The following is a 44,058-nucleotide window of genomic DNA, read 5'->3' as shown; positions in this document are numbered from 1 at the left end:
GGTGTTTTTTTATGGGGAAAGATAAGTAGAAAAAGAAAATAAATTGAATAGAATTTCTAATTAAAATCTTTATGTTTTTTCATAAATTTATGTTATATCTAAAATAACGGCATAGAAATTGCTTATCAAAAACTTATGTATTAAGTTTTTGAAAAAATAAATTTAAAAGAGTGGTGAAAATGAAGTTATCGGTTGGATTAAAAGTTGCAAACTCCTTGTCGCTGACACCGCAGTTACAACAAGCCATTCGTTTGCTTCAGCTTTCGAGTTTAGAGCTTGAACAAGAAGTTCAAATTCAGTTGGACAGTAACCCTCTATTAGAAAAAGTCGAAGAACAAAGTAGTTTCGAAAGTTTATCCACTTTAGAAGAGCAAGAACATAATCAAAAAGATTTAACTAAAGAATTAAATGCAGATTATCTACCGAACGATTTACCTGTCGATACAGACTGGGATGATGTGTACACCCATTTACCAACGAGTTTGGGCACGGCGGAATATGAAGAGCGAGAGGATAATCGTCAGGGGCATTTGGGTTTAAAAGAGCACATGATGCAACAAATCAATCTGTTACATTTTTCTCAAGTTGAGCAGCTCATTGCCTACTGTATTGTCGATGCTTTAGATGACAATGGTTTCTTGGATTGTGAAATATCGGAAATCACTACATCTGTACAGCATCTATTGATCTCCATGGAATATGATGATGAAGTTGAAAACGATGAAGTTTTAGTCGTTTTGAAACATATTCAGCGTTTAGATCCAATTGGAATTGGTTCGCGTAATTTGGCGGAATGCTTATCTATTCAGCTTGAAAGTTTGGCTACAGATGTGCCTTATCGTCAGGAGGCATTGCAGCTTTTACAGCATTATGAATTATTAATTGCGAATGATTTAGCCAAGTTAATTAAGCAAACAGGTTTAAGTGCTGATCAGCTTCAGTATGCAGTGTCTTTATTAAAAACTTTGAAAGCGCATCCTGGTAAAGCATTTGAAGATCAGGATTTAGACTATCAAATTCCAGATGTGGTGGTCAGTAAAAAACAGGATCATTGGCAGGTGCAATTGAATCCAGATGTTGTGCCGAAGCTTAGAATCAATTCATTTTATGCCAATATGATTAAACGCGCGGATCAAAGCGAAGAAAATCAATATTTGCGCAATCAAATGTTGGATGCAAAAAACTTTATTAAAAGTGTCGATGAACGTCATAAAACTTTATTAAAAGTCGCGACCTGTATTGTACAGCATCAACGTGAATTTCTAGAAATTGGTGCTGAAGGAATGAAGCCTTTGATTTTGCGTGATGTTGCTGATGAGGTGGAATTGCATGAATCTACAGTTTCACGGGTGACCACCAATAAATATATGTTAACTCCGCGTGGTTTGTTTGAATTGAAATATTTCTTTTCAAGTCACGTCGGAACCAGTTCAGGCGGTGAAGCATCCTCAACTGCGATTCGCGCCAAGATTAAAAAATTAATTGCAGATGAAAATCCACGTAAGCCTTTATCCGATAACACAATTGCTAATCTACTTAAGGAGGAAGGAATTGATGTAGCACGTCGGACTATAGCGAAATATCGTGAGTCATTAAATATTCCGTCATCTTCTGAACGAAAAGTCTTGATCTAATTTTTAAAATCGGTCTATTCTAAGGATTCATTATGACCAAATAATGAATCTTTTTTTTTGAAGGAATAGTTAGACATGATTTAAAGTGACCGCTGCAGCGATCTGTTATTTGGCAATCAATCATGTGAACTATGCCTTCCTAATCCTAATGAAGGTGAGGGATAGAACTATGCAAATAACAATTCGTGGACATCACTTAGCTATCACCCCTGCAATTGAAGAAAATATTCGACTTAAATTTGCACAAATGACCAAACATCTGGATCAGGTCAATAGTATGCAGGTGAAATTAAGTAAAGATCATCAAATCGATAAACATTCTAAAAAAGGCAGCGCCAATCATATTGCAGAAGCGATTATTCGTTTACCTGGAACGGAGCTTTTTGCGCAGGCCAGCGCTGATGATATGTATACTTCAATTAAGATGATGACAGAAAAATTAAAACGGCAGTTAGAGAAACATCGGAAGATGCAGCTGGATTATCAGCCATTAGCAATCTAATCAAAATGTGATTTAAAAAGAGGTTTTGGATAAACCTCTTTTTTATTGCGATAATGTATAGGATTAATGAATTATTTTTTCTATTTATAGTAAAATGACAGGTTTTTACACCGTTGGTCCTATAAGAGGTCTTTGTGATGAATAGTGAACAGCTCACTGAAATTTTAAAAGCTGCTTTTCCAGAGGCTGAAGTTGCTGTAAGTGGGCAAGGCGGCAAGTTTGATCTTCGTATTGTAGATAATCAGTTTGAAGGTAAGCGTCCTGTTGCTCGTCAACAAGCAGTGTATGCACCATTGAATAGCTATATTGCCAGCGGTGAAGTTCATGCGGTTACAATTCGTGCAATGACACAAGAAGAATGGCGTAAAGCAAGCTTATTTGGAGCTTAATAATTTAATGGATAAATTTTTAATTCAGGGCGGTAATAAGCTCGAAGGTGAAGTGCGCATTTCTGGTGCGAAAAATGCAGCCTTGCCACTTCTTGCTGCAATGATTCTTGCAGAAACACCAATAACATTGAAAAATGTTCCAAATTTAAAAGATGTAAATACCTTGGTGAAGTTGATCGCAGGCTTGGGCATTAAAATGTCTTATGAGGGCGATACTGTCATTGCGGATACCTCAACATTGGACAACCAATTTGCACCTTATGAGTTGGTAAAAACCATGCGTGCTTCTATTTTGGTGCTTGGCCCATTAGTCGCGCGCTATGGTAGTGCAAAAGTATCTTTACCTGGTGGCTGTGCAATTGGTTCTCGTCCTGTCGATCAGCATCTTAAAGCACTTGAAGCTTTAGGCGCAGAAATTGAAGTTGAAAATGGCTATGTAAATGCCAAAGTCAATGGTCGCCTTAAAGGTGGTGAAGTGGTCTTTGATATGGTCACTGTTGGCGGTACAGAAAATATTCTCATGGCGGCCGTATTGGCAGAAGGTGTGACTACCATTCGTAATGCTGCACGTGAACCTGAAATTACTGACCTTGCACAAATGCTCATTAAAATGGGCGCTAAAATTGAAGGTTTAGACACCGATACTTTAGTGGTCACAGGCGTTGAACATTTGTATGGTTGTGAGTATTCCGTGGTTGCCGACCGTATCGAAACAGGTTCTTATTTGGCAGCAGCTGCAATTACAGGTGGTAAAATTAGAACCACGCATACCGATCCTGCGTTGCTAGAATCCGTGTTAGATAAATTTGAAGAAATGGGTGCAGAAGTCACACGTGGCGATGACTGGATTGAACTGGATATGATGGGCAAGCGTCCTAAGGCTGTGAGTTTCAGAACTTTGCCACATCCTGAATTTCCGACTGACATGCAAGCACAGTTAATGGCGGTAAATGCGATTGGACGCGGTTTTGCAACGATTTCAGAAACTATTTTTGAAAACCGTTTTATGCATGTCCCTGAGTTGTCACGTATGGGCGCCAATATTCAGGTAGAAGGTAATGATGCGGTGGTGACAGGAGTCGAAAAACTTTCTGCTGCACCTGTTATGGCAACCGATTTACGTGCCTCTTTCTCGTTGGTGTTAGCAGCATTGGCGGCAGAAGGCGAAACATTGATTGATCGTATTTATCATATTGATCGCGGTTATGAAAATGTAGAACAAAAGTTACAAGGTTTAGGCGCCCAAATTAAGCGAGTAAATTGATGAATGACATGAGAAACGATGATCCAAATTTTGACGTCATGGGCAATTTTGATCATGGTTTAACTTTGGCATTAAGTAAGGGGCGAATTCTAAAAGAAACTTTGCCTTTATTGGAAACTGCGGGAATTAATTTACTGGAAGACCCAGATAAATCACGTAAGTTGATTTTCCCAACCACACATAAACAAGTGCGTATTTTAATTTTACGTGCTTCTGATGTACCCACTTATGTTGAAAATGGTGCGGCAGATATTGGGGTTGCGGGTAAAGATGTATTGATGGAGCATGGCGCTCAAAATGTATATGAGCCGCTAGATCTGAAAATTGCCAATTGTAAATTAATGACTGCTGGTAAGGTTGGCATGCAGCGTCCAAAAGGTCGCTTAAAGATAGCCACTAAATATGTGAATTTAACCCGTCAATACTATGCCAGCTTAGGCGAGCAGGTTGATGTAATTAAGCTCTATGGCTCAATGGAATTAGCGCCATTGGTCGGTTTGGGTGATTACATTGTGGATGTGGTTGATACAGGTAATACTTTACGTGCCAACGGTTTAGAGCCGCTAGAAGAAATCTGTAAAGTATCTTCACGTTTAATTGTCAATAAAGCCAGTTTTAAGCGCAAGCAAGATTTGCTCAATCCAATTTTGGCACAACTTGAAAAAGCTGTGGCAGAACGAGAGTTGGCAAAACAATCTGCTTAACTTTGTATCCATCATCCTGCCTTCTCAAAAAACCGTCATTCAATGGCGGTTTTTTTATGTTCGTGCATGATTCTGTTCTTGAATGATTTTGAACGTGAAATTCCATCAAAACATACTGCTTTGACCATGTATAGACTCCCACAAAGCCCTAGAAACAAGGTAAACTAAACTTTTCTATTAAACCTTGTGGGTAAATTGATGCGACGTTTATCGACTCAAGATCAAAGCTTTAAACAAGCTTTTGCGGACTTGTTGGCTTTTGAAACTGTCAGTGATCCTGAACTTTTAAAAACTGTAGATCAAATTATTGCTGATGTACGTCAGCATGGTGATGCTCAGGTTCTTAAACTCACTCAACAGTTCGATCGACATCCAGCGCATCAATTTTCAGAACTTGAGTTAAGTCAGGAACAGCTGAAAGCCGCATTTGATGCTTTAGAGCGCGAAGTTCGTGAGGCATTGGAATTGGCTGCTGTACGTATTCGTGAATTTCACCAAGCGCAAAAACAGGATGGATGGAGTTATGTTGATGCTTTGGGCAATACACTCGGACAAAAAGTCACACCATTAGACCGTGTGGGTATTTATGTGCCAGGTGGTTTGGCGTCTTATCCATCTTCAGTGCTTATGAATGCTGTACCTGCGCATGTTGCTGGTGTGCCTGAAATTATTATGGTTGTGCCTGCACCGAATGGTGAACTCAATCCATTGGTTTTGGCCGCTGCATATTTGGCAGGGGTGACTCGTGTATTTACCATTGGCGGCGCGCAAGCCGTTGCTGCATTGGCTTATGGTACAGAAACTATCCCCTCGGTAGATAAAATCACGGGGCCGGGTAACCGCTTTGTAGCAGCTGCAAAACGTGCTGTGTTTGGTCAGGTTGGCATTGATATGATTGCAGGACCATCCGAAATTTTGGTTTATGCCGAAGGTGAGAATAATCCAGAATGGTTGGCCATGGACTTGCTTTCTCAAGCCGAACACGACACTGTTGCACAATCTATTTTTATGACACCAGATGAGCAATTGCTAAATCAGGTTGAACAAGCGATTGAACAGCACTTGGCAAATTTGCCTAAAGCTGAAATAGCTCGCACCTCTATTGCAAATCGTGGTGCATTGGTATTAGTGAAAGATCGTCACGAAGCCATTGAATTGATTAACCAAGTGGCGCCAGAACACTTGGAATTGTGTATGGATAATCCTCAAGTAATGGCAGAAGAAATTCGTCATGCGGGTGCGATCTTTATGGGGCGCTATACACCAGAAGCGATTGGTGATTATTGTGCAGGACCAAACCACGTTTTGCCAACGTCGGGGACGGCACGTTTTTCATCACCATTGGGTGTTTATGATTTCCAAAAACGCTCAAGTCTGATTATGTGTTCAGCTGAGGGTGTGAAAAGCTTAGCGAAAACCGCTGATATTTTAGCGCAGCAGGAAAATCTTGATGCACATGCAAGATCAGCACGCTATCGTTATCAGTAATTAATTTAAAAAACTCTCATTTAAAGCTCCTTATCCCTTTGAGGGAAAAGTATGACTTCACAAAAGGATGAGGGCTGCAATCTTTAATTCAGTTTGGCATGGTTTAAAACCTCACCCCAACCTTCTCCTGAAAAGAGAAGGCTTACGCGAAAGTAAGTTGAGTGCATGAACGAGAATATAAAATGAATATCACAGCAGAAAAAATGCGTTTTTGGAGCCCTGAAGTACGTGAGCTAGAACCTTATGTACCGGGTGAGCAGCCAAAAATCCAAAATTTATTAAAATTGAACACCAATGAAAACCCGTATCCACCTTCACCTAAAGTGGTGGGAGCGGTGCAAAAGGTTTTAGAAAATTCAGCTGATGCACTGCGTTTATATCCAGACCCAGATGCGTCTGAACTTAAGCAAGCCATTGCGAAACAGCAAAATGTAGCGGTGGAAAATGTCTTTGTTGGCAACGGTTCAGATGAAGTTCTTGCACATATTTTTAAGGCTTTTTTTGTTCAGGAACAGCCACTACTGTATCCAGATATTACTTATAGTTTTTACCCTGTATATAGTCAATTTTTTGGGGTGAAAACTAAAATTTTGCCTTTAAATGATGATTTTGAAATTGTAGTTAATGACTATAAGCAAGCCAATGGCGGCATTATCATCACCAATCCGAATGCACCGACCAGTATTGCTTTAGGTTTAAGCGCTATTGAAGAAATTTTAAAGGCCAATCCAAATTCAGTGGTGGTGATTGATGAGGCCTATGTCGATTTTGGTGCAGCGTCTGCAGTGAAATTGGTGGAAAAGTACGAGAATTTGGTGGTGTGTCAAACCACCTCTAAATCACGTTCTTTGGCAGGTTTACGTGTTGGTTTTGCGATTGCACAACCACATTTAATTGCCGCATTGGAAGCCGTAAAAAATAGTTTTAACTCCTATCCAATGGATCGTTTTGCCATTGCAGCCGCGGTGGCATCTTTTCAAGATCAGGCGTATTTTGAAGCGCAATGCCAAAAAGTTATTGCTAGCCGTGAGAAATTGGTGACGGATTTAATCACCTTGGGCTTTAAGGTATTGCCATCACACGCTAACTTTATTTTTACATCACATCCTCAACGGGATGCAGGTGAATTAGCTACAGCATTACGTGAACGCGGTATTATTGTGCGTTATTTTAATAAACCACGTATCAATCAATATTTGCGCATTACGATTGGTACTGATGAGCAAAATCAACGCTTAGTCGAAACTTTAAAACACGAGATTTTGGTCTAATAATCAAAATATAATAGTAGCGAGTGAAGTTTTGAATTCACTCGCTTTTTTTGTTTTTACTTCATGCTATAGCACAGGTTTATACCAACGATTCAATAAATCCAACATGGCTGAAACTTTGTCAAAACATTCTTGATATTCTGCTTCACATACAGATGCAATCGTGACTCCGCCACCTGCCCATAATGAAACATCTTGCTGATATTTTTGAATAGAACGGATCAAAATATTCCAGGAACCCGTTCCATCTGCATCAAAATAACCCATAGAGCCGCAATAGGCGCCACGTGCTGCACCTTCTAGTTCATCTATAATTTGCATGGCACGAATTTTTGGTGCACCTGTAATTGAGCCACCTGGCAAGGCAGACATCAATACAGCAAAAGGATTCATTTCTGCTTTTAGTGTTGCAGTAACTTCACTGACCATGTGATGCACTTGATTAAAAGACTCAATATTGAATAACTTTGGCGTTTTGACGCTGCCAGTTTCGGCATAAACACTTAAATCATTACGTAATAAATCTACAATCATCACATTTTCGGCCTGATCTTTTTCAGATTCGCTTAATTGTTGTTTCGATTGTCGGTCTAATTCAGGATCATCATAGCGTGGCATCGTGCCTTTAATTGGTTTTGTGGTAATTTTTCGATTTTCCTCAAAATTAATAAAGAGTTCGGGCGAACAACTTAAAATTTCAAAATCACCAATACGTAAATAACCTGCATAAGGTGCATTGGTCAGTTGCCAAAACTGAGCAGCAGTTGCTAAAAGTGGACCTTGAGCCTCAGCGCTAAACTCTTGCGTAAGATTAATTTGATAACAATCTCCAGCGACTATATAGTCTTGAACACGCTGAAAGGCACGTTGGTAATCTGTGAAATTCCAGCGTGCTTGACACTTTTGGCTTAATTCAAACTGTTCAACTACGGCTGATTGGGTATATAAATTAAAAATAAAATCAAAAGTTTGTGTTGGATTGTCGTCTGAACTATAAAAATACCAGCCATCTGGTTCTTGCTGTAAATAGCTTTTAAATTGACCTAAAAAAGCACTTGGCTGGGCGCGGGATTGCATATCGATGTGTTGCTGTGCTGCTGCATCATACGAAATAAAACCCATTAAACTGCAAAATGGGGCAGTGTTTGTATCATTTGAAGCACCGAGATGAGCTGTTAAATCTAATTGAGTTGAACTTAATTCGTATTGATTCAATGCTGTTTTTTGAAAGTAAAAATGTTGATGGTTTTGTTCCACACAATAGCATTCAGCCAAAAATGCAATACGTGCCTTTCCATTATTTTGCAAATAAATACAATGTGAAAGTGCTGCCAAAGCTTGCAGAATTTTTGCAGCCTCGCATTCAGGTTCACAGAATAATTTTTTAAAATGATTAGGATAGGACATAAAGTGTAAACAGCTGAGAGATTTAAAAAGGCTATTTTACATGATTACAGCACATAAAAAGTAAATAACCGTTTGTCGGTAAGATGTGGATTGCGACCAACAGCAGTTGAACAAAAAATAACTCAGATATACCTTTGTACGTGCAAACCGGCTGCTCAAGGAATGTGTGTCAGTGTTGTCCTCATCAAATAAAAAAACAATCATTGGCACTGAGTGGTAAAACCAAAAAAATAATACTCTCGGGAGAGTAACAAGATGAAAAAATTTACTAAACTTGCTTTGGTATCATCAATCGCGTTAACGACAAATGCAATGGCAATGCAGGCAATGGACGATACTGCATTAAGCACAACTACTGGTCAAGATGGTTTAAACATCGGGATTGGTATTTCTAAAATCGAAATTGAAAAACTTTTAATCCATGATAATGATGGTTTAGCAGCAAAAGGCGCTGCGGGTGATGCTGGTTTTGGTGGTTCATCAACTGCAGGTGCTATCGTAATTAAAGGCAATGGTATTGCTGGAAATGCAAACGAAAAGCATGGTATTGTGATTGGCGCAAACTATGATGATAATGGTGCTTACTTGTTAGCTTCTCGTAACTTAGCTGACTTAGTGATTGATACAGACGCTGGTACAGGTACCAATAGTGCATTTATCAACGTGGCGGCACAAGTATCTGGCTTAGATATCAAAATTGGTGAAATTGGTGTATCTGCATCGAATGCTATGCCAGCAGCTGGTGCAACTAATATTCGCCGTGGTAACGATGATACCAACTATAATGCAATTTTATCTGGTTTAACTTTAAAAACAGGTAAAATGGATGCCAATATTCAATTGGGTGCGGCTCCACAAGGTGCAATGATTAAATTAAACACCACAATGGTGGGTGGTTTAGAGATCAAAGACCTAGGTATTTTAGATAACTCTACTAAAGCAGGTACTGGAGATGGTACTGTAGGTAATCGTGCAGCAGGCCAAATCTATGTAGATAGCATTAAACTTACTGATGCAAACTCTACGGACTTAACCTTAAAACAAAACATTAGTGTGATTGGTAAGGAAGGTACTAACAATGGTTATATCCGTATTGTGAGTACTGGTGGTGCTAAAGATAACTATGTAGCAGGTATCCATTTAGGCAGTAAGGGTGCTGCTTCTATTGGTGATATGGAAGTTCAAGGTTTACAAACTTACTTTAGTCCAGCTGCTGGTGTATATACCCAAGGTGCTGTTATCACCATTTCAGGTCACTAATTTAAACACGGAAAAAGCGCGTGAATTCACGCGCTTTTTTTTACAAATAAACTGATGAGTTCGCAAAAAAATATAGAAAGCTCTTTTTTTTTTCTATAAAACGAGTATCTTTCTAAATACAAGGATGTAGAGTGAAAACTCTAAAATAAAAATATTAGGCAGGTATTGCCGAGAACTAAAAGAAAAAATATATGTTAGAGATCGCTTTGGGCTCGGCATTGATCTATTACGCTGCCACACAAGCCTTTGATTTAAAAGAACAGCATCCTGAAACTGTGCGTTACACAGAAACTTTGGATTCTAGAAATAATTCATTTACCCGCATGCACAGAGAGCCTGTGCAAATTAAACCTGCTTTAGAAGATCAGTTTCGCGGTATTGTACGCCAAGCCTATGACTATAGCTGTGGTTCTGCAGCGTTAACGACTTTGCTCAATGGTTATGTTGGAACACAATTAAACGAGCAACAAACCATGAGTGGCTTGCTACGTTATGGAGAGTACGAACGAATTATTGAACGTCGTAGTTTTTCACTATTGGATATGAAGCGCTTTGTCGCAGCTTTAGGCTTAGAAAGTGGCGGATATCGCGGGGAATTTTCGGATTTAGTGAAACAAGGACAGCCTGCAATTGTGCCGATTTCATATGCAGGATTTAAACATTTTGTGGTGTACAAAGCATACAAAAATGGGCGTGTCTATGTGGCAGACCCTGCATTAGGCAATATTAGTTTTGATGAAGAACGTTTTAAGGAGGTTTGGGAAAACAATACTCTGTTTTTAATTAATGTCGCACCACAAAATCGTCAAACTATGTTGGCATTACAAGAAACAGATTTACGTCACGTGGAAGATGCAACAGTGAATCGCTATGCCTTTGTTGATATTCAATATCCGCAATTTGCGATGGAAAAAATAGCTGATAAAGCATCGACGATACGTCTAGAACGCAATGTAAATAAAGATTCTGAAAATTATGGACAGTACGAGCAGCGATTTTTAAGACTCTACTACAAAAACAAGTAATTAGTTGTTCACGAAATACAAAAATAAAAAATGGAAGGGGTAAATCATGGATCGTAAATGGATGAATAAAACCTTGTTGGCACTCAGTATTCAAATGGTATTTGGGGTGGCTTATGCAGCAGAGGAACCGCAATTAGGGGAATATGAAACCACAGTTAAACAAACAGAAGTCTCAGATACAGTAGCATCAACTGCGGATACAAGTGCTGAAACAAATAGTGCAGTTGTATCTGCAAATGGTGCGCAAGCAGCATCATCTGCTTTGCAACAGCAAGAGGGCGATGCAACCAAAGAGGCCAACTTAGAAGAAGTCTTTACCTCAAATGAACGTCAATATTCATTGATGAAACAAGGTGAAATTTCATCTTACTACGACATTGATTATACCTATTATCGTGATACCCAACTTGATCTTGAAATGGCACAAGGTCAGTTGTATCAGCTTCGTGTGCAAGAAAATGCATCCCACGCATTAACTAACACCTTCACCGCACAATATGGTTTGCGTGACAATTTAACTTTATCTGCTTCTTTACCATTAGTTGCAAAGTCGGATCTATTAAAGGATGCTACTGCAGCAGGTTTGGGAGATATTTCTTTAGGTGCACGTTGGGAGCCATTCCCTTTAAAAGCGGGGCGTTTACCTTTAATTTTATTCGCAAATTTATCGACCAAAACGGGGGATAGTCCTTACGAGATTAATCCTGTTAAAGACTTATCAACAGGTAAGGGGTATTACTCTGCAGGCATTGGTGCAAGTACGCGGAAGTATATTGACCCTGTTGTATTGTTTGCTTCTGCTTCAGCCAACTATGGTTTTAAAGAAAGTGACCTAAACCAGAAACGTGGTGGTCGTGTTATTGAAGAATTTGAGCCAGGTATCAGTGGTGGTTTTGCTTTTGGTTTTGCTTATTCGTTTAACTACGATGTCTCGATGACCATGTCTTATCAGCAAAGCTTCAATACAGGTTCTGAGTTTTTTTATGAAGGAGGTGAAAGCTATTCACCTGCAGACCAAACCAGTTCGACTTTAGCTATTTCATTAGGCGTGCGCGTTTCACCTGAAACCATTGTGAATGGTACGGTAGGAATCGGTCTGACCGAAGACGCGCCAGACGTATCACTTGGTTTATCATTCCCACTGGATATTCTCGGTTTCGGTAAAAAAATTCGCTAAGAGGCTAGTCGCATGAAAATGATACGACTTCGCCCGTTAGTGACTGCAATAATACTGTCGGGCTGTTCAGGGGCTGCTTTTGCGCAGCTCGGACAAAACTTATCTGTCGATATTCGTTCTTTGACTATGGGGAATGCGGTCACTGCAGATCCTCCAGGTATTAGTGCGATTCACTTTAACCCTGCCGCACTGACCAAAATTGAAGGTTTGCAAACAGATGTGCAAGGGGTATTGGCACATTTTGATGTGCAGCGTGAACTTTCTGTTCCAGCAGGTTATGACGTTTTTGGTTATTCTGATGACCCTGTGGTGTGTAACGATGGACCAGAAATTTTGGCAGATTTTTGTACCGATTTTAAAGGTACAGTACAAGCCGATGTAGAATATCCAACGTTGTATGTCCCGATTCTGAAAAAATTTGTCGATTTGGGTAAAGGCATGCCACTGGCAGCGCCAACCAACGGTATTGCCTATAATCCACCTGGTTCCAAAGTGACCTTTGCTACCGCATTATATGCACCGCTAATTGCGGGTTTTGGTGCCGAAAATGGTAACCCAGGTAACTTTATGGGACAACAAGTTGCCTTAGAACGAATCACCTATCTTTCTCCATCTATCGCCTACCAAGTCAATGATGAATTGTCAGTCGGTGCATCAATTGGGATGTCCTACCAGGCCATCGCCATGAATACCGATTTGCGCTTCCCAAATGAACTGATCGGGATGTTGCGTATGGTGGACGAAGTGGTCTGTACACCATTTAAAGAAAATTCAGACATCATTACCGATATTTTGTTGCTCGGGATTTGTAATGCCGAAGAAGGTATGAATCCATTTTCCCGTTTTGGGCAAATGCAACTGGCGGTTGAGCAAAGCTTAAGCCCGAGTTATAACTTAGGCATTTTGTGGGAACCGACAGAAGATTTTAGCTTTGGTATGGTGTATCAGAGTGCAGCTAAAATGCGTTTAAAGGGGAAATATCATATTGATAACTCTAAAGCACCGCGTGAGTTAATTAATGGTTTGATGTCTTCACCGACGGGGCAGATTTTAGCGGCAATTTTAGGTTTCCCAAGTTATATTCCTGCCAGTGAGTCTGGTTTGGTTTCGATGGATTTTGAATATCCTGCGCACTTTCAAGCGGGGATAAAGTATAAAGTCATGCCTGATTTACAAGTCAATTTTGATGTGGGTTGGACTGACTATAAAGCATGGGATAAATTCAAATTCGAGTTTGACCGCCAAATCTCGGCATTAAAAATTGCAAAATTGCTTTCAGAGCACGTGTCTGATGACAGTTTGGCCTTGCCCTTAGAGTTTATATCTCCGTGGAACTGGGGTATTGGGATCGAATATTCAGCCACAGACCGTTTAAAACTGCGTGCGGGTTATGAACCACGTGGTAGTGCGATTCCTGACAATAAGCGTAACACCATGGTACCGATTAATAATGCACGTTTATTCGGTCTAGGTGTGGGATATCGTTTTGATGCAGATACAGACCTTGATTTATCCATCGGCTTTTTACAAAGCAAGGATAAAATTCCAGCCAATACCAGTAGTTTAGCTAATAAGGAAGGTGTGAATAACCTACTGTTAAACCCTTATGCGGGTTTGAATGTGAAAACGGATACAAAAATTACAATTCTTGGATTGAGTTATAGAACACGATGGTAAGTTCAGTACGGAAAATAAAACGGACTTTATTTTCAAAGTCGATACTCACACTGATTTTCAGTATGGGATCGGTGTGTTACGCGAATCAGTTTTACACCATTATTGGACCAGATGGTCGTCCAATTGTGGTGCAGCGTAATGCTGCAGAAAAAAAGCAAACGATACAGGCGTTGGAAACCGCACAACAGCAAAAGCAACTACAAGAAAATCAACAACAAGACCAGTTTAAGCAAGACAAGGTGCATCAAGCACAGCAGATACCTGCTCATACATCTGTGAAGGTATCTAAAAATACTTCTGCGCAGGTGAACAAACAACTGAATCAGCCTAAACCGAATATCTCAGAACAATCCGCTACGTCACAAAATCAAGTCACTCAAATCAAAGCAAATTCAACATTGCACGCATCACAGACTGAGCCAAATGCAGCGCAACCAAAAATGTCTAGTGTAGAATCTGTTCATCAAACAGGATCGGCAAATGAAGCAGCGATTAACAAAGTTGCGGTCAAACCATCTGTATTAGACGGTTTACAACAGCTTCCTCAGCATTTTACGCTTGATCCATCCACAGTGTCTGTCTCTAAAAAAACACCAGATCAAGCATCGCATACATCTGCCCAACAAATGGATTATATAGAGATGGCGGGTGAACAGTATGTTAAAAGTGAGTATTTGGAAGATCAGGAGTTTAATTTAGAAGGGAAAAAACGCTTTTACAGTATGCCAGAAGGCATGATTGACACAAAAAATGGTGGTGGTACGCGCATGCAAGTGGTCGAACGTGAACGTGGTGTAAGTCGTTCCGTTCTCAATAAACTATTTAAAAAGCAATCGGTTGCTGAACCTCAAGCCATTGTTTTAGCTGAAGACTATTATCGTGTTAATCAAGTTGAAGCGATAGAAAGCTTGGGGCAGCAATGCTTTGCTGAAAGCAAAAAAAATAAAGCTAAAACTTTAAAAGCACAACAAGATTTAAATTTGTGGCCTAGAGCTCCCTTAACCGAAAAATTTGATTATGAATTGGTGAAGTTAGAAGGCGATATTCGAAACATTCAAATTAAATCTTATGCCACGAAGCAAAATCACCCTACTTTTTATTGGCCTTTTGTGGTTTTTCTGGATCAAAAAGGCTGTGTGATTGAAGGTGCTGGTGGTTTTAGAAATCAGGATACTGCAGGCAATGTCTTACGACATGAGGTGATTGAAGGTATGCTGCAACTTCCAGAAAATAGCCACTATATATTATTAACACCATTGGCTTCTGCAGTGGATATGGAACATCGTGCGCTCAGTAACCAAGGTCAATTAAAACTCATTGCGATACGCTAACAACAATAAGAGAATTCAGGATGAAAACAAGACATATTTTACCTTTTGCAACGACAGCATTGATGGCGGCATTGAGTGGCTGTGGTGGAGAAAGTGCCAATATTAATCCAGAGCCTAATGCTGTGGCGTATATCAACGGAAGTTGTGCCAGTACAGCCAAAAACTGCGTGGAATTTGCATTAGATTATCCTGTAGATGGTTTGAATTTTACCTGTAGCAGTGATAACAGTAAAACTTACATTACCATGATTGAGCCGAAAAGTAATGCTGCAACAGGTAAATGTAGTGAAGGAGATAAAGTCCACTTCTTTATTCAGGAAAAGACCAATCAATATATTGATTTAGGGACAGTATCATTGTCTGATATTGGAATGGTTAGTACTGCAGGTGCGGGTTATCCACGTTTAAGTGTGCTGGACATGGCACGAGGATTAACAGGACGCCAAGCAATGAGTTTGAGTAGTAGCGACGAAACAATACAGGTTGCGACTGCTATTGTACGGTTGTTACAAGCACTTTCTGTTGAAGGTGGAGGAACGATTGCAGGTGATATTCAGCCTTTAACGATTACGACACTCAAAAAAGAACAATTGGCAAATATTGCTGAGTCTGTTGATGTGGGTGATTATCGTTCAGGGACTTATGCCAGTATTTTGCGCCCATGGGTAGATGTGTCACAAGTTTCTCAAGATGATGCTTATCAAGCATTAACCACCTTGGTTTACATGAATAACTCGGCATCTTATCAAGCCAACTATCCAATTTTAGCCAAAGAAGACTCACAATTGCCACAAGGTTTATATGGCTGTAATTTGACAGATTGTAAATCTACCGCCGTAGACTTGAAACACCTCATTGGGCAGTATCAACTGATTACAGACCGTTCAGGATATACCTTTGGTTATGGTATGCAGTGGAAAGGTGCGGTGTCTGCGAACACGACCAACCCAATTTTAACGGTGAGTGGTGAGTTGATTCGTAAAGTACGTCCTGAGCGTATGGTAGCAGCAGCACAAACCACATGGGTTAACCCATTGAATAAACGTATTCAGGGGCCATTCCATTTTAGTGTGAATGACAATGCGACTGATGATTTTAAAATTACCCAAGGTAAGGTGTTTAATGATTATTTAATTGCGGGTACGGAAGGTTTTTATAAATTATTGACCAAATCTACAACAGCAAATCCGGCAGATTATGGTCAATGGCAACAAAGCATAGGCACAGATCAGTTCAAAGGTTCTTTTGATGCCTATAAATTCTTTTCTGTGAACTTTTTGGATAGTCGTGTTTTTAAAACTCAGAAAAATGTACCAGTAGGGAAACCCTATATTTTTCCAATTTATGCAACTTTGACCTTTAATTTTGATGGCGGAACGACTACAGATAACATCAAATTGGGTATTGTTTTAGATGAGGATGGTAATATTCGTACAGATATAGCACCAAATGCCACAGCAACCGATATGTCAGGTCAATGTGCTGAAATTAGTCAGACTGGTGCTGAATATGTGGATACAAATGGTGTGCAGCAATACCGTATTGGTGTGTTAGGTGCAACCGATATCGACAATAAAGCAGTCACTTTGCGTATGATTTTAGCCAATCCAAAATTTCATAAACTTGATGGCGCAGTCATTGGTTTGAACACCAAAATTGAAGCTGTCGAAGGTGGGGTTGGTCAAGTGGTGGGTGGTGCACGCGCCAATATAGGCAATTTAGTTGCAGCCAACTCCACACGTATTACTTTGTCAGATTTTAATGGCGCAACAGTGAAGTGGAGCAATATTTATCATGCACAACTTGCAACCTACGTGGCTCAGAACCCAACTTTAGCAACTGATGCAGATAAAGCTTTGGTGAAAGCCCAGGGTGGAGCGGTAAGTCTAGATGTTGCTGAGTGTTATAACCCAAATAGAGTGCGTATTTAGCATTCATTTTAGCTGATATGAGTTGACAAAAGCCCACTGTGAGAGTGGGCTATTTTTATTCAGATTTCAGGTTGGTTCAAATGAATATCATATGGGGTTAACCCGTATGATCGGTACGTGAACCTAAGGTTTCTAAATGAATCGTGAAATGATTGTTTTTTCGGTCTGTAAAGTAGTGCTGTAAAGTACGTTCTACACTTGGAAACGCCAATTCAGACCAGGGAATCTCATCTTCACTAAACAAACGTGATTCGATGGTTTCTTCACCTGCACCAAATTGACCATTCAACAATTGAGCTTTGAATAGCACATAAATTTGCCCAATCCGAGGAATGTTATACATGCAGTAAAGTTGTTCGATTTCAATTTCAGCTTCGGCTTCTTCGCGGGTTTCACGGGCAGAACCTTGCTCCATGGTTTCAAACATTTCCATATAGCCTGCAGGTAAAGTCCACAAACCATAGCGCGGTTCAATTGCACGACGACACAATAATACTTTATTTTCCCAAACGACCAATGCACCACAAATGACTTTTGGATTGACGTAGTGAATGTTGCCACATGCGCTACAGACTTGACGTAATTGCTGATCGCCAAGCGGAATTTTCGTTGTTGTTTTTTGCCCACAATTTCCACAAAAGTTCATAGTGATCGTCATTGTTAAAGGGAGTTCTCAGAATAACTGAAAATTTCAACTTTGGCATCCTCTCTATCTATTGCCTAGCTATTTCAGCTATGATGAAAACTTAGACAAGGAGAGTTATAAGGCATGATTGATCATTCGCTCACGCATCTGTTACAGCAACGTTTGCGCTTTTCTAAAACGTTCATGGAAGCGCATGCAGCGGTGTTGATTGCTATTACCGACGAGTCTGATCCTAAGGTGTTGCTCACACGCCGCTCTACCTTACTCAACAATCATGCGGGTGAGGTGTCTTTTCCAGGTGGCAAACGCGATCCGCAAGATACCAGTAATATTGTGGTGGCATTGCGTGAAGCGCAGGAGGAAACCGCATTAAATCCATTTGAAGTGCAGTTGATTGGTGATTTGCCAATGCAAAAAGCTCGTAATGGGATGTTGGTTAAACCTGTGGTGGGGCTGATTCCCCCAAAAGTAGAACTAATTCCACAACCTTCAGAAATTGATCGGATCTTTTTTGCTTCTTTACAGCATTTAATGGAAGCGCCACCGATGCCGTATGAAGTGAGCTTTGCACAACAAAAATTATATTTTCCGAGCATGCAGATCGAAGATGAAGTAGTTTGGGGGTTAACAGCGCGGATGTTAGTATCTTTATTTGAATATGGTTTGGATTATCGTAAAGAATGGCCGTTTTTGTTAAATTCACCAACATTTAACAAATAGAAAAAATTTTGATGTGAGGATAGAAAGGAACTATGTTGTATAAATTTAAAGGATATGCGCCTCAAGCAATGCAGCAACCGTGGGATGGTTGGGTAGCTGATAATGCTACGGTCATTGGTCAGGTTGAGTTGGGGAAAAAAGTTAGCATTTGGTTTGGGGCTGTGGTACGTGCCGATAACAGTAAAATCAAATTGGGTAATTTTAGCAATGTTCAGGAAAATGCTGTATTGCATACTGATGCAGGCATTGAAATGCAGATTGGTGATTATGTGACTATTGGACATCAGGCGATGTTACATGGTTGTACCGTGGGCGATAACAGTCTGATTGGTATTAATGCGGTGGTATTGAATCATGCGGTGATTGGTAAAAACTGTATTATTGGCGCCAATGCTTTAATTCCTGAAGGGAAAGTGATTCCTGATAATTCTGTGGTGATGGGCTCTCCTGGAAAAGTGGTCAAGATTTTGGATGAATCTGCAGAAGCACGTTTAAAAATGAGTGCGCTGCACTATGCTGAACATTTTCAACAATTTGTAAACCTAGAGCCTGCCACACTCTAAATTAGAATTTGCATCGTTCAGTCAAACGCATATTTTGGCTTTAATTGCATAGAATTTTATACGCATGAATTGCAATCTGAGGCATGTAAATCCTCGCGTGAATTTCAGGAGTGGAGTATCATAACGCCAATTTTTGATATTTACTCCTTGAAGGTTGTGCATGAAATTGCTGGCATTGGAAACTGCCAATGAGCAGTGTTCCGTTTCGATTGTAGATGAAACACAGGAACTTTTTTTTCAATTAGATACGCGAGCAAAAGCACAAACGCAAACCATCTTACCGATGATTGAGCAAGGCTTTGCTGAAACTCAAATGAGTACGGCTGACCTGACTGCAATTGCCTTTAGTCGTGGCCCAGGTTCTTTTAGTGGTGTGCGAATCAATGCAGCAGTTACGCAAGCTTTGGCGTGGTCGCATGATGTGCCTGTAATTCCTGTATCGACTTTGCAGGCATTGGCGCAAGCGGCTTATCGTCTTGAAGGGTTAACTGCAGTTACAGCTGTGTTGGATGCACGCATGAATGAAGTGTATATCGCTAGTTTTGAGCTAGATATACAAGAAATTATGCAGGCGGTTGATCAGGAACAATTATTGAATTATAGCGACGCTGCACAAGTGGTACGCTTTCAATTGGTCGGTTCTGGTGCAGGCCTAATTGATCAAGAACAAATACAATACAAGGGCTTAAGTGCAACCGCACAAGATATTGCTACTATTGCACGCGTCTGTGCACAGCAACAGCAATGGGTCAGCGCAGAACAAGCATTACCTGTTTATTTACGTGACAATGCTTGGAAAAAAATTCCAGAACAAGGCAAGGCATAATTAGGGTTATTTATGGATCTTTTACTGCTGCTCAAAGCGGCAATTATGGGTATTGTAGAAGGGATTACCGAATTTCTACCCATTTCTAGCACAGGACATTTGATTCTGGCTGCAGAGCTAATGGACTTTTGGACCAAAGAAAAAAGTGATGTATTTGTGATTGCCATTCAAATGGGAGCAATTGCAGCGGTCATTTATGAGTATTGGACACGTTTATGGGGCGCAGCCACAGGTATGTTTACAGGCGAAGAAAAAGGTCGTCGCTTGGGCTTTGGTCTGATTATGGCGTCTATTCCAATAATTCTGATTGGACTGACTTTTGGACAAACTGTAAAAGAATTATTGTTTAATGATGTTGCCGTAGCCATTGGTCTGATTATTGGCGGTTTTATCATTATGTGGATTGAGAAACATCCACCACAAGTACGTGCACATGAAGTTGAAGACCTAACTTATAGAGATGCTATCTGGATTGGTCTGATTCAGGTGTTGTCGCTGATTCCGGGGACTTCGCGTTCAGGGGCAACCATTATTGGTGCAATGTTCTTAGGTGTTTCGCGTAAAGCCGCCACTGAATTTTCTTTCTTTTTGGGTATTCCTGTCATTATTGGCGCAGGCTTACTCGACTTGTACCAAAGCTATGATGTATTCCAAACCACAGAAGATTGGACGGTGCTCAGTTTCGGGATCATCGTTTCTTTTGTATCGGCGCTCTTGCTAATCCGTGCCTTGGTGGCGTATGTGGCTAAGCGAGATTTTATGATTTTTGCTTGGTATCGTATTGCTTCAGGTTTAATCATTTTATTGTTCGCATTCACAGGTTGGAAACTATGGTAAGCGAACTTCGCTTATACACCGAAGCCGAGTGGCTCACTCAAGCACAGCATTATTCTGCTGTGCTTTTGTCTAGAGGTGTGCAAACGCGCATTGAAACAGTAGAAAAACTGAATGCGCGTTTTTTGCGTTTGAACCCTGAATTGGCATTGTGTGTAGATGCTGAAGGGCTGTGGTTGTGTGCCAATGGCATGAAAATGCAACCCGATTGGAAAGCTGAAATTGGACGGCTAAAGCGTGCCTCTTTAAAATCAGAAATGATTGCTCGTGCCTGTAATTTGTCGGAAAAACCAAGCCTGATTGATGCTACGGCAGGACTAGGACACGACAGCTTGCTTATGGCATATTTGGGTGCTCAGGTCACGTTGTTGGAGCGTCATCCTATTCTTTTTACTTTGTTGGAAGATGCTAAACGCCAAGCTGAAGATGATCCTTTCTTGGCACGTGTTGTTGCACGTATCCAGTTGGTTTTTACAGATTCAGCAGATTATTTACGCAACTGCGCAGCGCGGGGAAAAATTGTTGATGTGGTGTATTTAGACCCGATGTTTCCGCAGAGAGATCAACATCAACAGACACAGAAAAAGCAGGCTCAAGTCAAAAAACAAATGCAGTTATTACATTTGTTGTTACCTGAAGATGGTGAAATGGATTTAGGTGATCATTTATTAGGCTTAGCACAGCAAATTGCCAAACGTGTTGTAGTGAAGCGTCCACGTTTGGCAGTATTTTTGGCGGGGCAGGAAACTACACATCAATGGCATGGTGATGCATGCAGATTTGATGCTTATTTCCAAGCAAATTTGAACAACGGGTAGATTTCTACCACTAAAGCAGTGGCAAGGCATTCAATGCTTCTATAATGCACAAAGATTTGTTATATAGTTAAAATTAACAATTGATAATTACGACGACAAGCATAAACTTGGAGTGTGGAAACGCGAGCTGCGATTAACAGAATCCTATGATTGACTTCAAACCCTCCATTAATTTTTGGCACGATTTTAAAAGCAACCAAGCCGCGGGCGTTTGGTTATTTTTGGGTTCGCGACGCTCTTTGCAAATTATTCGTCCATCTATCTTACAACTGATTTTTTGGGGGATTTTAGGCGGTCTTGCCAATACCTTATTCAGTTGGTTGGTGGCGGGAGAAGTGGGTGAATTTAACCCACAGGGTTTGGTCAGTTATGCCTTGTGGCCGTTTATTGCCTTAATTGTCGGAATTATTCTTTCTCAGCGTGTCAATAACCCGCGCTTATTGTTAGTCCCTGCTTTGTTGTGGCTAGTATTAGATACTCACGTTGCTTTATTACAAAGCTTGATTCAATACATGGGCATGATGGATGTCTTGCCGTATGTGTTGTATGACTATTTGCCTATCATTTTTATGGTGCTTTTTGTTTGGCAAAGCTTGGCCGTGGTGTGGGTGTTTTCACGTGAGCTGCATTGGCCGTGGTGGGAAAGGGCACTGATTGTTTTGGCGACCTTATTCACTTTGGTGGTTTGGCAGATGTCAGTGAAAAGTCAGCCCATTTGGAAAGTAGAAGAAGTTCCACCAAGTTTAAGCGAAGAAGCTTTTTATGCACAAAGCCGTGTACTGAATAAAGCTTTAGACAGTATTCAATATGGGGAATTTGCCCAATCGCATTGGTACTTTTTAGGGGTTGCAGGGGCGAGCTATCAAGACGTATTTATGTCTGAAATTGAGCGGATTCGTGAACAGTTTGATACCCGTTTTGGTACTTTTGGGCGTTCGATGGTGCTCATTAATAACCCAATGACCCGCAATGTAATTCCAATTGCCTCACAAACCAGTATTGAATTGGCGCTGCGCCGTATGGGGCAACGCATGAACCGTGAAAGTGATGTGCTATTTTTATATATGACCTCACATGGTTTAAAAGACCATTTTGAAATTGAAAATGCACCACTTGACTTAAATCAGGTCGATCCGAAATGGCTGCGTGATACTTTGGATAAATCGGGTATTCGCTGGCGTGTGATCGTTATTTCAGCCTGTTATTCAGGTAGCTTTGTATCCGCCTTGCAAGATGATAATACCTTGGTAATTACTGCATCGGCAGCAGATCGTGAGTCGTTTGGTTGTTCAAACGAAGCTGACTATACTTATTTTGGTCGTGCCTTTTTTGATCAGGCCATGCGTGAACAAAATTCATTTGCCAATGCCTTTAATGAAGCCAAAGTGACTGTGGCCAAATGGGAGCAAGCGCAAGGTTTTGAGCCTTCAGAGCCGCAATGGGCGATAGGTAAAAATATGGAATTGATGCTGCCACAATTAGAGCAGCGTTTGTTTCCACAAAAAAGTGTTGCAACATCGGCAGAAATTCAATTGAGTGCGCAATCTGTTCAATAAGCCAAAGAGGAGAGGGTGATGGAGTTAATTCAGAACAACCGCTGTTTTGAGGGTGAGCAACGGATTTATCGTTTTCATTCTAATGCTTTACAGACTGAAACTCAGTTTGGCATTTTTTTGCCCGAACAAGCTTTGGCGGGACAGGCTTGTCCTGCGGTATTTTATTTGGCAGGTTTAACCTGTAACGAAGAAACTTTTGCGATTAAAGCACATGCACAGCACATGGCAGCGCAATTGGGACTAATTTTGATTAGTCCAGATACTTCACCACGTGGTGAAGCTGTTGCTAAAGGTGACCATTGGGATATTGGACAGGGTGCAGGTTTCTATATCAATGCCACACAAGCACCGTGGGCGGCACATTATCAAATGGAAACTTTTGTAGCCGATGAGCTTTATCAATTGGTACGACAACAGTTCCCAATTCAGCCACAGCAAGTGGGTATCATGGGGCACAGTATGGGTGGTCATGGTGCATTGACCCTCGCGTTTAAATATCCTGAAAAATTTAAGTCCGTGTCTGCTTTTGCTCCGATTTGTGCACCAACCCAATGCCCGTGGGGTGAAAAAGCGTTTTCTAATTATTTAGGCTCAGATCAACAACTATGGTTACAGCACGATGCGACTGCTTTGGTGCAGGCCAAAGGTGCATTGTTCAGTGAAATTTTGATTGATCAGGGATTGAAAGATCAATTCTACAGTCAGCTCAATCCTGCATTATTTCAGCAAGCTTGTGATGCGGTCGGGCAAAAATTGAGTTTGCGTGAACATGCGGGCTATGATCATGGCTATTATTTCATTCAAAGCTTTATAGATCAGCATTTGCAATTCCATGTGGTGCAATTGCAAGCAGACTAAGCCAAGCACTCAATTTTACACATTGATTTTTAAACTTTTCTAGGCACGTTGTTTAGTTTTTAATAGAATGGTGAACACTTGCTTTTTTACCAATTAGAAAGATTGCTCATTTGGGTTTGAGTTTCTGGGTAAAAGAACGACTGCACAATAAAATAACTAAGGCATCACATGCACAATTCAGAATGGGATTTACCACAACAAACACCGTCATCTTCCCCGTTTTTTCCAGCGGAGCCTACAACGCCGCCTGCGCTGAATCCATTACTTGGACGGATTCATCATTTTCAGTTTCATGGTAGCGCCTCAGAGTATTTTGGCATTTGGATTGTCAATATTTTATTGATGATTGTAACCTTCGGGCTATATGCACCGTGGGCAAAAGTACGTCGTTTGCGCTATTTTTATGGCAATACCGAATTAATCAAACGCCGTTTTGATTTCACGGGCATCCCACATAAAATTTTATTAGGGCGTTTAATTGCCATTGGAATTTATGTTGCGATCTCGGTGATTTCCAATTATTCAGTCAAAGCCATGCTCATTGGCGTGGTGGCTTTATATTTAGCTGTGCCGTGGTTGATTCGAGCGACCATTCGTTTCAAGGCGCGAAATAGTAAATTTGGTAATGCGCGTTTTTATTTCTCAGGCAGTAACAAAGAAGCCTATTGGGTATTTTTAAAATGTATCGTGATTAATCTGTTTACATTGGGCCTATTTTTTCCTGTATTGGTTTGGATGTATAAGCGTTATTGCCTAGACCACTTATATGCAGGACAGCTTAAATTTAAGCTGAAAGCAGATTGGCCAGCCTATATGCGCGCGATGTATATACCTATTTTCTTATTCTTTGGTATTTTGCTTGCTGTGGGGATGATTTTGGCTTTGTCAGGACAGTTAAGTCGAAATCCTGCACAGTTGCTTTGGTTGTTTTTAGCGGTTTATCTGCTGGGGTTGTTTTTAATTTGGCCGCTGATGTCGGCGCGAATTTTTATCACTACATGGAACAATACCAGTATCAGTGGTAGTGAATTTCAGACCGATTGCGGGCAGTGGCATTATACTTGGATTGTGGTGACCAATTGGATTGTGAAAGTTCTGAGTTTGGGGTTAATGACTCCATGGGCAGCCATTCGTTTATATCGCTATCAGGTTGAGTCTTTAAGTCTACATTTAAAAAATGATCCAGATTTGATGATCAATAAACTGCAAGCCGAACATAGCGCACTTGCAGAAGAAATCAGTGATATTTTTGATATTGATGTTTCGCTGTAAGGTGGGAGAGAGATATGGCGGCACAGGTCGTGGATGTGGTGTTTTATGATGGCGTGGTATCTAAACCATGGCCAGCCAAAATCTCGCCTATTGATGCTCAGTCAGTACTCATTTGTTATGGTGAGAATTTACAACAACAACGGCGCTATCATTATCAAGACATGATGTTGGTAGGCGCACTGGGTAAAATTCAGCCTGTCATTGAACTTAAAGACGATGCACGTATTGAGTTTTCTCAAGCATTGCCTGAATGGTTTCAACTACGAAATAAACAGCTGCAGCATTCCATCTGGAAATTGGAACGCACACCAAGTCTGATTGTATTTAGTCTGGTTTTTGTGTTGTTGATGGTATTTGCCACTGTGCAATGGGGCATCCCAAGCGCATCCAGATACGTTGCCTTTCAATTGCCTGCGAATACCTTAAATCAAATTGGTGATAAAGCAGAGCGTTATATTTTAGATATGACTGCCCCTAGTCAATTGCCTACAGCGCGTCAGCAGAAAATTCTGAAAGATTATCGCAAGCTCATTGCAGAAGATACACCTGCTAAAGTGCTGTTTCGACAAGGTAATCGCTTAGGAGCGAATGCTTTGGCAATTCCGAATAACACTATTATTTTGACCGATGAGTTGGTGGAATTGGCGCAGAATGATCAGGAAATTTTTGGTGTGTTGGCGCATGAACAAGGGCATTTGGCAGAAAGACACAGCTTGCAACAAGCCTTATCGAGCTTAGGGTTTAGTATTATTTTGCTTGCGATTACAGGAGATGGTACAGATTTAGTTTCGACCTTGCCTGTGGCGCTCGTGGGGGCAAGTTATTCACGTAATTTTGAATCTGAAGCAGATCATTATGCTCTAAATACCATGCACGCTCAGGGCATTCCAACCATTCATTTTGCTCATTTTTTGGAGCGTTTGGCACAAGATACAGGAGAAGACATCGGCAAAAGTCCTTTGGATTTTTTGCAAAGCCATCCTGCAACACAAAAACGTATTCAAGCAGTCAAGGATTTTGAGCAGACGCAGCGTTTAGCGCCTTAACATCAATCAGTTAGTGTTGTTGCCAAACCGCGTTCAATTCTGTTTGTCCCATACGACTTAAATGGTCAAGCACGACTTGTTCGAGGTAACTTAAATCTGTTTCAGCATCTTTGGCTTGAATTTCAACCACAAGCTTATGTGTTTGAGGCGTGAGCAGAATTGTGGCGCTTGGCATCATAATTTGGTATTGGCTTGCATTTTCTACAACGTTAAATTTATGTTTCCAGTGGTTGAGTAGCCGCTTGGCAATGCGACTTGCTTGTGTTGTTTGAATATGGGCAGTACTATTCATCATCTGTTGAAACCAGCATTTTGTTTATATGAGTAAAGACCTTTACCATAACAAAGTCAGACTGAAAGAAAAGTGGAATCCTGCAACGGAGCGTTGCGGAAATAGAATTATCAAATTGGATGATGTAACTGAAGAATCGAACTGAATGATCCAATCGTAACAGAATCCACAACACCAAGCAGTGTTTGCTATAATGCGCCTCAATCCCAATATTCAGCCAGGTTCTCCCATGTCCAAGCCTTATTTAATTGCGCCGTCTATTTTATCTGCAGATTTTGCTCGTCTAGGCGAAGAAGTGGAAAATGTACTTCAGGCAGGTGCCGATGTGGTGCATTTTGATGTAATGGATAATCACTATGTGCCGAATTTAACTTTCGGCGCAGGTGTGTGTAAGGCATTGAAAAACTATGGTATTACTGCACCAATTGATGTGCATTTAATGGTAAAACCTGTAGACCGGATGATTGGTGATTTTCTTGAAGCGGGTGCAGACATTATCACGTTCCATCCTGAAGCTTCAGAGCATATTGACCGTTCATTGCAACTGATTAAATCGGGTGGAGCAAAAGCGGGTTTGGTATTTAACCCTGCTACACCGCTACATTATTTAGATTATGTACTTGATAAAGTCGATCAGATTTTACTTATGAGTGTGAACCCGGGTTTTGGTGGGCAAAAATTCATTCCAATGACTTTAGAGAAATTACGTCAGGCACGTCAAATCATTGATGCTTCAGGTCGTGATATTCGTTTAGAAGTTGATGGCGGTGTAGGACCTGCCAATATTCGTGAAATTGCAGAAGCGGGTGCAGATATGTTTGTTGCAGGTTCAGCAATTTTTGGCAAGCCAGACTATAAAACAGTGATTGATGACATGCGCGCTGAATTGGCAAAAGTTGGCGCAGTCGAAGTATAAGTTTCTACAATCACAAGGTCTTAAGCTGTGGATAACTTTGTAGATAACTGTATGGATATCTATGTTGATAACACTATGGATAAGCCGATTAATTTATAAACATTGGTACATCAATTGTTTGTGACTTATACAAAATAAGTATAAAAAGGATTCAATAGAATCCTTTTTGTATATTTTAAATACACTGAATTTGTTTGGTATTTGCTCAGGTAGTCATAAAAATAAGTTGCTTAATATATAACTTGATTGTTTTAGTTGGCTTTTTAATCGCACCGATTCACTCAGTTTTTCAATGCAAAAGTTATTGTGTATAAGTGGGGCTTGAATTATATTGAGCGAGTTGTAGATTGTGGATTGCGCTTGGCAAAAATGTTCAATTCTTGCGCAATTTCAGGTTTACATCTTTCATACTCAGGAATTCATTTAGTGCTGACTCAACCCTACAAACAAATGTGGTTTGTTATCCTGATGGCATTTGTCATGGGGTGGAGTGGTATTGTCAGTGCTGCGGTAAAACCTGCACACAATTGGATGATGTCAAATCATGCAGCAGGGTCTGAGCTTCTACATTCTGCAACCGCAGTGCCTATAGTGACATCTTTAGTAGATTGTCATACGACAGCTTTGCAAATGCATCCTGAAACCAAGCAGCATTTATCTGGGCATGATTCCAATGCCAACAGCATCTCAGTCAGCACACATCTGCAACGGATACCGATTTAAATGCGGCAGGTTGTTATGGCTCGGCTGAATTTTCTACTGCCAACATGAATTGTCAGGACTGTGTGCAGTTGCATTGTCAAAGCTTAAACAGTGTGTTGAATGTGCAAGTTCCTGAACTGACTCAACCTGCAGCACTCACATCTGTCAATATTCTATTGCCTGCTTATCACGCTCAACATTTACTTGGTCATTGGCAGCAAATTTTACGTCCACCCAAAGCTTAATCCTAAATTCAAAACACTTTTAAGTTTTATTTTAAGGATTAAGTCATGTCTAAATTTTATCAGCCTACGCTGTTTTTAACAGTCTGTGCATTGTATTCGAGTTCTGCGTTTGCCGCGGTCAAGGTATATCACCTGACCATTGCAGAACAAACAGTCAATATCACGGGAAAACCTGTTCAACGCATTACGGTCAATGGGCAGTTTCCTGCGCCTGCACTCGAATTTGAAGAGGGTGATGAGGCGGTAATTCACGTTAATAATCAATTGAAAAATCAGGATTCATCTATTCATTGGCATGGTTTATTACTGCCGGGTTTGATGGATGGTGTGCCTGGATTTAATGGTTTTCAAGGGATTAAGCCACAAGGGCATTTTGTGTATCGGTTTAAAGTGCGCCAAAGTGGCACCTATTGGTATCACGCACATTCCAAAGGTCAGGAACAAGATGGCCTATACGGTTCATTGGTGATTCATCCTAAAGCCAAGCCAGCTGTAAACACACATGAATACACCGATCGTGATTGTGGTGCTGCTGTCAGATTTTCATGAAAAATCTAGCAATCAAATTCAGAAAGATTTAAAAATTTCAGCCGAGTTTTATCAAAATCAGCGTGAAACGTTAGGTGATGTTTGGCGTCAAATACAGCGTGATGGACTAAAAGCCACATGGTCAGACCGTAAAATGTGGAATCAGATGCGCATGCTGAAAACTGACCTTTCCGATGTCACAGGCTATACTTTTTTAATGAATGGCAAGACACCTGAACAGAATTGGACAGGTGCATTCAAGCCAAATGAAAAAGTACGTTTACGTTTTATCAACGCCTCTGCGATGTCATTTTATGATGTGCGGATTCCAAACTTAAAAATGACAGTGGTCAGTGCAGATGGTCAGCCAGTCAAACCTGTCACTGTAGATGAGTTTCGTATCGGAACTGCAGAAACCTACGATGTGATTGTTGAACCTCAAGCAGCGCACTATCAAATTGAAGCAGAATCGATAGACCGCTCAGGTTTTGCTGTGGGTAGTTTGCAGAATGAACTTCATTCTGCATCATCAAATCTACAGCTGCCCGCAGCGCGTCCGCGTGCTTTACTCACCATGCAAGATATGGGGCATGCCACAGAACATGCAGATGATCATTCCAAAATGAATCATGCAGCGATGTCTGAGATGGACCATTCCAAGATGAATCATGCAAAGATGTCAGAAATGGATCACTCCAAAATGAATCATGTAGCGATGTCGGAAATGGATCATTCCAAAATGAACCATGCAACGATGCATGAAATGGATCATTCCAAGATGAATCATGCAGCAATGTCGGAGATGGATCATTCCAAGATGAATCATGCAGCGATGTCGGAAATGGATCATTCCAAGATGAACCATGTAGCGATGTCAGAAATGGATCATTCCAAGATGAATCATGCGGTAATAGATCATTCCAAGATGAACCATGCAACAATGTCTGAAAATACGCATACACAATATGGCATGCCTTCAGTAGAACACAAAAATGCGGTGGTATATGGATGGGCAAATGCTTCTACACCTGCGGGGCATAAGGCCTTGAACTATGAAGATTTGAAATCGCTGCAGCTACAACCAGACACACGTAAACCTAGCAGTGAATTGGTCGTGCGTTTAGGTGGTACGATGGAGCGTTATATCTGGACAATCAACGGCAAGAAATTTAGTGACGCCACACCGCTCAAGGTGAAATATGGTGAACGTATTCGGATCAAATTTATCAATGACAGTATGATGGCGCATCCGATGCATTTACATGGCATGTTTATGCAGTTGGAAAATGGTCAAACGGCAGCAGAAATGCCGAATAAACACACCTTAATTGTGCCGCCAGGTAAAACTGTAACAGCACTGCTTACTGCAGATGAATTAGGTGAATGGGCCATACATTGTCATTTGCTCTATCACATGAGTGCAGGAATGATGAACAAATTGATTGTGGCACAGGTCAGCGATAATGAACCGCTTTCTACCACAGCAATTCAGGCGACTCAAACCTCTTCAGCGACAGCGCAAAAAGGAGCAGCACATGCACAACACTAATCTTTTTGCGAAAACAGTTTTGAGTATTTTTGTCTGCTGCATCAGCTCAGTTGGGTTGGCAGCAACAGAGGCGCATAGCGCACATGGCAGTTCCGCAAAGGTTGCAGCAATCGCAGCTAAGGTAAATACTCAATCGCATCAATCGCATCAATCGCATCAATCGCATCAATTTGCTTCGCTCTTGCAAGAGTCGCAGTCACACGATCATCGTAAAGAACATGGCGCGCAAGTATATGCGGTGAGCACTTTAGATACGCAATGGCAAGTGAATGATCATGCCGAGGGAGTGCTCAAATCTAAATTACAAACTCGTATTGGAACCGATGAAAACAAGTTGTTTTTGAAAATTCATAGCGATAAACACGAATCACAAGCAACTGAATATGATGTCAAGTTGTTATACAGTCGTGTGATTTCGGATTTTTGGGATGTGCAAGCAGGTGTGCGTTATCGCCATGAAGTGAATCAGCAAGAGCATCAAATAGACCGAGAAGATAAGTTTGACGCTGTGTTTGGCTTACATGGTTTAGCTCCATATTTTTTTGAAACCGATGCTTATTTTTATTTGGGTGAGGATCAATATGCGGCTTTGAGTTCGGAAACCACACGGGATCTGTTATTGACTCAGAAATTGATTGCACAACCTTATTTAGATGTAGATGTTATTCTGCAGGATGATGCCAAATATGCGAAAAAAACAGGACTCAACCGTGCGGCTGTGGGTGTGGCAATGCGTTATGAAATCAGCAAGAACATCATGCCGTATATCAGTGCAGGTTATGAATATACGAAAGGCAATCAACAAACTGCTTGGCAGTCAGCAGCTGATTCCGAGCAGAGCGGCTTATATGCGATAGGCTTGCGTCTCAGGTTTTAATGATTACGACAATTATCGCTGCAACTTCTAAATAGAATAGATTGTCCCTAAATACATAGGCTTGGTTTATACTGAGCCTATTGTATTTTTGGGTGTGGCGTATGTCTTCATCAACTCAAGATCCTCAATCGAATCAAGATAAAAACTCAGAAAACCAAAATCTAAACAATGCTGGCTGTGGTCTGTCTTACGATACAAAAAAATCCTGTGCGGATCAAAATAGCGTTACATCTGCCATGACTACTCAAACAGATAAAGCAACAGTCTTATATTCATAACTTTTGAGTCCGTGCGTAAGTTGCATACCATATAAAATGAATGGTGGTGCAGATGAACAAATGGTACGGATTGCTTTAGCAGACTATAATAATATTGCAGCCTTATCTTTTGATTTGCCTGCGCGACTGTTAATCGTTTACCACAGCAACCAATATGTCACAGAAATTAGCTATAAATTATGGGCATTGGGTTTGGGTGCTGTGTTGCAACAGACTGAAGCCAATACACAAACTGAACTACCTGTATCTAACAGTGCTGCACAACAAAAAGTGCTGTATGCCTTGCTTGGCATTAATGCTGCTATGTTTTTAGTGGAATTAATCGCAGGTTTAATTGCATCTTCGACTGGGTTAATTGCTGACTCCTTAGATATGTTTGCTGATGCTGCTGTGTATGGTTTGGCTTTATTTGTCGTGGGTCAATCCGCCAAGAAACAGCTCAAAGCTGCGCATTTGTCTGGTTGGGTACAACTGGGTTTGGCTGCACTGGTTATTTTTGATGTTCTGCGCCGTTTCTTCTTGGGCAGTGAGCCTGAATCCATATTGATGATGGGTATTGGCGCTGTAGCATTGCTGGCAAACGTCACCTGTTTATGGCTGATTTCAGGGCATAAGGATGGCGGAACCCACATGCAGGCCAGTTATATTTTTTCCGCCAATGATGTAATTGTTAATTTAGGTGTGATTATCGCGGGCGGTTTGGTGATGCTCACATGCTCGAATTATCCAGACCTGATTATTCGCTTAATTGTGGCCATGTTTGAGTTGAATGATGCGCGCAAAATTTTAAGTTTAAAATAGAGGGGTCATCGCTGCACGGTGGCTTAAATTTTAACAGGAGGAACGACCTCCCTTGTTTGGGTTTTGGGAAATAGGCAAAGTGACTGACACTCGACAAGAAAAATCATCAGGGCGGCCTGATTTCATGATATTGAAGGAGGGCGTTATGGCCTGGTTGATGTTGATATTGGCGGGTATTTTTGAAGTGGTTTGGGCATATTCCATGAAGTTGTCTGACGGCTTTAGTAAATTAACGCCTAGCATTGTGACGCTCTTTTTTATGATTTTAAGTTTTGCGCTTTTGGCCTATGCGATGCGTACTTTACCATTGGGCACGGCTTATACGATTTGGACAGGTATTGGCGCAGTCGGTTCATTTTTAGTGGGTATTTTTGTGTTAGGCGAACCTGCCAGTGCTATGCGTATGTTGGCTGCAGTTCTGATTATTTCCGGTCTGGTGTTGATGAAAATTTCATCTACATAATTGGGAATGTGGTTGTTTGGTATGTGCGTGCAATCACAGATCGGTTCGAGTTAAAACAGGGTGAGCTGATACCCTACCTGCTTGAGGAGAAAAATAATGCAATTGGCATTTACTGAAATGGACACTCCTGTAAGCGTGCTTAAATTGGTGGCTCACGATCACGCATTGGTTGCGGTAATGTGGGATAACGAAGATCATAAACGGGTACGTTTAGCCAGTTTAGTTCGACAAGATGATCATCCAATTTTGCTCAAAACTCAGCAGCAACTCCAAGAGTATTTTGCAGGTCAGCGTCAGCAATTTGATGTGCCTCTTGATTTTGAAGGCACTGAATTTCAGAAGAAAGTTTGGCAGGCATTATTAAGCATTCCTTTTGGGGAAACTCGCAGTTATAAGCAAATTGCCGAACAGGTCGGTAGTGTGAATGCGATGCGTGCTGTAGGGGCGGCAAATGGTAAAAATCCAATTTCGATTATTGTACCGTGTCATCGTGTGGTGGGTGCAAGTGGAAAGCTAGTAGGCTTTGCAGGCGGGTTGGATAATAAAGCGATTTTGTTAAGATTAGAATCTTCAAATTCAAAAGTTTAAATTACTGCGATTCAACAACAATTTTGATCATAATAAAGAAGAGCAGGGGAAATGTTAAAAACATTATTGTGGCAGTTTTGGTGGCTTATTCTGCTGGTTGCAGGGGTAGGACTGATCAAAATTTTCAAACCGTTTCTTAAGGGAAAGGCAGGAGAACTCGCAGTAAGTGCGCATGTGAAGTTGTATCTAGATGAACATTATATCTTGTTGAATGATGTAACTCTGCCTGATGAGTCCACAGGAACAACTCAAATAGATCATATTTTATTGAGTCCTTTTGGAATTTTTGTGATTGAAACAAAAAACTATAAAGGTTGGATTTTTGGTGGAGAACGCCAAAAAGTATGGACACAAAAAATTTATAAAAAGACCTATAAATTTCAGAATCCTGTCTATCAGAACTATAAGCATATAAAAGTTTTGGAATCAGTATTAAGCGATATTATCGAGCCTGAATATCTGCATTCTGTGATTGTATTTATGCCAGACTGTGAGTTTAAGACCCATTTGCCCAACAATGTTTTTAAAGGTAGTGCATGGGTTGAGCATGTCAAAGGTTTTCGGCATGAAGTTATTTCACCGATGAAACTGAAACGCATTCAACTAAGAATTGAAAAAGAACTACTCGATAAGTCTTGGAAAACCCATCGTCAGCATGTCGAAAATTTAAAACAACGGCACAAACATTAAAAAAGTTGCAATAAAAAACCCTGATACAGTGTGATCAGGGTATGAAAGAGTTGAACGTTAAATACTAAAACCTTTTCGGAATTTTCTGTCCATTCGGTACAGGCGTTTCCGCAATTTTAAGCACACCAAACAGCCAAGTTTCTGCATGTTGTACCGCTTGTTTCAGTTGATCTCCTAATGCCAAGCGACCTGCAATAAAACTCGCCAAAGAACAGCCTGAACCGTGATATTCACCTTCAAGACGTGGACAGCGGGTTTCGGAAACCATTTCATTGTTCATATACAGCGCATTACGAATGTGATCAGGGGTATCTTCATGCCCACCTTTGACCAAAACAGCCTGCGCCCCCATGGCAAATAATTTAGCCGTTGCACGCTCTAAATCATCTTCACCCGTTAAAGCGCGTAATTCCACAGTATTTGGCGTGATTAACGTCGCCAGTGGAATTAACTCGACAAATGCCTGAACCAACGTCGCTTGATCTCCTAAAGAACCACCACTATTGGCAACCAAAACAGGGTCAAGCACATATAAATAATCAGGATGCGCACGTAAAAAATCTGCCAGTGCTGCAATATTGTCAGTGGTGCCCAACATGCCGGACTTTACAACTTTAATGGGCAAATCATTCACCACCGCATTGGCTTGTGCCAACAACAACTCTTTAGAGGTGGCTTCAAAGCCAAACACTTGCTGAGAGTTTTGAATAGTCAGTGCTGTGCAGGCAATCGCTGCATGTGCACCGCTATTGCCAACGGCTTCAATATCAGCCTGTAAACCAGCACCACCCGAAGGGTCTAAACCAGAAAAACAAAGTACTGTTGGTCGCACACACATATCCTTCATTGCTTATATTTACGTTAGTATAGGCAACTTTGTAATAACTCTCGATAGTCATTTGTACTGATAGGCATGGATTGTGATTAACACCCTTTTAATTGATTTGGATGGCACGTTGACCGACCCGAAAGAGGGCATTACCGCTTCTGCACGCTATGGTTTGGCAAAAGTTGGGCATCCTATTGCAGATATGGAAAATATTGACTGGATTATTGGGCCTCCCTTAAAAGCCTCTTTGGCAAAATTACTCAATGTAGATGTGCATGACGTATTGGCAGAGCAAGCCTTAGCAGGCTATCGAGAGCGTTTTGCTGCAACAGGCTTGTTTGAAAATCACGTCTTTGAAGATGCTGCCGCAACCTTGGCAGCTTTAAAACAACAAGGCTATAAACTGTTTTTAGCAACAGCCAAGCCTGAAATTTATGCACGCCAAATATTGGATCACTTCGATTTATTGCAATATTTTGAATATCCCTATGGTAGTGAACTGAATGGCGAGCGTACCCATAAAGCAGACCTTATTCACTATATTTTGCAGCAAGAACAATTGCAACCTGAACAATGTTTAATGATTGGAGATCGTGAACACGATGTTTTCGGTGCGCGAGCCAATGGCATCGATTGTGTTGCAGTCGAGTATGGCTATGGTTCGGCTCAGGAGCTAGATTTGGCTGCACCAAAATACAGAATTCAGTGTTTTGCGCAAATTTTGTCGGTAGTCGAAAAATTACCTTAATTGGGGGCTATATCTGTTTGCACTTTTACCGCAGAGTTTTAGGCAGGATCATGCTTCAATATTTATATCCAGATTGAGAGGGAAGTTATGATGAAGCAAAGCAGTCAATCGATGACTTTTGTAGCAGTTTCAGTGTTCTTGACGGCATGTGTAAATAGCATACCCACACCTACACAGTCCGCAGCACAGGTCGAAATGTACACATCATTGCAACATCGTCAGTGTGAGCCTGACTCTGGTTTAACTGTTGCTGAGATTAGCCAACGTTTGCAGCAGGCACAGATTCAGGTATATCAGGCTCGTGTGGGTTCAGATGGAAGAATGTATGCACAAGTCTGTGGTGGGGCAGATGGACGAATTGCCATCGTGACTATTCCTCAATCTCAGCAGAAACAAGCAGAAGCCTTAGGGTTTAAGTCTTATCACGCAATCCAATCTATCAAAAATAAATAAGGCTGGAGTCAAAAAAAAACCTCAGTTCATATAGAGCTGAGGTTTTTTCTAACTCAATTGGAATTGAGTTAAGTTGGACGTATCTAGATGTTGCGGTTTAACGCTTAGAATTGCGGCTTAACCACCACTAAAATCACAATTGCCAGTAACAAAACTGTTGGCATTTCATTGAAGAATCGCCAAAACTTATGTGATTTATAATGTGCATTGCCAATTAGTTTTTGGCGGTAATAGCCACAAACCAAGTGATAAATCACCAATAAACCGACTAATCCCACTTTCAGGTAAAACCATAACGCATCGTGGTAATTCTGGGTCGCATCACCCCAATCTACCAAAAAGTGTGCCGTAATGAGGGTGGCAATCATAGATGGCCACATAATCCCTCGGTACAACTTGCGTTCCATGATTTCAAAACGCTGATGGCTCAGCGTATCTTCACTCATGGCATGGTAAACATATAAACGTGGTAGGTAGAACAATGCAGCGAACCAACAAACCACAGCAATAATATGTAATGCTTTTACCCATAAAAAAGCATCAGAAGGTGCATCCATCGATCATCCTATGGAGATTATTCATCCCACTTCTTGAAAATAAGGCAGGCATTTACGCCGCCAAAACCGAAACTGTTACTCATCACAGTATTCAATTTTGTGTCACGTTTTTCAAGTACGATATCAAATGGTTTTGCGCCTTCATCTAGTTCAGTAACGTTGATGTTTGGTGCAATAAAGTCGTTTTGCATCATCAAGACAGAGTAAATTGCTTCTTGAACACCAGCGGCGCCCAAGCTGTGACCTGTCATTGACTTCGTAGAGCTAAGTGCAGGAACTTGACCTTCGCCAAACGCACGTTCCATCGCTTTTAATTCTGTTACATCACCCGCAGGGGTAGAAGTACCATGTGTGTTCACATAGTCAATTTTTTCTACACCGTGTTGTTTTGCTTCGTCTAAAGCCATCAAGATACAACGTGTTGCACCTTCGCCGCTTGGAGCAACCATGTCTGCACCGTCAGAGTTTGCAGCATACGCAACCACTTCAGCTAAAATGTTTGCACCACGTGCTTGAGCGTGTTCAAGTGATTCAAGCACCACAAAACCACCACCACCAGCAATCACGAAACCGTCACGGTCTGCAGAATACGGACGAGATGCTGTTTCTGGAGTGTCGTTGTATTTAGAACTCAATGCACCCATCGCATCAAACAATAAGCTTTGTGACCAGTGATCTTCTTCACCGCCACCTGCTAGCATTAAATCTTGTTTACCCAATTGAATGAGGTTGTAGGCATAACCAATTGCATCGGCAGAAGTTGCGCATGCACTGGTAATTGAGTGCGCAATACCTTGTAATTTGAATGCAACGCCCAAGTTTGCCGTAATCGTGTTTGACATGTTGCGCGGTACGAAGAATGGACCAATTTTACGCGCACCTTTTTCTTCAAGCAGCTCAATCATTTCTGCAACAGATGCTGTAGAGTTACCGCCTGAACCACCTGCGATACCGTAACGTGGGTTGCCTGCTAAATCTTCTTGCTTTAAGCCCGCGTGTTCAATGGCATCTACTGCAGCGTTGTAAGCGTACATCGCACACACGCCCATAAAGCGTTTTAATTTACGGTCAATGTGGTCAAAGTTTTGTTCAGCTGCTGCACTTACGTGGCTTTTGAAATTAAGTTCAGCATAAGTTGGGTTGGAACGTGTCCCAGAAATACCGTTTTGTAAAGAATGAGTCACAGCTTCTAAAGTATTACCAATGCACGAGTTAATGCCCATGCCGGTGATTACAACACGTTTCATCTACAGATCCCTTTTATGGTGATAATGTCGAGCCGAACACCGTAATTGCCAAGCAATCGCTGATACGGTATGACTCATGTCTTACAATTGCGTTCATAATAGCAGAAAGAATTTTGAATTCTTATGGCAAATATGATGCCACTTTGCAAGGAAGATCAAACTGCAGTGAAGCGGCGAATGAGATGCAGGAAGCCAACCAAAAGATACACAATCATATTGAGATAAACTTAGACTACACCTAGTATTTACCTATAAATCATAGAAATTAAAAATGAGGAGTAAGAATGTCAGATTCCAACAATAAACAATCAAGCGGATTCTTCTCGAATGCGATTGGGGTGGCTAAAAAGCTCAGTAGTACAGGCATCCATGTATTGCAGCAAGTTGCACCGGTTGCTGTAGCAAAGGATGAGCACAGTGCAAAATCAGGGCAAATTATTGAAGGTCAGGCGCGTAGTTTTAGTGCTTTTCAAGCACGTCAATATGATAATCCTCAACACATGCTCAGACAGCACGTGCCACAAGTTTCACGTCAGCTTTTAGGTCGTCACTATAACCGCGTCAATCAGGTGGCAAGTTTTGTGTCGCCCGATTTTTCCGATAAAATTTCAGATTATTTATTTGATCAGTTGAATAGTTTTACTTCCAATATTAGCTCAGTTGATGATGTGCTTGATCAGGCTGGTGTACGTGATTTAGAAGAATTGACTCAAGATGTGGATCGTTCTAAACGAATTAGTCAGGCACTCGCAGAACAAAATAAATGGATTGCATCACTGCAAGGCGCATTAACAGGTGCAACGGGAGTGATTGGCTCAACCATTGATGTGCCTGCATCTATTGTGATGTCTTTGCGTACCATTTATCAGGTGGGGCGTGCCTACGGTTTTGAACTGAATAAAGATACCGAGCAAGAAATTGTTCAGTTTATTTTTAAACAAATTGATTTAGGTGTCATTGCAGAAAAGCAAGCAGTGTTGATGGGGTTAAAAACCTTATCCAATATGCTGCAAACTCATGATGTGCATCAACTACAGAATATGCTCGGTTCAAGCAATGATTATGAGGCATTAAAGAAATACTTCTTGAATGAGCAAGGTCAAGTCAAATGGTCTTGGTTGAACCATGTACCTAAGTTTTCCATGTTGAATAAACTCACGCCTGTAGCAACCGCATCGGTGAGTGCAGTATATAGCTGGAAATTAGTTGAGGATGTGCATCAAAAGGCACAGCAAGTGTTTTCAAATGCTCGCAGCTATTTAATTCAGCATAAAGACAGCAATTTATCTGCCATTCATGCTTATGAAAAATCATTAGAATTACTGGCACAGGCTGCGCCTAAACTCTTGGAACAATTGAAGGGCAATGAAGCCAAACATGCGCAAGATGCTTTGGTAGAGGGGCAAGAGCGCGCGGAATCTGCACCGTCAGATGCTCTAGTGCAAACCTTATCAGACCATGAAAGTATTCGAACGGTAAAAGTGCAGAAAAAATCGGACAAAGTGGAAACAACGGCAGCACAGCGAGATGAAAATATTCAGCAAGGTTTAGTAGAACTGGCAGATCAAATGCTAGAGCCACATGCTGAAGTTGCACCGCAAAAACCAGCTGTACCTGCTGATGAAATTGATGAATATATGCTAGAAGATGCTTTGGAGCCTGTGAAAGATTCAACCCAAATGGCTGAAACTGTTTCAGATAATTCAGTAACATCAAGCAAAGAAACTGCAAGGCAGGTTACAAAAAAACCGAGAACTCGTACAAGTACTCGCAAGCCAAAAGCTGAATAAAAACAAGTGATAAGTAGAAATTGGGTTGGTGTTTTAACTGCCTATGCAATATTGACCATTATTCTATCTTCGCTTACAATTGCATGCCCTCAAAAAGTAGTATGTTTTGGGGCTTTTTAATAACGGGAGAATTGCCACATGGCAACAACAAATCAGTTGATCCGTAAGGGTCGTACGACTTTGGTTGAAAAATCAAAAGTTCCTGCGTTGAAGGCTTGTCCACAACGTCGTGGTGTTTGTACACGTGTTTACACAACTACACCTAAAAAACCTAACTCAGCAATGCGTAAAGTTTGCCGTGTGCGCTTAACTTCAGGTTTTGAAGTTTCTAGCTACATCGGTGGTGAAGGTCACAACCTACAAGAGCACAGCGTTGTTCTTATCCGTGGTGGTCGTGTTAAAGACTTACCAGGTGTACGTTACCATACCGTTCGTGGTTCTTTAGACTGTGCTGGCGTGAAAGATCGTAACCAGTCGCGTTCTAAATACGGTGCTAAACGTCCTAAGAAATAATCTTTTAAAGATTAAGCTCTTAGTTCGTAGAACTGCAATCCTTTATCGTCTCGCTTGTCTGATTTCTGCATTTAATTTTGTGAAATTCAAGCGACGTGTAGTAAGGCCAGCGAAATGCACACGACACTTTGTGCTACGGCTGGATCACCCTGAAGTGTCATATTTATAGGTAGTTTAAAATGCCAAGACGTCGCGTAGTCGCTGCTCGTGAAATCCTTCCGGATCCTAAATTCAGCAGCCAAACAATCGCTAAATTCATGAACCACGTAATGCAAGATGGTAAAAAATCTATTGCTGAAAGTATCGTTTACGGTGCTTTAGACCGCGTTCAAGAAAAATCTAAAGTAGACCCAGTTGAATTTTTTGAAGCTACGCTTGAAAAAGTTCGTCCAATGGTCGAAGTAAAAGCACGCCGTGTTGGTGGTGCTACTTATCAAGTTCCTATGGAAGTACGCCCATCCCGTCGTACTGCTTTAGCGATGCGTTGGTTGGTAGATGCTGCTGCTAAGCGTTCTGAAAAAACTATGGCTTTACGTCTTGCTGGTGAGTTGCTTGATGCATCTGAAGGTAAAGGCGCAGCGGTTAAAAAACGTGATGACGTGCATCGTATGGCTGAAGCCAACAAAGCATTCTCTCACTACCGCTTCTAAGCGACTAAAACAGGCCCTAATCAGGAGGGTGATGAATCGGTTGTCACTGAATTGTCATCAAATCGCTTTAAGTTGCTAGGCAGCTTAAAGCGTCCTGTTTTAAACAACAAAATTTAGGAATGCTAGAAATCATGGCACGTCAAACCCCAATTTCTCGTTATCGTAACATTGGTATCTCTGCGCATATTGATGCGGGTAAAACCACCACTACAGAACGTATTTTGTTCTACACAGGTGTATCTCACAAAATTGGTGAAGTACACGATGGTGCAGCAACAATGGACTGGATGGAGCAAGAGCAAGAGCGTGGTATTACCATTACTTCTGCTGCTACTACTACCTTCTGGTCAGGTATGTCTAAGCAATTCCCTGAACACCGTATTAACGTAATTGATACACCGGGACACGTTGACTTCACTATTGAAGTTGAGCGTTCTATGCGTGTTCTTGATGGTGCATGTATGGTTTACTGTGCTGTAGGTGGTGTACAACCTCAGTCTGAAACTGTATGGCGTCAAGCAAACAAATACCAAGTACCTCGTTTAGCATTCGTGAACAAGATGGACCGTACAGGTGCAAACTTCTTCCGTGTTGTTGAGCAAATGAAGACACGTTTAGGCGCGTCTCCAGTACCTGTAGTCATTCCTATTGGTGCTGAAGAAAACTTCCAAGGCGTAATCGACTTGATCGAAATGAAAGCGATCATTTGGGATGAAGCGTCACAAGGTATGAAGTTTGAGTACGGTGAGATTCCAGCTGATCTTCAAGCGACTGCTGAAGAATGGCGTACAAACATGGTTGAAGCTGCTGCTGAAGCTTCTGAAGAGCTCATGGATAAATACCTAGAAGAAGGCGAACTATCTAAAGAAGATATCGTTGCTGGTCTACGTATTCAAACTTTGGCTTGTCAAATTCAACCAATGCTTTGTGGTACAGCATTCAAAAACAAAGGTGTTCAACGTATGTTGGACGCAGTAATTGAATTCTTGCCATCACCTACAGAAGTGAAAGCAATTGAAGGTGTTCTTGACGACAAAGCTGAAACTAAAGCGATTCGTGAAGCATCTGACGAAGCTCCGTTCTCTGCACTTGCGTTCAAAATCATGAACGACAAATTCGTAGGTAACTTAACGTTCGTTCGTGTTTACTCTGGTGTTCTTAAGCAAGGTGATTCTGTTTATAACCCAGTTAAATCTAAACGTGAGCGTATCGGTCGTATCGTGCAAATGCACGCGAACGATCGTCAAGACGTTGAAGAAATCCGTGCGGGTGATATCGCTGCATGTGTAGGTCTCAAAGACGTAACTACAGGTGATACACTGTGTGATGAGAAAAACATCATTACACTAGAGCGTATGGAATTCCCAGAGCCAGTAATTGCATTGGCTGTTGAGCCAAAAACGAAAGCTGACCAAGAAAAAATGTCAATAGCTTTAGGTCGCTTGGCGAAAGAAGACCCATCATTCCGCGTTCGTACAGACGAAGAGTCAGGTCAAACAATCATCGCTGGTATGGGTGAACTTCACCTTGACATCATCGTTGACCGTATGAAACGTGAATTCAACGTTGAAGCGAACATTGGTAAACCAATGGTTGCTTACCGCGAAACAATCAAAAAGACTGTTGAGCAAGAAGGTAAGTTCGTACGTCAAACTGGTGGTAAGGGTAAATTCGGTCACGTATACGTACGTTTAGAGCCGCTTGATCCTGAATCTGGTAAAGAATACGAATTCGCTGAAGAAGTTGTAGGTGGTGTAGTACCTAAAGAGTTCTTCGGTGCAGTAGACAAAGGTATCCAAGAACGTATGAAGAATGGTGTCTTGGCTGGTTACCCAGTTGTAGGCATTAAAGCGACATTATTCGACGGTTCTTACCACGATGTCGACTCTGACGAACTATCGTTCAAAATGGCAGGTTCTTACGCGTTCCGTGACGGTTTCATGAAAGCAGATCCTGTTCTTCTTGAGCCAATCATGAAAGTTGAAGTAGAAACTCCAGAAGACTACATGGGCGATATCATGGGTGACTTAAACCGTCGTCGTGGTATAGTTCAAGGCATGGACGACTTACCTGGTGGTACTAAAGCAATTCGTGCTGAAGTTCCTCTTGCAGAAATGTTTGGTTACGCAACTCACATGCGTTCTATGTCTCAAGGTCGTGCGACTTATTCTATGGAATTTGCTAAATATGCTGAAACTCCACGTAACGTGGCAGAGGGTATCATTGCTAAATTCCAGTCTGGTGGTAAAAAAGGTGACGACGAGTAATCTTTCGATTACTATAAGCGCAAACTAATTTATAGTTAAAAAACCTAATGCTCATGGAGTGATCCTCCATGAGTTGTTTTAAAAAGGAAGATCTCATGGCTAAGGCTAAGTTCGAACGTAATAAGCCACACGTTAACGTGGGCACAATCGGTCACGTTGACCATGGTAAAACAACTTTAACAGCTGCAATTGCAACTGTATGTGCAAAAAAATTCGGTGGTGAAGCGAAAGACTACGCTGCAATCGACTCTGCACCAGAAGAAAAAGCACGTGGTATTACAATTAATACTTCTCATGTAGAATACGACTCTCCAACTCGTCACTACGCGCACGTAGACTGCCCAGGACACGCTGACTATGTTAAAAACATGATCACTGGTGCTGCTCAGATGGATGGTGCGATCCTTGTATGTGCTGCGACTGACGGTCCAATGCCACAAACTCGTGAACACATCCTTCTTTCTCGTCAGGTAGGTGTACCTTACATCGTTGTATTCTTGAATAAATGCGACCTTGTAGACGACGAAGAGCTTCTTGAGCTAGTTGAAATGGAAGTTCGTGAACTTCTTTCTACTTACGACTTCCCAGGTGATGACACTCCAGTTATCCGTGGTTCAGCGCTTCTTGCGCTTAACGGCGACGCTGGTCAATATGGTGAAGCTGCAGTTGAAGCGCTTGTTGAAGCGCTTGACACTTACATCCCAGAGCCAGTACGTGCAATCGACCAAGCATTCTTGATGCCAATCGAAGACGTATTCTCTATTTCTGGTCGTGGTACAGTGGTAACTGGCCGTGTAGAAACTGGTGTCGTGAAAGTAGGCGAAGAAGTTGAAATCGTAGGTATCAAAGATACAGTTAAAACAACTGTAACTGGCG

Annotated in this window: 45 protein-coding genes and 1 pseudogene; 40 read left to right on the top strand and 6 right to left on the bottom strand. The window is 41.3% G+C overall.

What is annotated here, in order from left to right; genetic code table 11:
* Window positions 1-179: 179 nt before the first annotated feature.
* From B2W49_RS10675 to hisC, 7 genes are all read left to right on the top strand, one after another.
* Window positions 180-1,634, top strand: coding sequence for an RNA polymerase factor sigma-54 (locus B2W49_RS10675; protein WP_291341138.1), 1,455 nt, complete (start codon window positions 180-182; stop codon window positions 1,632-1,634).
* A 169-nt stretch (window positions 1,635-1,803) separates the two neighbouring features.
* Window positions 1,804-2,136, top strand: coding sequence for a ribosome hibernation-promoting factor, HPF/YfiA family (gene hpf, locus B2W49_RS10670; protein ID WP_004975196.1), 333 nt, complete (start codon window positions 1,804-1,806; stop codon window positions 2,134-2,136).
* Between the two features lie 137 nt (window positions 2,137-2,273).
* Window positions 2,274-2,525 (top strand): BolA family iron metabolism protein IbaG, encoded by a 252-nt coding sequence (gene ibaG, locus B2W49_RS10665; RefSeq protein ID WP_004975198.1) that lies wholly within the window; start codon window positions 2,274-2,276, stop codon window positions 2,523-2,525.
* A 7-nt stretch (window positions 2,526-2,532) separates the two neighbouring features.
* Window positions 2,533-3,789, top strand: a complete 1,257-nt coding sequence (gene murA / locus B2W49_RS10660; protein ID WP_291341134.1) for a UDP-N-acetylglucosamine 1-carboxyvinyltransferase — start codon at window positions 2,533-2,535, stop codon at window positions 3,787-3,789.
* Window positions 3,789-4,493, top strand: coding sequence for an ATP phosphoribosyltransferase (hisG, locus tag B2W49_RS10655; RefSeq protein ID WP_004975201.1), 705 nt, complete (start codon window positions 3,789-3,791; stop codon window positions 4,491-4,493). Before murA ends, hisG begins: the two co-directional genes overlap by 1 nt.
* A gap of 186 nt (window positions 4,494-4,679) precedes the next feature.
* On the top strand, window positions 4,680-5,981 hold the full coding sequence (hisD, locus tag B2W49_RS10650; RefSeq protein WP_291341132.1) for a histidinol dehydrogenase: 1,302 nt from the start codon (window positions 4,680-4,682) through the stop codon (window positions 5,979-5,981).
* A 182-nt stretch (window positions 5,982-6,163) separates the two neighbouring features.
* Entirely contained in the window at window positions 6,164-7,252 is a 1,089-nt protein-coding gene (gene hisC / locus B2W49_RS10645; RefSeq protein WP_291341130.1) for a histidinol-phosphate transaminase, read from the top strand.
* A gap of 66 nt (window positions 7,253-7,318) precedes the next feature.
* Here hisC and pabB read toward each other — a convergent pair whose 3' ends face one another.
* Window positions 7,319-8,659, bottom strand: coding sequence for an aminodeoxychorismate synthase component I (pabB, locus tag B2W49_RS10640; protein ID WP_291341128.1), 1,341 nt, complete (start codon window positions 8,657-8,659; stop codon window positions 7,319-7,321).
* A gap of 255 nt (window positions 8,660-8,914) precedes the next feature.
* Between pabB and B2W49_RS10635 the strand changes: the two genes are divergently transcribed.
* The 6 genes from B2W49_RS10635 to B2W49_RS10610 all read left to right on the top strand — a co-directional run bounded on the left by B2W49_RS10635 (window position 8,915) and on the right by B2W49_RS10610 (window position 17,060).
* The gene (locus B2W49_RS10635; protein ID WP_291341126.1) at window positions 8,915-9,919 is read left to right on the top strand and encodes a DUF6160 family protein; all 1,005 of its coding nucleotides are present in this window, start codon (window positions 8,915-8,917) and stop codon (window positions 9,917-9,919) included.
* Between the two features lie 191 nt (window positions 9,920-10,110).
* Complete coding sequence (locus B2W49_RS10630) at window positions 10,111-10,944, top strand: C39 family peptidase (protein WP_291341125.1); 834 nt, start codon at window positions 10,111-10,113, stop codon at window positions 10,942-10,944.
* A 46-nt stretch (window positions 10,945-10,990) separates the two neighbouring features.
* Complete coding sequence (locus tag B2W49_RS10625; RefSeq protein WP_291341123.1) at window positions 10,991-12,121, top strand: hypothetical protein; 1,131 nt, start codon at window positions 10,991-10,993, stop codon at window positions 12,119-12,121.
* A 12-nt stretch (window positions 12,122-12,133) separates the two neighbouring features.
* Window positions 12,134-13,798, top strand: coding sequence for an OmpP1/FadL family transporter (locus tag B2W49_RS10620; RefSeq protein ID WP_291341121.1), 1,665 nt, complete (start codon window positions 12,134-12,136; stop codon window positions 13,796-13,798).
* Window positions 13,792-15,129: a putative pilus assembly protein FilE gene (filE, locus tag B2W49_RS10615; protein WP_291341120.1), complete on the top strand. Its 1,338-nt coding sequence runs from the start codon at window positions 13,792-13,794 to the stop codon at window positions 15,127-15,129. The genes B2W49_RS10620 and filE overlap by 7 nt, the downstream gene beginning before the upstream one ends.
* A 20-nt stretch (window positions 15,130-15,149) precedes the next feature.
* Window positions 15,150-17,060, top strand: coding sequence for a flagellar protein FilF (locus B2W49_RS10610; protein WP_291341118.1), 1,911 nt, complete (start codon window positions 15,150-15,152; stop codon window positions 17,058-17,060).
* Window positions 17,061-17,157: 97 nt separating this feature from the next.
* On the opposite strand, the gene B2W49_RS10605 is transcribed toward B2W49_RS10610, so the two are convergent.
* Window positions 17,158-17,706, bottom strand: a complete 549-nt coding sequence (locus B2W49_RS10605) for an NUDIX hydrolase (protein ID WP_291341116.1) — start codon at window positions 17,704-17,706, stop codon at window positions 17,158-17,160.
* A gap of 123 nt (window positions 17,707-17,829) precedes the next feature.
* On the opposite strand from B2W49_RS10605, the gene B2W49_RS10600 reads away from it, so the two are divergent.
* The 9 genes from B2W49_RS10600 (at window position 17,830) to B2W49_RS10560 (ending at window position 26,199) form a co-directional block, all read left to right on the top strand.
* Entirely contained in the window at window positions 17,830-18,426 is a 597-nt protein-coding gene (locus B2W49_RS10600) for a CoA pyrophosphatase (protein ID WP_136143983.1), read from the top strand.
* A gap of 32 nt (window positions 18,427-18,458) precedes the next feature.
* A complete protein-coding gene (locus B2W49_RS10595) occupies window positions 18,459-18,989 on the top strand; it encodes a gamma carbonic anhydrase family protein (protein ID WP_291341113.1) in 531 nt (176 codons plus the stop codon).
* A gap of 160 nt (window positions 18,990-19,149) precedes the next feature.
* On the top strand, window positions 19,150-19,815 hold the full coding sequence (gene tsaB / locus B2W49_RS10590; RefSeq protein ID WP_291341112.1) for a tRNA (adenosine(37)-N6)-threonylcarbamoyltransferase complex dimerization subunit type 1 TsaB: 666 nt from the start codon (window positions 19,150-19,152) through the stop codon (window positions 19,813-19,815).
* A gap of 12 nt (window positions 19,816-19,827) precedes the next feature.
* Window positions 19,828-20,652 (top strand): undecaprenyl-diphosphate phosphatase, encoded by an 825-nt coding sequence (locus tag B2W49_RS10585; RefSeq protein ID WP_104852431.1) that lies wholly within the window; start codon window positions 19,828-19,830, stop codon window positions 20,650-20,652.
* A complete protein-coding gene (locus tag B2W49_RS10580) occupies window positions 20,646-21,467 on the top strand; it encodes a class I SAM-dependent methyltransferase (RefSeq protein WP_291341110.1) in 822 nt (273 codons plus the stop codon). Before B2W49_RS10585 ends, B2W49_RS10580 begins: the two co-directional genes overlap by 7 nt.
* A gap of 146 nt (window positions 21,468-21,613) precedes the next feature.
* Complete coding sequence (locus B2W49_RS10575; protein WP_291341108.1) at window positions 21,614-23,023, top strand: C13 family peptidase; 1,410 nt, start codon at window positions 21,614-21,616, stop codon at window positions 23,021-23,023.
* Between the two features lie 18 nt (window positions 23,024-23,041).
* The gene (fghA, locus tag B2W49_RS10570; protein WP_291341107.1) at window positions 23,042-23,881 is read left to right on the top strand and encodes an S-formylglutathione hydrolase; all 840 of its coding nucleotides are present in this window, start codon (window positions 23,042-23,044) and stop codon (window positions 23,879-23,881) included.
* A gap of 168 nt (window positions 23,882-24,049) precedes the next feature.
* The gene (locus tag B2W49_RS10565; protein WP_291341105.1) at window positions 24,050-25,153 is read left to right on the top strand and encodes a YjgN family protein; all 1,104 of its coding nucleotides are present in this window, start codon (window positions 24,050-24,052) and stop codon (window positions 25,151-25,153) included.
* A 14-nt stretch (window positions 25,154-25,167) separates the two neighbouring features.
* The gene (locus B2W49_RS10560; RefSeq protein ID WP_291341104.1) at window positions 25,168-26,199 is read left to right on the top strand and encodes a M48 family metallopeptidase; all 1,032 of its coding nucleotides are present in this window, start codon (window positions 25,168-25,170) and stop codon (window positions 26,197-26,199) included.
* Window positions 26,200-26,209: 10 nt separating this feature from the next.
* Here B2W49_RS10560 and B2W49_RS10555 read toward each other — a convergent pair whose 3' ends face one another.
* Complete coding sequence (locus tag B2W49_RS10555; RefSeq protein ID WP_291341140.1) at window positions 26,210-26,491, bottom strand: DUF2218 domain-containing protein; 282 nt, start codon at window positions 26,489-26,491, stop codon at window positions 26,210-26,212.
* A gap of 229 nt (window positions 26,492-26,720) precedes the next feature.
* Between B2W49_RS10555 and rpe the strand changes: the two genes are divergently transcribed.
* From rpe to B2W49_RS10505, 11 genes and pseudogenes are all read left to right on the top strand, one after another.
* Window positions 26,721-27,407: a ribulose-phosphate 3-epimerase gene (rpe, locus tag B2W49_RS10550; RefSeq protein WP_291341103.1), complete on the top strand. Its 687-nt coding sequence runs from the start codon at window positions 26,721-26,723 to the stop codon at window positions 27,405-27,407.
* A gap of 426 nt (window positions 27,408-27,833) precedes the next feature.
* Window positions 27,834-28,130: a hypothetical protein gene (locus B2W49_RS10545; RefSeq protein ID WP_291341102.1), complete on the top strand. Its 297-nt coding sequence runs from the start codon at window positions 27,834-27,836 to the stop codon at window positions 28,128-28,130.
* A gap of 68 nt (window positions 28,131-28,198) precedes the next feature.
* Window positions 28,199-28,354, top strand: a complete 156-nt coding sequence (locus B2W49_RS10540; protein WP_291341100.1) for a hypothetical protein — start codon at window positions 28,199-28,201, stop codon at window positions 28,352-28,354.
* A 45-nt stretch (window positions 28,355-28,399) separates the two neighbouring features.
* Window positions 28,400-28,903 carry a multicopper oxidase domain-containing protein gene (locus B2W49_RS12200; protein WP_414630600.1) on the top strand — a complete coding sequence of 168 codons (504 nt, stop codon included), beginning with the start codon at window positions 28,400-28,402 and terminating at the stop codon, window positions 28,901-28,903.
* Window positions 28,857-30,431: a multicopper oxidase domain-containing protein gene (locus B2W49_RS10535; protein WP_414630599.1), complete on the top strand. Its 1,575-nt coding sequence runs from the start codon at window positions 28,857-28,859 to the stop codon at window positions 30,429-30,431. Before B2W49_RS12200 ends, B2W49_RS10535 begins: the two co-directional genes overlap by 47 nt.
* Window positions 30,418-31,308, top strand: a complete 891-nt coding sequence (locus tag B2W49_RS10530) for a copper resistance protein B (RefSeq protein ID WP_291341098.1) — start codon at window positions 30,418-30,420, stop codon at window positions 31,306-31,308. The genes B2W49_RS10535 and B2W49_RS10530 overlap by 14 nt, the downstream gene beginning before the upstream one ends.
* A gap of 101 nt (window positions 31,309-31,409) precedes the next feature.
* Window positions 31,410-31,586 (top strand): hypothetical protein, encoded by a 177-nt coding sequence (locus tag B2W49_RS10525; protein ID WP_291341096.1) that lies wholly within the window; start codon window positions 31,410-31,412, stop codon window positions 31,584-31,586.
* A 33-nt stretch (window positions 31,587-31,619) separates the two neighbouring features.
* Window positions 31,620-32,387, top strand: a pseudogene (locus B2W49_RS10520) (cation transporter); the annotation flags it as partial.
* A 145-nt stretch (window positions 32,388-32,532) separates the two neighbouring features.
* Window positions 32,533-32,850: a quaternary ammonium compound efflux SMR transporter SugE gene (gene sugE / locus B2W49_RS10515; protein WP_291341095.1), complete on the top strand. Its 318-nt coding sequence runs from the start codon at window positions 32,533-32,535 to the stop codon at window positions 32,848-32,850.
* 96 nt (window positions 32,851-32,946) lie between these two features.
* The gene (locus tag B2W49_RS10510; protein WP_291341093.1) at window positions 32,947-33,438 is read left to right on the top strand and encodes a methylated-DNA--[protein]-cysteine S-methyltransferase; all 492 of its coding nucleotides are present in this window, start codon (window positions 32,947-32,949) and stop codon (window positions 33,436-33,438) included.
* Between the two features lie 51 nt (window positions 33,439-33,489).
* Window positions 33,490-34,128: a nuclease-related domain-containing protein gene (locus B2W49_RS10505; RefSeq protein ID WP_291341091.1), complete on the top strand. Its 639-nt coding sequence runs from the start codon at window positions 33,490-33,492 to the stop codon at window positions 34,126-34,128.
* Window positions 34,129-34,192: 64 nt separating this feature from the next.
* Here the strand turns inward: B2W49_RS10505 and B2W49_RS10500 are convergent, their stop codons facing one another.
* On the bottom strand, window positions 34,193-34,960 hold the full coding sequence (locus tag B2W49_RS10500) for a hydroxymethylpyrimidine/phosphomethylpyrimidine kinase (RefSeq protein ID WP_291341089.1): 768 nt from the start codon (window positions 34,958-34,960) through the stop codon (window positions 34,193-34,195).
* An 88-nt stretch (window positions 34,961-35,048) separates the two neighbouring features.
* Here B2W49_RS10500 and B2W49_RS10495 point away from each other — a divergent pair, with 88 nt between their 5' ends.
* Both B2W49_RS10495 and B2W49_RS10490 read left to right on the top strand, forming a co-directional pair.
* Window positions 35,049-35,705 carry an HAD-IA family hydrolase gene (locus tag B2W49_RS10495; protein ID WP_291341087.1) on the top strand — a complete coding sequence of 219 codons (657 nt, stop codon included), beginning with the start codon at window positions 35,049-35,051 and terminating at the stop codon, window positions 35,703-35,705.
* Window positions 35,706-35,795: 90 nt separating this feature from the next.
* Entirely contained in the window at window positions 35,796-36,158 is a 363-nt protein-coding gene (locus tag B2W49_RS10490) for a hypothetical protein (RefSeq protein ID WP_291341085.1), read from the top strand.
* A 104-nt stretch (window positions 36,159-36,262) separates the two neighbouring features.
* On the opposite strand, the gene hemJ is transcribed toward B2W49_RS10490, so the two are convergent.
* Both hemJ and B2W49_RS10480 read right to left on the bottom strand, forming a co-directional pair.
* Window positions 36,263-36,715, bottom strand: a complete 453-nt coding sequence (gene hemJ, locus B2W49_RS10485; RefSeq protein WP_291341083.1) for a protoporphyrinogen oxidase HemJ — start codon at window positions 36,713-36,715, stop codon at window positions 36,263-36,265.
* Between the two features lie 17 nt (window positions 36,716-36,732).
* Window positions 36,733-37,962, bottom strand: a complete 1,230-nt coding sequence (locus B2W49_RS10480) for a beta-ketoacyl synthase N-terminal-like domain-containing protein (protein ID WP_291341082.1) — start codon at window positions 37,960-37,962, stop codon at window positions 36,733-36,735.
* A 284-nt stretch (window positions 37,963-38,246) separates the two neighbouring features.
* Between B2W49_RS10480 and B2W49_RS10475 the strand changes: the two genes are divergently transcribed.
* The 5 genes from B2W49_RS10475 to B2W49_RS10455 all read left to right on the top strand — a co-directional run.
* Window positions 38,247-39,752, top strand: coding sequence for an EcsC family protein (locus tag B2W49_RS10475; RefSeq protein WP_291341081.1), 1,506 nt, complete (start codon window positions 38,247-38,249; stop codon window positions 39,750-39,752).
* Between the two features lie 138 nt (window positions 39,753-39,890).
* Entirely contained in the window at window positions 39,891-40,265 is a 375-nt protein-coding gene (rpsL, locus tag B2W49_RS10470; RefSeq protein ID WP_000246374.1) for a 30S ribosomal protein S12, read from the top strand.
* Window positions 40,266-40,444: 179 nt separating this feature from the next.
* A complete protein-coding gene (rpsG, locus tag B2W49_RS10465) occupies window positions 40,445-40,915 on the top strand; it encodes a 30S ribosomal protein S7 (protein WP_262450776.1) in 471 nt (156 codons plus the stop codon).
* 131 nt (window positions 40,916-41,046) lie between these two features.
* The gene (fusA, locus tag B2W49_RS10460) at window positions 41,047-43,182 is read left to right on the top strand and encodes an elongation factor G (RefSeq protein ID WP_291340734.1); all 2,136 of its coding nucleotides are present in this window, start codon (window positions 41,047-41,049) and stop codon (window positions 43,180-43,182) included.
* 95 nt (window positions 43,183-43,277) lie between these two features.
* On the top strand, window positions 43,278-44,058 hold a 781-nt coding region (locus tag B2W49_RS10455; protein ID WP_291340732.1), incomplete at its 3' end, for an elongation factor Tu.

The sequence above is a fragment of the Acinetobacter sp. UBA801 genome, from assembly GCA_002296655.1.
GTDB lineage: Bacteria > Pseudomonadota > Gammaproteobacteria > Pseudomonadales > Moraxellaceae > Acinetobacter.
The sequence above is the reverse complement of the archived record's forward strand: the minus strand, read 5'-3'. Positions and strand labels throughout refer to the sequence as shown.

Coding starts and splice junctions, on each gene's coding strand:
- B2W49_RS10605 (WP_291341116.1), bottom strand. CDS start 17,706: ATGAACTTTTGTGGAAATTGTGGGCAAAAAACAACAACGAAAATTCCG.
- B2W49_RS10525 (WP_291341096.1), top strand. CDS start 31,410: ATGTCTTCATCAACTCAAGATCCTCAATCGAATCAAGATAAAAACTCA.
- B2W49_RS10675 (WP_291341138.1), top strand. CDS start 180: ATGAAGTTATCGGTTGGATTAAAAGTTGCAAACTCCTTGTCGCTGACA.
- B2W49_RS10630 (WP_291341125.1), top strand. CDS start 10,111: ATGTTAGAGATCGCTTTGGGCTCGGCATTGATCTATTACGCTGCCACA.
- ibaG (WP_004975198.1), top strand. CDS start 2,274: ATGAATAGTGAACAGCTCACTGAAATTTTAAAAGCTGCTTTTCCAGAG.
- fusA (WP_291340734.1), top strand. CDS start 41,047: ATGGCACGTCAAACCCCAATTTCTCGTTATCGTAACATTGGTATCTCT.
- hisG (WP_004975201.1), top strand. CDS start 3,789: ATGAATGACATGAGAAACGATGATCCAAATTTTGACGTCATGGGCAAT.
- B2W49_RS10625 (WP_291341123.1), top strand. CDS start 10,991: ATGGATCGTAAATGGATGAATAAAACCTTGTTGGCACTCAGTATTCAA.
- B2W49_RS10560 (WP_291341104.1), top strand. CDS start 25,168: ATGGCGGCACAGGTCGTGGATGTGGTGTTTTATGATGGCGTGGTATCT.
- filE (WP_291341120.1), top strand. CDS start 13,792: ATGGTAAGTTCAGTACGGAAAATAAAACGGACTTTATTTTCAAAGTCG.
- B2W49_RS10535 (WP_414630599.1), top strand. CDS start 28,857: ATGAATACACCGATCGTGATTGTGGTGCTGCTGTCAGATTTTCATGAA.
- fghA (WP_291341107.1), top strand. CDS start 23,042: ATGGAGTTAATTCAGAACAACCGCTGTTTTGAGGGTGAGCAACGGATT.
- B2W49_RS10490 (WP_291341085.1), top strand. CDS start 35,796: ATGAAGCAAAGCAGTCAATCGATGACTTTTGTAGCAGTTTCAGTGTTC.
- B2W49_RS10620 (WP_291341121.1), top strand. CDS start 12,134: ATGAAAATGATACGACTTCGCCCGTTAGTGACTGCAATAATACTGTCG.
- B2W49_RS10510 (WP_291341093.1), top strand. CDS start 32,947: ATGCAATTGGCATTTACTGAAATGGACACTCCTGTAAGCGTGCTTAAA.
- B2W49_RS10480 (WP_291341082.1), bottom strand. CDS start 37,962: ATGAAACGTGTTGTAATCACCGGCATGGGCATTAACTCGTGCATTGGT.
- B2W49_RS10635 (WP_291341126.1), top strand. CDS start 8,915: ATGAAAAAATTTACTAAACTTGCTTTGGTATCATCAATCGCGTTAACG.
- rpsL (WP_000246374.1), top strand. CDS start 39,891: ATGGCAACAACAAATCAGTTGATCCGTAAGGGTCGTACGACTTTGGTT.
- hpf (WP_004975196.1), top strand. CDS start 1,804: ATGCAAATAACAATTCGTGGACATCACTTAGCTATCACCCCTGCAATT.
- B2W49_RS10580 (WP_291341110.1), top strand. CDS start 20,646: ATGGTAAGCGAACTTCGCTTATACACCGAAGCCGAGTGGCTCACTCAA.
- hemJ (WP_291341083.1), bottom strand. CDS start 36,715: ATGGATGCACCTTCTGATGCTTTTTTATGGGTAAAAGCATTACATATT.
- B2W49_RS10575 (WP_291341108.1), top strand. CDS start 21,614: ATGATTGACTTCAAACCCTCCATTAATTTTTGGCACGATTTTAAAAGC.
- murA (WP_291341134.1), top strand. CDS start 2,533: ATGGATAAATTTTTAATTCAGGGCGGTAATAAGCTCGAAGGTGAAGTG.
- rpe (WP_291341103.1), top strand. CDS start 26,721: ATGTCCAAGCCTTATTTAATTGCGCCGTCTATTTTATCTGCAGATTTT.
- hisC (WP_291341130.1), top strand. CDS start 6,164: ATGAATATCACAGCAGAAAAAATGCGTTTTTGGAGCCCTGAAGTACGT.
- B2W49_RS10610 (WP_291341118.1), top strand. CDS start 15,150: ATGAAAACAAGACATATTTTACCTTTTGCAACGACAGCATTGATGGCG.
- B2W49_RS10585 (WP_104852431.1), top strand. CDS start 19,828: ATGGATCTTTTACTGCTGCTCAAAGCGGCAATTATGGGTATTGTAGAA.
- B2W49_RS10595 (WP_291341113.1), top strand. CDS start 18,459: ATGTTGTATAAATTTAAAGGATATGCGCCTCAAGCAATGCAGCAACCG.
- B2W49_RS10530 (WP_291341098.1), top strand. CDS start 30,418: ATGCACAACACTAATCTTTTTGCGAAAACAGTTTTGAGTATTTTTGTC.
- rpsG (WP_262450776.1), top strand. CDS start 40,445: ATGCCAAGACGTCGCGTAGTCGCTGCTCGTGAAATCCTTCCGGATCCT.
- tsaB (WP_291341112.1), top strand. CDS start 19,150: ATGAAATTGCTGGCATTGGAAACTGCCAATGAGCAGTGTTCCGTTTCG.
- B2W49_RS10565 (WP_291341105.1), top strand. CDS start 24,050: ATGCACAATTCAGAATGGGATTTACCACAACAAACACCGTCATCTTCC.
- B2W49_RS12200 (WP_414630600.1), top strand. CDS start 28,400: ATGTCTAAATTTTATCAGCCTACGCTGTTTTTAACAGTCTGTGCATTG.
- B2W49_RS10555 (WP_291341140.1), bottom strand. CDS start 26,491: ATGAATAGTACTGCCCATATTCAAACAACACAAGCAAGTCGCATTGCC.
- B2W49_RS10600 (WP_136143983.1), top strand. CDS start 17,830: ATGATTGATCATTCGCTCACGCATCTGTTACAGCAACGTTTGCGCTTT.
- B2W49_RS10475 (WP_291341081.1), top strand. CDS start 38,247: ATGTCAGATTCCAACAATAAACAATCAAGCGGATTCTTCTCGAATGCG.
- sugE (WP_291341095.1), top strand. CDS start 32,533: ATGGCCTGGTTGATGTTGATATTGGCGGGTATTTTTGAAGTGGTTTGG.
- B2W49_RS10505 (WP_291341091.1), top strand. CDS start 33,490: ATGTTAAAAACATTATTGTGGCAGTTTTGGTGGCTTATTCTGCTGGTT.
- pabB (WP_291341128.1), bottom strand. CDS start 8,659: ATGTCCTATCCTAATCATTTTAAAAAATTATTCTGTGAACCTGAATGC.